This is a genomic window from Synechococcus sp. BS55D (assembly GCF_004332415.1).
GTDB lineage: Bacteria > Cyanobacteriota > Cyanobacteriia > PCC-6307 > Cyanobiaceae > Synechococcus_C.
In genome coordinates, this window is record NZ_PHQT01000001.1 from 110,998 (window position 1) to 167,861 (window position 56,864).

General features: G+C 62.1%; 51 protein-coding genes (2 of these 51 only partly in view). 24 read left to right on the forward strand and 27 right to left on the reverse strand.

What is annotated here, in order from left to right; genetic code table 11:
• A protein-coding gene (locus CWE16_RS00600; protein WP_330848512.1) for a pentapeptide repeat-containing protein crosses the window boundary here: on the forward strand, positions 1-722 show its 3' portion. It extends 109 nt beyond the left edge of the window; the window shows 722 of its 831 coding nt (coding positions 110-831); its start codon lies beyond the left edge, outside the window; it ends in the stop codon at positions 720-722.
• 17 nt (positions 723-739) lie between these two features.
• On the opposite strand, the gene CWE16_RS00605 is transcribed toward CWE16_RS00600, so the two are convergent.
• From CWE16_RS00605 to CWE16_RS00625, 5 genes are all read right to left on the reverse strand, one after another.
• Positions 740-3,145, reverse strand: coding sequence for a type II secretion system protein GspD (locus CWE16_RS00605; RefSeq protein ID WP_443081592.1), 2,406 nt, complete (start codon positions 3,143-3,145; stop codon positions 740-742).
• Between the two features lie 6 nt (positions 3,146-3,151).
• The gene (locus CWE16_RS00610) at positions 3,152-3,796 is read right to left on the reverse strand and encodes a hypothetical protein (protein ID WP_131592163.1); all 645 of its coding nucleotides are present in this window, start codon (positions 3,794-3,796) and stop codon (positions 3,152-3,154) included.
• Between the two features lie 114 nt (positions 3,797-3,910).
• Positions 3,911-5,482, reverse strand: coding sequence for a PilN domain-containing protein (locus CWE16_RS12195; protein WP_236629487.1), 1,572 nt, complete (start codon positions 5,480-5,482; stop codon positions 3,911-3,913).
• Between the two features lie 15 nt (positions 5,483-5,497).
• Positions 5,498-6,679: a quinone-dependent dihydroorotate dehydrogenase gene (locus tag CWE16_RS00620; RefSeq protein WP_131592165.1), complete on the reverse strand. Its 1,182-nt coding sequence runs from the start codon at positions 6,677-6,679 to the stop codon at positions 5,498-5,500.
• A gap of 8 nt (positions 6,680-6,687) precedes the next feature.
• Positions 6,688-7,461, reverse strand: a complete 774-nt coding sequence (locus tag CWE16_RS00625) for a ribonuclease H family protein (RefSeq protein ID WP_131592167.1) — start codon at positions 7,459-7,461, stop codon at positions 6,688-6,690.
• A gap of 62 nt (positions 7,462-7,523) precedes the next feature.
• Between CWE16_RS00625 and CWE16_RS00630 the strand changes: the two genes are divergently transcribed.
• Positions 7,524-8,207 carry a DUF3747 domain-containing protein gene (locus tag CWE16_RS00630; protein WP_131592941.1) on the forward strand — a complete coding sequence of 228 codons (684 nt, stop codon included), beginning with the start codon at positions 7,524-7,526 and terminating at the stop codon, positions 8,205-8,207.
• A 264-nt stretch (positions 8,208-8,471) separates the two neighbouring features.
• Here the strand turns inward: CWE16_RS00630 and rplL are convergent, their stop codons facing one another.
• From rplL to gloA, 8 genes are all read right to left on the reverse strand, one after another.
• Positions 8,472-8,864, reverse strand: coding sequence for a 50S ribosomal protein L7/L12 (gene rplL / locus CWE16_RS00635; protein WP_131454968.1), 393 nt, complete (start codon positions 8,862-8,864; stop codon positions 8,472-8,474).
• Between the two features lie 47 nt (positions 8,865-8,911).
• Positions 8,912-9,439: a 50S ribosomal protein L10 gene (gene rplJ / locus CWE16_RS00640; RefSeq protein ID WP_131592169.1), complete on the reverse strand. Its 528-nt coding sequence runs from the start codon at positions 9,437-9,439 to the stop codon at positions 8,912-8,914.
• Positions 9,440-9,682: 243 nt separating this feature from the next.
• A complete protein-coding gene (gene rplA, locus CWE16_RS00645; protein ID WP_131454970.1) occupies positions 9,683-10,390 on the reverse strand; it encodes a 50S ribosomal protein L1 in 708 nt (235 codons plus the stop codon).
• A gap of 83 nt (positions 10,391-10,473) precedes the next feature.
• Positions 10,474-10,899 carry a 50S ribosomal protein L11 gene (rplK, locus tag CWE16_RS00650; RefSeq protein ID WP_131454971.1) on the reverse strand — a complete coding sequence of 142 codons (426 nt, stop codon included), beginning with the start codon at positions 10,897-10,899 and terminating at the stop codon, positions 10,474-10,476.
• Positions 10,900-11,007: 108 nt separating this feature from the next.
• Positions 11,008-11,670, reverse strand: a complete 663-nt coding sequence (nusG, locus tag CWE16_RS00655) for a transcription termination/antitermination protein NusG (RefSeq protein WP_131454972.1) — start codon at positions 11,668-11,670, stop codon at positions 11,008-11,010.
• 66 nt (positions 11,671-11,736) lie between these two features.
• Positions 11,737-11,976 (reverse strand): preprotein translocase subunit SecE, encoded by a 240-nt coding sequence (gene secE / locus CWE16_RS00660; RefSeq protein ID WP_131454973.1) that lies wholly within the window; start codon positions 11,974-11,976, stop codon positions 11,737-11,739.
• A gap of 77 nt (positions 11,977-12,053) precedes the next feature.
• A complete protein-coding gene (locus tag CWE16_RS00665; protein ID WP_131592171.1) occupies positions 12,054-14,876 on the reverse strand; it encodes an ATP-dependent Clp protease ATP-binding subunit in 2,823 nt (940 codons plus the stop codon).
• A 29-nt stretch (positions 14,877-14,905) separates the two neighbouring features.
• A complete protein-coding gene (gene gloA / locus CWE16_RS00670) occupies positions 14,906-15,304 on the reverse strand; it encodes a lactoylglutathione lyase (RefSeq protein WP_131592173.1) in 399 nt (132 codons plus the stop codon).
• Between the two features lie 99 nt (positions 15,305-15,403).
• On the opposite strand from gloA, the gene eno reads away from it, so the two are divergent.
• The gene (gene eno / locus CWE16_RS00675; protein ID WP_131592175.1) at positions 15,404-16,696 is read left to right on the forward strand and encodes a phosphopyruvate hydratase; all 1,293 of its coding nucleotides are present in this window, start codon (positions 15,404-15,406) and stop codon (positions 16,694-16,696) included.
• 9 nt (positions 16,697-16,705) lie between these two features.
• Here eno and CWE16_RS00680 read toward each other — a convergent pair whose 3' ends face one another.
• From CWE16_RS00680 to argJ, 4 genes are all read right to left on the reverse strand, one after another.
• On the reverse strand, positions 16,706-18,385 hold the full coding sequence (locus CWE16_RS00680; RefSeq protein WP_131592177.1) for an ABC1 kinase family protein: 1,680 nt from the start codon (positions 18,383-18,385) through the stop codon (positions 16,706-16,708).
• Complete coding sequence (locus CWE16_RS00685; protein ID WP_131592179.1) at positions 18,385-18,696, reverse strand: hypothetical protein; 312 nt, start codon at positions 18,694-18,696, stop codon at positions 18,385-18,387. The genes CWE16_RS00680 and CWE16_RS00685 overlap by 1 nt, the downstream gene beginning before the upstream one ends.
• Positions 18,697-18,765: 69 nt before the next feature.
• A complete protein-coding gene (locus CWE16_RS00690; protein ID WP_131592181.1) occupies positions 18,766-19,317 on the reverse strand; it encodes a hypothetical protein in 552 nt (183 codons plus the stop codon).
• Positions 19,318-19,365: 48 nt separating this feature from the next.
• Positions 19,366-20,658: a bifunctional glutamate N-acetyltransferase/amino-acid acetyltransferase ArgJ gene (argJ, locus tag CWE16_RS00695; RefSeq protein ID WP_131592183.1), complete on the reverse strand. Its 1,293-nt coding sequence runs from the start codon at positions 20,656-20,658 to the stop codon at positions 19,366-19,368.
• On the opposite strand from argJ, the gene coaE reads away from it, so the two are divergent.
• The 4 genes from coaE (at position 20,657) to CWE16_RS00715 (ending at position 24,276) form a co-directional block, all read left to right on the forward strand.
• Positions 20,657-21,253 carry a dephospho-CoA kinase gene (coaE, locus tag CWE16_RS00700; RefSeq protein ID WP_131592185.1) on the forward strand — a complete coding sequence of 199 codons (597 nt, stop codon included), beginning with the start codon at positions 20,657-20,659 and terminating at the stop codon, positions 21,251-21,253. The genes argJ and coaE overlap by 2 nt on opposite strands.
• Before the next feature lie 190 nt (positions 21,254-21,443).
• On the forward strand, positions 21,444-21,860 hold the full coding sequence (locus tag CWE16_RS00705) for a hypothetical protein (RefSeq protein WP_131592187.1): 417 nt from the start codon (positions 21,444-21,446) through the stop codon (positions 21,858-21,860).
• Positions 21,861-21,951: 91 nt separating this feature from the next.
• On the forward strand, positions 21,952-23,676 hold the full coding sequence (locus tag CWE16_RS00710) for a hypothetical protein (RefSeq protein WP_131592189.1): 1,725 nt from the start codon (positions 21,952-21,954) through the stop codon (positions 23,674-23,676).
• Positions 23,677-23,754: 78 nt separating this feature from the next.
• Positions 23,755-24,276, forward strand: coding sequence for a hypothetical protein (locus tag CWE16_RS00715; protein ID WP_236629488.1), 522 nt, complete (start codon positions 23,755-23,757; stop codon positions 24,274-24,276).
• 9 nt (positions 24,277-24,285) lie between these two features.
• On the opposite strand, the gene gatB is transcribed toward CWE16_RS00715, so the two are convergent.
• Complete coding sequence (gene gatB / locus CWE16_RS00720) at positions 24,286-25,773, reverse strand: Asp-tRNA(Asn)/Glu-tRNA(Gln) amidotransferase subunit GatB (RefSeq protein WP_131592191.1); 1,488 nt, start codon at positions 25,771-25,773, stop codon at positions 24,286-24,288.
• A gap of 77 nt (positions 25,774-25,850) precedes the next feature.
• Here gatB and thiO point away from each other — a divergent pair, with 77 nt between their 5' ends.
• Positions 25,851-26,975 (forward strand): glycine oxidase ThiO, encoded by a 1,125-nt coding sequence (gene thiO, locus CWE16_RS00725; RefSeq protein ID WP_131592193.1) that lies wholly within the window; start codon positions 25,851-25,853, stop codon positions 26,973-26,975.
• Between the two features lie 9 nt (positions 26,976-26,984).
• Here the strand turns inward: thiO and ndk are convergent, their stop codons facing one another.
• Positions 26,985-27,443, reverse strand: a complete 459-nt coding sequence (ndk, locus tag CWE16_RS00730; RefSeq protein WP_131592945.1) for a nucleoside-diphosphate kinase — start codon at positions 27,441-27,443, stop codon at positions 26,985-26,987.
• 129 nt (positions 27,444-27,572) lie between these two features.
• Between ndk and speA the strand changes: the two genes are divergently transcribed.
• The gene (gene speA / locus CWE16_RS00735; protein ID WP_131592195.1) at positions 27,573-29,486 is read left to right on the forward strand and encodes a biosynthetic arginine decarboxylase; all 1,914 of its coding nucleotides are present in this window, start codon (positions 27,573-27,575) and stop codon (positions 29,484-29,486) included.
• A 3-nt stretch (positions 29,487-29,489) separates the two neighbouring features.
• Here the strand turns inward: speA and CWE16_RS00740 are convergent, their stop codons facing one another.
• Complete coding sequence (locus CWE16_RS00740; RefSeq protein ID WP_131592197.1) at positions 29,490-30,179, reverse strand: Crp/Fnr family transcriptional regulator; 690 nt, start codon at positions 30,177-30,179, stop codon at positions 29,490-29,492.
• A 3-nt stretch (positions 30,180-30,182) separates the two neighbouring features.
• Positions 30,183-30,521: a DUF3307 domain-containing protein gene (locus tag CWE16_RS00745; protein WP_131592199.1), complete on the reverse strand. Its 339-nt coding sequence runs from the start codon at positions 30,519-30,521 to the stop codon at positions 30,183-30,185.
• An 81-nt stretch (positions 30,522-30,602) separates the two neighbouring features.
• Between CWE16_RS00745 and CWE16_RS00750 the strand changes: the two genes are divergently transcribed.
• The 4 genes from CWE16_RS00750 (at position 30,603) to CWE16_RS00765 (ending at position 35,739) form a co-directional block, all read left to right on the forward strand.
• Positions 30,603-31,178, forward strand: a complete 576-nt coding sequence (locus CWE16_RS00750) for a cyclic nucleotide-binding domain-containing protein (protein WP_161567550.1) — start codon at positions 30,603-30,605, stop codon at positions 31,176-31,178.
• Positions 31,175-33,058, forward strand: a complete 1,884-nt coding sequence (locus tag CWE16_RS00755) for a CHASE2 domain-containing protein (protein ID WP_131592203.1) — start codon at positions 31,175-31,177, stop codon at positions 33,056-33,058. The genes CWE16_RS00750 and CWE16_RS00755 overlap by 4 nt, the downstream gene beginning before the upstream one ends.
• A gap of 65 nt (positions 33,059-33,123) precedes the next feature.
• Positions 33,124-35,013, forward strand: coding sequence for a hypothetical protein (locus CWE16_RS00760; protein ID WP_236629489.1), 1,890 nt, complete (start codon positions 33,124-33,126; stop codon positions 35,011-35,013).
• 63 nt (positions 35,014-35,076) lie between these two features.
• Positions 35,077-35,739, forward strand: a complete 663-nt coding sequence (locus CWE16_RS00765; protein ID WP_131454999.1) for a Coq4 family protein — start codon at positions 35,077-35,079, stop codon at positions 35,737-35,739.
• Between the two features lie 55 nt (positions 35,740-35,794).
• On the opposite strand, the gene alaS is transcribed toward CWE16_RS00765, so the two are convergent.
• Complete coding sequence (gene alaS / locus CWE16_RS00770; protein ID WP_131592205.1) at positions 35,795-38,473, reverse strand: alanine--tRNA ligase; 2,679 nt, start codon at positions 38,471-38,473, stop codon at positions 35,795-35,797.
• Positions 38,474-38,508: 35 nt separating this feature from the next.
• Between alaS and CWE16_RS00775 the strand changes: the two genes are divergently transcribed.
• The 5 genes from CWE16_RS00775 (at position 38,509) to CWE16_RS00795 (ending at position 44,135) form a co-directional block, all read left to right on the forward strand.
• Complete coding sequence (locus tag CWE16_RS00775) at positions 38,509-38,940, forward strand: hypothetical protein (protein ID WP_131592207.1); 432 nt, start codon at positions 38,509-38,511, stop codon at positions 38,938-38,940.
• Positions 38,937-42,125, forward strand: a complete 3,189-nt coding sequence (locus CWE16_RS00780; RefSeq protein ID WP_131592209.1) for a DEAD/DEAH box helicase — start codon at positions 38,937-38,939, stop codon at positions 42,123-42,125. Before CWE16_RS00775 ends, CWE16_RS00780 begins: the two co-directional genes overlap by 4 nt.
• A gap of 9 nt (positions 42,126-42,134) precedes the next feature.
• On the forward strand, positions 42,135-43,022 hold the full coding sequence (locus CWE16_RS00785) for an SWIM zinc finger family protein (RefSeq protein WP_131592211.1): 888 nt from the start codon (positions 42,135-42,137) through the stop codon (positions 43,020-43,022).
• Complete coding sequence (locus CWE16_RS00790; RefSeq protein WP_236629490.1) at positions 43,015-43,560, forward strand: MEKHLA domain-containing protein; 546 nt, start codon at positions 43,015-43,017, stop codon at positions 43,558-43,560. Before CWE16_RS00785 ends, CWE16_RS00790 begins: the two co-directional genes overlap by 8 nt.
• Positions 43,561-43,739: 179 nt before the next feature.
• Positions 43,740-44,135: an Hsp20/alpha crystallin family protein gene (locus CWE16_RS00795; protein WP_131592213.1), complete on the forward strand. Its 396-nt coding sequence runs from the start codon at positions 43,740-43,742 to the stop codon at positions 44,133-44,135.
• Positions 44,136-44,212: 77 nt separating this feature from the next.
• Here CWE16_RS00795 and CWE16_RS00800 read toward each other — a convergent pair whose 3' ends face one another.
• Positions 44,213-45,526, reverse strand: coding sequence for an NRAMP family divalent metal transporter (locus tag CWE16_RS00800; RefSeq protein ID WP_131592215.1), 1,314 nt, complete (start codon positions 45,524-45,526; stop codon positions 44,213-44,215).
• 144 nt (positions 45,527-45,670) lie between these two features.
• On the opposite strand from CWE16_RS00800, the gene CWE16_RS00805 reads away from it, so the two are divergent.
• The 6 genes from CWE16_RS00805 to CWE16_RS00830 all read left to right on the forward strand — a co-directional run bounded on the left by CWE16_RS00805 (position 45,671) and on the right by CWE16_RS00830 (position 51,894).
• Complete coding sequence (locus tag CWE16_RS00805) at positions 45,671-47,413, forward strand: diflavin flavoprotein (RefSeq protein ID WP_131592217.1); 1,743 nt, start codon at positions 45,671-45,673, stop codon at positions 47,411-47,413.
• Positions 47,413-49,254: a diflavin flavoprotein gene (locus CWE16_RS00810; protein ID WP_131592219.1), complete on the forward strand. Its 1,842-nt coding sequence runs from the start codon at positions 47,413-47,415 to the stop codon at positions 49,252-49,254. Before CWE16_RS00805 ends, CWE16_RS00810 begins: the two co-directional genes overlap by 1 nt.
• Positions 49,255-49,365: 111 nt before the next feature.
• Positions 49,366-50,079: a rubrerythrin family protein gene (locus CWE16_RS12390; RefSeq protein ID WP_131592221.1), complete on the forward strand. Its 714-nt coding sequence runs from the start codon at positions 49,366-49,368 to the stop codon at positions 50,077-50,079.
• A gap of 82 nt (positions 50,080-50,161) precedes the next feature.
• Complete coding sequence (locus tag CWE16_RS00820) at positions 50,162-50,686, forward strand: NADPH-dependent FMN reductase (RefSeq protein WP_131592223.1); 525 nt, start codon at positions 50,162-50,164, stop codon at positions 50,684-50,686.
• A 5-nt stretch (positions 50,687-50,691) separates the two neighbouring features.
• On the forward strand, positions 50,692-51,435 hold the full coding sequence (locus tag CWE16_RS00825) for a pirin family protein (RefSeq protein WP_131592225.1): 744 nt from the start codon (positions 50,692-50,694) through the stop codon (positions 51,433-51,435).
• A gap of 252 nt (positions 51,436-51,687) precedes the next feature.
• A complete protein-coding gene (locus CWE16_RS00830) occupies positions 51,688-51,894 on the forward strand; it encodes a hypothetical protein (protein WP_131592227.1) in 207 nt (68 codons plus the stop codon).
• Positions 51,895-51,936: 42 nt separating this feature from the next.
• Here the strand turns inward: CWE16_RS00830 and CWE16_RS00835 are convergent, their stop codons facing one another.
• From CWE16_RS00835 to CWE16_RS00850, 4 genes are all read right to left on the reverse strand, one after another.
• A complete protein-coding gene (locus CWE16_RS00835) occupies positions 51,937-52,179 on the reverse strand; it encodes a hypothetical protein (RefSeq protein ID WP_131592229.1) in 243 nt (80 codons plus the stop codon).
• A gap of 97 nt (positions 52,180-52,276) precedes the next feature.
• Positions 52,277-55,231 (reverse strand): aminomethyl-transferring glycine dehydrogenase, encoded by a 2,955-nt coding sequence (gene gcvP / locus CWE16_RS00840; RefSeq protein ID WP_131592231.1) that lies wholly within the window; start codon positions 55,229-55,231, stop codon positions 52,277-52,279.
• A gap of 92 nt (positions 55,232-55,323) precedes the next feature.
• Positions 55,324-55,713 (reverse strand): glycine cleavage system protein GcvH, encoded by a 390-nt coding sequence (gcvH, locus tag CWE16_RS00845; RefSeq protein WP_131592233.1) that lies wholly within the window; start codon positions 55,711-55,713, stop codon positions 55,324-55,326.
• 23 nt (positions 55,714-55,736) lie between these two features.
• On the reverse strand, positions 55,737-56,864 hold the 3' portion of the coding sequence (locus CWE16_RS00850) for a methionine gamma-lyase family protein (RefSeq protein WP_131592235.1). 189 nt of this gene lie beyond the right edge of the window; the window shows 1,128 of its 1,317 coding nt (coding positions 190-1,317); its start codon lies beyond the right edge, outside the window — the gene reads right to left on this strand; it ends in the stop codon at positions 55,737-55,739.

Here is a 56,864-nt window from a genome sequence, read left to right on the forward strand (position 1 = left end):
GTGTTCTCCAGGAGCGTTCCTGCAAACAATGCCAGCTCCAAGATGCTGACCTAGTACATGCCGATTTACGTAATGCGGACCTGAGAGGTGCCAAGCTGCAGCGCGCGAATCTTGGCCAAGCCCGTCTCGATGGAGCAGATCTAAATGGTGCCGATTTAAGCTTCACAAGCCTGCGCGGAGCGAGCCTGCGCGGAGCCAATCTCGTTGGGGCCCGACTCTATGGGACGGATCTACGAGAGTCTGATCTCAGCGGGGCAAAGCTAAGCCCGGAAGCCCTTGAGGAAGCTCACTGGGATCAAGCCAAGGGAGTGGACAATGGAATCCAGAGCCATGCATCGCTTCACAATGCAGGCGTCGATGCCGCTCTTCAAGGACGCTGGAGTGAAGCAGAAGCTCTGTTCAGTCATGCCATCCAACAAGCTCCGAATCAAAGCCTCTCATGGGTTGCAAGGGGAATTGCACGCTCACAACTTGTGAAGGACGACCTCGCCGCCGCAGACTTTGGCTATGCGGCAACGATCTATCAATCGCAAGGGAATCATGATTGGGCGAAACAGCTGAGCTCAGCCGCTGATACTCTCAAAAAGAGACGGCATCATCAGGATTCACCTACACCGGCCAATGGAATGGGCAGCGGTGTTCTGAGCAGCATTACCAGCGCCATTACGACTCTCGCGCCTCTCGCAATCAAGGCCTTTTCCCCAATGGGACTGGGCTTCTAAACACATAGGGCCAGGATTCAAGTCCCTGAAAGCACTTGCCTTGCAGCAGGAAGACTTGGTTTGTATCCGTAACCATAGGTTCCACCCTCTCGATCATCAATAATTCTAGGAGTCACCAAAATAACCAACTCACTCTTTGACCTCTCCCCACCAGAATTCCTAAAGAACTGACCGATGAATGGCAGGTCTCCGAGAATTGGCCATTTAGTCACCACTGCACGGTCGGTATCAGAAATCACGCCTGTGAGAATCAATGTTTGGCCATCGCGAACCCGAATCTTTCCTGTATCCAACGATCGGTCGTTAATAATGGTTATCGAACCACAGTTGCCAACTTGCTCGGTGCCAACAGGCGCAGAAATCTCGGGTGAAAGGGCAAATGTCACAAATCCATTGTCATCGATTTTTTCCACGCGAGCACCAAATGTCAGGCCAGCATTGGCAAAGACAGGCTGGCAGAAATTATTGCCATTAACATCTTGCTTTACCTCGAAAGAGGTTACGAATTGAGTGCCAACACGCACATAGGCCTCATTGGAAAGCTCACGACCAATCTTGCCATCTTCTGAGATTTTCCCCTTATCCGTACCTGTCGACTTTTCGCCTCCTTCCTGCAACACAAGCGTTGGGCTCGCAAGCACCTTTGTCGAAGTCGACTGAATCCTTGCCCGAAGGAAGTCGAAAAACTGATCCTCAGGATATTGGAACTTCGTCGGAGCCGTGTATTCAACACGATCCTCAGTAACATCGCTAACCCCAGGTTGCAGAGGATTGTCATAAGTCCCGAAATCTGGCCTAACAGGTGACAAAGTCGACCCACCGAGCTGGCTCCTGGAACCCGGCAAGGGGTAGGCCGAAGAAGGCTTATCAAAGAATGGGGAGTTTTCACCCGCAAGTACGCCAGTACCTGGCACTGGCGTTGTTCCATCCTGGGCTGCGTATCGACCCGGCAAACCTCCAGCCTCAGTCGCAGGAGGCTTGTAGCTGCCAAAGTTGGCCAGCAACTCTCCGTTATCACTTACGACAAACATGTTGCCGGACCTGAACGCAAAGCTATTGGCAATTTGCTTATCATTTTCCAGGTTGATATCTAAAATCCTTATCGTCAGAGCAACCTGCCTCTGCCTGAGGTCGATTTGCTTTAGATAACTCTCGGCGATGGCAACCAACTGAGAGTCGCCAACCAGTGTCACAGTCTGCAAGCGTGCATCGGTGGTGCCTGTCAAACCCCTCAAAGGGCCAACTGCCGCTCCATAGGTCTCAACACTGGTCAACGTTGAAGTTGTCTGTGATATTTGATTGCTGAGCTGACTCGTGCCTAAAGAGGACGGATCTCCACTAGTGATCGACGTTGTATTGACCTTGCTGACGGATGCACCGAGGCTGGCCAGATAATCCGCAGCCGATGAAGCACTGGCCTGATTCAGGCGATACACCTTCGAAACCTGAGGGCCGAAAGTCTTCGCAGAGACTGCAGTGCCCACCAGCAGAGTCCTGCCATCCAGCTTCCCCTGCAAACCTGAAGCCAACAGCACGCCATTTAAGGCACGGGCATAACTTTCGTTCTGAAAAGACATCGACACCGGACTACCGCCACTTGCCACGGCACCGCCCGGGGCTTGACCAGGGGCAGTCGTAGCCCCGCCCCCGTCGCCCACGTAGACAAACCCATAGCCGCCTAAACGGGCCAAAGACATCAGTGCATCCTTCGCTGGCGCGTTGTTGAGAGTGAGGGTGACCGGTGGACCACTCACATTCACAAAACTGCGGTTCTGCAGCACCATCGTTCCCACGGCCATATCACCCAAGGGTGGAGCCACGGCACGGGGTTGCAGTGGAGGTGCATAGCGAGCCTGCGGGACCCTGCCAGGGGTGTTGAGATCCAGCCGGCCTGTTTGCACCGATGGTGACGCCAAGCCTGGAAACGACAGGATCAGATTGCGGCCATCCGCGCTGACCACAGGCTCAGCGGGGGCAACGCCATTAACGGCCTCGAAGCGCAGCAGATAAGTGGAGCCATCTCCTTCCAGGCTGAACTTGCGGATCCCCAGCTCAGGCAAAGCCAATTGCCCAAAGCCGGCGCGAACGCCCGGGGCTCCCTTGGTGGTGAGGCGTCCCTGCCACTGCCCACCCACCAGGCGTTGTTGCAGCACCGGCCGGGCACCCACACCCACGACCACAATCTCCAAGCCATCAGCAGCGCGACGGGCCTGGAGCTGCATCCCTCCCTCCGCCTGCACGGCAACAGGTGCAGCCATGATCGAAACAGCACCCAGTCCGGCAAGCAGCAAGGGGTTGCAGCCAACCCAAGCCGTAAGCACTGATGCGGGGAGTTGCCGTCTCCGGAATGGAATACGCACCAAAGGACCGAGCGCTGCGTGGTTGCGCGGATCGTATCGATGCTCCCCAGCTTGAGCCAGCACCGCAAATCAAGCAGGTGGTCGTCGATCCTTCCCCTTGGGAGCCTGATGGCTAGTCGGTTTCTCCGGCCGCTGGTCATAAAAACTGAGCCGCAACTTCAGCTGGGTGAGCACCGGACCGGAGGCCGCTGCCTTCTTGGCATCAGAGCGCTCCACCTCCACACCACGGATCTCCAGATCGCTGGACTGCACCAGCAATTCCAGTGCCTCCATTCGACGCAGAAACGCTTGAACCGCCTGATACGAACCGCGCAGCTGCAGCAGCACGCTGGTGGCCTCGTAGCCCCGGGCGGCCAGCGGGTCCTTGGGGGCCTTGGCCGCGCCTGGATCCTTGCCGTTGGCAGCTTTCGACTTGGCCGGCTTCCCCTTGCCAGCCTTGCCGCCCTCGGGAGCGGCCGGCGGAACCGGTTCGTAAAGCTCGATCGCCACACCGGTGGCCACAGCAATCCGGCTGAGCTGGGCCAGGAAGGTCTGAATCTGACCCTTGCCGGCCAGCAGCTTCACCAGCAAGGCCTGCTGCTCCTGCATGGAGCGCTCCTGCTCTTCCGCCTTGGCCAGCTGCCCCTCCAACAGTGGCAAGGTCGCCTGCTTCGCCTCCAGCTCCCCGAGGCGCCTTTGCTGGGCGTTCAGCCGCTGCCCAACGGGGCCAGCCATCCAGCGCCAGCAAACCGAGAGCCACCAGCCCCCCCAGCACAATCGGCGCCCCCAGCAGCAGACGCTCCCGGCTGAAGCCTCTCCTCCAGGTGGGTTGAGTCGAGCTGAGGTTGGTCACAGCGCCACCCCTGCCTGTTGCAGCAAGCGATAGCGGGCCGCCAGGCCATCAGCGCCGAGCGCCTCGAGCTCCGCCAGGGACGGCCGGGCCGCCGGGTCCAGGGTCCAGCGGAGCGAGAACGTCAGCGCTGCCGACCGCTCCTTGTCGGCGTCAGGGCGCGTGATCTTGACCACCTCGACCCCATCGGCTGCGCTCATCGGCAGAGCTGCCAAAGCCAGCACCAACGCATTGATGCGCTCCAACGGCCCTGGGGCCATGGCGGCAGCCACCTCCCCTGAGATCTGGATCGCGTCCCCCTGCACCCGCACCGACTGCAGTTGCACGCCCCCAGGGGTCACCCGGCGCAGTTGCTCCAGCAGGGCCGATCCAGAACGCACCGCCACCAGCTGTTCCGCAAGACGGGTGTTGTCCTTGCGCAGCGCCGCTGTGCGGGCGCGCATCCGGCGCAGTCGACTCTCTGCCGCAGTCACCCGTGCTTCCACCGGCAGCAATGCCGCCAAGGCACGGGCCTGCTCAGCCTCACGCCACCCCATCACTCCCAGCAGCAGCACCGTCAGCAGCAGCACACCTCCACCGACCAGCGATCCCCGCAGCAGCAGCGGCCAGGTCGGCAGCTCGCCGGCTTCGGCAACCGCCAGGCCAAGCTCCTGGCGCCGTTCCTGCAGCAGGTCGATGGATGACGCCGCCGCGGTGATCGGGGCCTGGTCTGGCAAAGCCAGTGCCAGCAGCGATGGCTGCCCCTCCCCTTCAGCCCATGGGCACCAGGCCAGCTGCTGCTGCCGGGCCTCCTGGGGGGCAGTGATCCACCAGCGAGCGGGCTGCGTCAAGGCTCCCCCCTGGTGCTGCCAGGCCGCCAACAGCTGCTGCACCTGATGCTCCAGCTCAGCCCCGGCAGGCAAGTAACGATCGAGCTCCGGCAGGCCATGGCGCAGGAGCAGCAACCGCCAGCCGCGGCCCTGCTGCAGAAGCCAGACCAGATCCCCGCCAGCCTCCCCTAACCGGACCACCAGTTGCCGACGGGCGGCCGCCAGCAGCCAATCCACCTGTTGCAGGCGCAGATCAGCCGCCTCGATCACCGCCACCCAGGCCTGCAGCAGCATCCGCTCGGTACCCACCAGCACCTGCTCGCCTCCGGCTGCCTCCGGAGACTCCAGCGCGAGGTAGGCCTCTGCAAGAGAAAAGGGCCAGCCAAGCTCAGGCTGAAGCGTGCGCAGATCATCACTGCTGCCCAGGCGCCCAGCGGCAGGCGGCTCCAAGAGACGCCACTGGCCAGCCTCCAGGGGCAGCATCAGGTGCAGATCCACAACGGTGGGGGGCAGGCCGCTCTCCAGCAGCAGATCAGCGATGAACTCCGCCAGAGCCTCCCGTTGCAGCGGCAGGCCATCTCGACAGATGTCCGCCGGCAAGTTGGCCGCTCGATGGCACCAGGCACCCTGCTGCCACCACATCAATTCCAACTGATCCGAAGCCGGTGCCAGCCACACCGCCTGGCGCGCCATCAACGCCCGCCATCCGGCCCGGGCCCGCTCCAAAGCGGGAACGCGCTCGATCAGTGCTCCCAGCTCCAAGATCCGAGGAGGCCTTTAACGGCACGGTATCGACTCAATCCAGGGCACGCCGCTACCCACCGCCTCGCGGAGATGCCGGAAGCCATGACGATCCAGCTGCTGCAGGAGTCCCTCCAAAATGCGTGGCACCAGATCAGGACCCTCAAAAATCCAACCGGTGTAGAGCTGCACGAGAGAAGCCCCGGCCGTGATCCGCTCCCAGGCCGCCTCTGGGGAATCGATGCCACCCACCCCGATCAGGGGCAGAGCAGGCCCGGCGGTGGCCCGCAGGCGCCGCATGACCTCCAGGGCACGATGGCGCAGGGGCGCACCGCTGAGGCCTCCGGCCTCCTCCGCCAGGCTGCGACCAGTCTGGGGAAGCAGGCGCTGCTCCAGGCCGAGACGATCCAGGCTGGTGTTCACGGCGATCACCCCCGCCAGTCCTTCCTCGTAAGCAAGACGAGCGATGCCATCAATCGCATCGTCTTCGAGGTCTGGAGCGATCTTGACCAGCAAGGGTGGGCAGGCCGGCAAGCGACGCAGGCGCTCCACCAGCCGACGCAACTGCACCGAATCCTGGAGCTCCCGTAAGCCAGGAGTGTTCGGTGAACTCACGTTGATCACCGCATAGTCAGCCAGGGGGGCCAGCAGCTCCAGCGAAGAGGCGTAGTCATCGGGAGCAAGCTCGAGGGGGGTGACCTTCGATTTGCCCAGGTTGATGCCGAGCACCGCCGGACGCTGACCTGGTGCCGCCAGTGCCTGGCGCTCCAAGGTGCGGAGCATCGCCTCCGCCCCATCGTTGTTGAAACCCATCCGGTTGAGAGCAGCCCGTTCCGCCGCTAGCCGGAACAACCGCGGGCGGGGATTGCCGGGCTGGCGATGCCAAGTGACCGTGCCCACCTCCGCAAATCCAAACCCGAAGCGATCCCAGAGCCCAGCGGCCACACCGTTCTTATCGAACCCGGCCGCCAGGCCGACCGGATTGGCGAAGCGACAGCCAAACAGCACCTGCTCCAGGCGCAGATCGCGCCGTTGCAGTTCGGCCGCAATCCCCTGCAGCACGGTGGAGACCCCTGGCCAGTTGCGACGCAAACTGGCTTGCCCAAGAGCCAGCAGCGCCGATCGGCTCAACTGCTCCGCATCCACGCCCTCATCGCGGGCAAGCAAGGGACCCAACCAACGTTGGTAGAAGCCTCCCGTAGAGAACGGCTCGGCCATCGGCCCCCTTAGTTCTGTTCTGATCCTGCCTCGGCACGTTGCAAGCGCCAGCGGCGCCCCTCCTCGAGGGGCTCCACCCACCAGTCGCGCCATCGCCAGGGACCATCCCGATCCTGGAGTCGGGCCAGGGGCTGCTCCACCAGCTGGGCCAGCTCCACCGCTGTGAGGCCATAGCCGCCCTGGGCGAGACGATCAGCCAGCTCCAGGCGACTGAGCAGTCGCTGCAATGAGGCTGGAGCCGGGGCCTCCTCCAAGGCCGAAGGGGCAGAAGCACCTGCAGCAGGAGCGGATCCCGACGCGCCGAGCACAGGACGCTCTCCTCGGGAGAAGGCCACGGCGATCTGATCCACGCGGTCGTTATCAGGGTCGCCGCTGTGCCCTTTCACATAGGCCAGGGGCACATCAGGCAGCCGGGCGCGATCCAGGGCCTGCCAGAGATCCTGATTGAGCACGGGTTTACCAGCAGCGGTCTTCCAGCCCTTGCGTTTCCAGCCGGCCATCCAAGAGCCAAGCCCATCAATCAGATATTTGCTGTCGGTGCGCAAGCGCAGATCAGGGTGGCGGGGCAACTCCTTGAGCCGCTCCAGCACAGCCAGAGCCGCCTGCAACTCCATCCGATTGTTCGTGGTGGCCGGATCTGAACCGCCGAATTCCTCCACACTGCCGTCCTCAAAGCGCAACAGCGCTCCCCAGCCCCCCGGGCCGGGGTTCCCACTGCAGGCCCCATCGGTGGCCGCTGCCACCACCCGGCCGCGAGCGTCGCGATCGGCCTTGTCAGCCATTGGTTTCGATGCAAAAGGTTCGGTACAACACGGATTGCGTTCCCACCCAGGAGTTCCCCGCCATGCCGCGAACCTACCCCGGAAGCCTGGTGGCCGGACTGCTGCTCAGCCTGAGTGGATTGCCGCTGCTGGCGGCGGGACTCTTCGACAGCCAGCCCCTTAATCAGGAGCGCTTTGCCGTACTGGCGCAGGCGGTGGGACGCAACAGCTGGAAACTGCTGGTGCTGGAACAGATCCAACAACGCCCTCTCTGCTGGGAAGAGCGCCGCGACGGTCTGGTGAACCCATCCCTGAATGACTTCGATTTCTCGGGGATCTGCAGCCGCTACCTCGACAGCAACGGCTACTCCCTGAGGGCCGGTGGCGAAGACATGGACAAACGCTTCCGGCTGCGGATTGAAGACGATCGCAATGGTTTGGTGCTGTTGGCCATCGACCCGGATCGGGGGGTGCCGATTCCAGTGGCACGCGCCAGCCGCTACCGCCGCGATCGCAATGCCTTTGTGAAACTGAACCTTGAACCTGGCTGGGCACTAGAGCGACGGGCCTACCAGGGGCGCACCCTCAGCCACGTGTATTTCGCCAATCCCTCGCCCACGAACCGACTTCTGACCCTGGCAGGGGAGAGCGACACAACCGGTGGCTTCCGCAGACTCGGCCAACCTTCCGCGCCAGAAGCGCCGAGAATCAGCAGCCTGGCCGGACGTGGCCCGGTTCGCCTGGAGGTGATTCCCTACAGGCCTTGAGCGGATCTACTTGCCGCAGCTTGCGATCAGACAGTTGAAAGAGCGCACGATCACAGCAGCGCAGCATCCTTCTCCGAATTAATTTCACAAAGTGTGAGGAGTGCCGAGCGCCTCTTCAGGGTCGAAACAAGGACAGACTCCTGTAATGCGTTCCACTCAAAGCTCCGCCTTCGGCGGGGCTTTTTTTTGCCCTTGATTCAGTCATCAAAAAGCCGGCCCCAAGGGACCGGCTGTGAAAACGACAGGGGGGAAGACCCCTTGCGATCACTTGAGGGTGACCTTGCCGCCGGCCTCTTCGATGGCCTTCTTGAGGGCTTCAGCTTCATCCTTGGACACACCTTCTTTGATGGCCTTAGGAGCAGCTTCAACCATGGCCTTCGCGTCGCCCAGGCCGAGGCCAGTGGCTTCACGGACAGCCTTGAGGACCTTGATCTTGGCGGAAGCATCAAAGCTTTCCAGCACAACATCAAATTCGGTCTTCTCTTCGGCGGCTTCACCACCGCCACCGGCGGCGGCGCCAGGAGCGGCCATCACCACACCAGCAGATGCGGCAGCGGACACACCGAAGGCCTCTTCGATCTGCTTGACGAGCTCGGAAGCTTCAAGCAGCGAGAGGGTTTTCAGCGATTCGAGAATTTCGTCGGTTTTTGCAGACATGGGTGGGAATCAGCAACAGATCAAAAAAACAGTCGGGTCGAAGACGATCAGCTGTCGCCGGATTCGGCGTGCTGCTTGAGCGCCCGAGCAAGACCGGAGGGAACCTCGTTGATGCCAACAGCCACCTTGGTGGCCACAGCATTGATCGCACCGGCGATCTGGGCCATGAGCACCTCCTTGGAGGGGAGGTCGCCGATGGCTTTGATCTCGTCCGTGGACAGAAGCTTGCCTTCGAAGAGGCCGCCCTTGGTCTCGGATTTCTTGGTTTCCTTCTGGAAGGCCTGAAGGGCCTTAACAGCACCACCGACATCGCCCTTGACCAGAACGAAGGCATTGGTGCCGCTCAGAAGAGCGTCGAGATTTGACCAGGCACTGTCACCATCAATGGCACGACGCATCAAGGTGTTTTTGGTCACCTTGCACACACCGTTACTGGCCTGCAGACGGGTCCGCAGATCAGACATCTCCTTGATGGAAAGACCCTGGTAATCCAGGACCAGTGCCATTTCGGACTCACCGAGGAGCTGCTTGAGCTCTTCGACGATCTGTTGCTTGCTCTCCAGCGTGCGGCCCATAGGAATTGGATCGGATCGAGGGGAACAAGCTGGGCACGCGGCCGATCAACACTTCCGAAGAAGCGGAGGCCGCGTGTCGATCCAATCCCCGAGGGGACAAAAAACCGTCGCGTCTGCCTCGGCAGGATTTACGAATCGCTCGAATGCTCGTTGAGAACGATCGAGTGGTTCACCCGCTGTCTTTGGCCGGGCGCGTGCCCGTCTGGCTTTCGCCAGCTCAATAACTTACATCAACGAGGGGGCTTACCCCTCCTGCTTGATGTCCTGGAGAGCGGAATAGTCCACCTGCACCGAGGGGCCCATGGTGGAGGTCACATACAAGCTCTTCCAGTAACGGCCCTTGGCACCACTGGGCTTGTTGCGATCAATGGTCTCCTGAAGCGTCTTGAGGTTCTCCAGCAGAGCATCGGCCGTGAAGCTTGCTTTACCGAAACGCACATGCACGATGCCGGTGCGATCGGCACGGAACTCGAGTTTGCCGGCCTTGAATTCCTTGATGGCACCTGCAAGGTCGGTCGTCACAGTGCCGGCCTTGGGGTTGGGCATCAGGCCACGGGGGCCAAGCACGCGACCGAGTTTCGCCACCTTGGGCATCATGTCGGGGGTGGCGATCAGGAGATCGAAATTCATCTCGCCCTTGGCGATGGAATCAACGAGATCGTCATCACCGGCGAGCTCAGCGCCAGCAGCCTTGGCTTCGGCGACCTTTTCACCGCGGGTCACCACAGCAATACGCACGGTCTGACCGGTGCCATTCGGCAGAGCGACGGTGGTGCGCAGCTGCTGATCGGTGTACTTGGGATCGATGCCGAGGCGCACATGGGCCTCCATCGTTTCGTCGAATTTGGCGGTGGCGTTCTCCTTGATCAGCTGAATCGCTTCAAGGGGTTCATAGGCCCGGTCCTCGATCTTCGTGACGAGGCTGGCCAGACGCTTGGAAAGTTTTGGCATGACAGGGATGGGGTGCAGGCGACCAATCGGTCTCCCCCGGTAATGGGAACAGTGAAGCTGGAGGTGCGGAGTTGAGCAGCGCGTCAGTCGCTGATGGCGACGCCCATGTTGCGGGCGGTGCCTTCGATGATGCGCATGGCCGACTCAACGCTGGTGCAGTTGAGGTCAGGCAGCTTGGTCTTCGCAATCTCCTCGAGCTGGGCACGGCTGATGGAGCCAACGCTGCCCTTGGCGGACTGACCGGAACCCTTGTCGATTCCAGCGGCCTTGGTGATCAACACCGACGCCGGAGGCGTCTTGGTGATGAAGGTGAAACTGCGGTCCTCGAAGACCGAAATCTCCACCGGAATCACATAACCGGCCTTGTCCTGAGTGCGGGCGTTGTACTCCTTGCAGAACGCCATGATGTTGACCCCGTGCTGACCGAGGGCAGGACCCACCGGCGGTGCAGGGTTGGCTTTGCCGGCCTGAAGGGCCAGCTTGATCACAGCTACGACTTTCTTGGCCATCGGCTACAGGAGTTGGACATCTGCGGATCACCTGGCCCTCGGGACAGATGCGGCGAAGTGGCGAACCACCCCTCAGGCCGCCCTCCGCAGGGAGGCGGCCGCCGCTGATCAGTTCTGCTTGCTCACTTGAGAGAACTCGAGCTCGACCGGGGTTTCCCGGCCAAAGATCGACAGCAGAGCCTTGAGCTTGCTGCGCTCCCCTGCCACTTCGATCACCTCACCCTGGAAGTCTTTGAACGGACCGGCGGTCACCAGGATTTGATCACCCTCGGTGAGATCGACCTTGACGACGGTCTTCTTCTCAGCCGCCCGCTTGAAGATGCGGTCGACCTCCTGACGGCTGAGAGGCCGGGGCTTGATGTGGCCGCGAGCCTTACCGGTGGCACGTCGATCTTCTGCACCCACGAAATTGATGACGTTTGGGGTGCTGCGGACCGCCATCATCGTGTCTTCGTCCAGCACCATGCGCACCAGCACGTAGCCAGGGAAAACTTTCTCCTCGGTGGACTGACGGCTGCCGTCCTTCTTCACCTTCACCGCAGGAGTTTCGGGAATTTCAATCTCAAGGATGCGAGAGCTAACGCCGAGGGTGACAGCGCGCTGTTCCAGCGTTGCTTTCACCTTTTTTTCACAGCTCGAGGCCACCTGAACCGCATACCACCTGGCCACGCTGGTGCGAGCCGCGGCCGAAGCCGTCCCCTCTTCACCCTCATTCGGTGCGGGCAGATCCAGCACCTCGGAGGTATCAGCTGTGAGGTCGACGTCAGACACGGGCGAAGGAGAGGGAGGGAAAACGACGGGGGCAATCAAAGGTCCGACAACGGAACCGACGACGCCTCAACGGAACACCTGAGAAGCAGCCCAGCCGTAAAAACGACTGAGTGCAGCGATGGCCGCAGCAGAGAGACTGACCATCAAAATCACAGCGATCGATTCGCTGAAGAGCTGCTGACGACTCGGCCAGACCACCAGCTTGAGCTCCTCAAACGCGGCCGCCAGAAAGCCACCCTTACGCCCCTCATCAGAGGGAGCTTGGGGCTGGCTCGCGGTGGTGTCCTCGGAAGTGGGGGTGGTCACGGATCGGGGGCCGGAGCTGACACCGGTGCTGTCAGCACCTGCCGGCAAACAGACACCTTACCGGATGCCTGATCGACTCAAGTTTGAGGCTCGAAGCGGAACGGGTCCAATGCCGTCGCGCCTGGAGTGACCTTCACCGCCTTGGCACCGCGGAAGCGATCCTCCAAAAGTTCCGTAGCCAGAGGATTTTCCAACTGTCGCCGCAGCACCCGGCGCAGGGGCCGCGCTCCGTACTCCGGTTCAAAGCCCTGCTCCGCCAGGGCTCGCACAATGGCGGGGTCAACGCGCAGCTCCAGGTCCTGCTCCCGCATCAGTTGGTCCAGCTCAGCGAGCTGGAGATGCACGATCCGCTCAAGATCGTCGATCGCCAGAGGGCGGAAGCGGATCACCTCATCAATCCGGTTGAGGAATTCCGGCCTGAACTGGCGCGACAGGGCCTCATCCACCTGGGCGGCGAGGGCCTGATCGAGCGCCGCGACATCGGCCTCCGGCTGCTGCCCCTGACGGGCACGATCCAGAATGGCGCGACTGGCCAGGTTGCTGGTCATCACCACCACCGTGTGGCGGAAATCGACGGTGCGCCCCTGGGAATCCGTGAGACGCCCGTCATCCAGCACCTGCAGCAGGACGTTGAAGACATCGGGGTGTGCCTTCTCCACCTCATCGAGCAGTAACAGCGCATAGGGGCGCCGACGGACGGCCTCGGTGAGCTGACCACCTTCCTCATAGCCCACATAGCCGGGAGGAGCTCCAAGCAGGCGAGCCACTGCGTTGCGCTCCATGAATTCACTCATATCAAGGCGCACCAGCGACTCCTCCTCGTCAAAGAGCAGGGCTGCCAAGGCCTTGGCGAGCTCGGTCTTGCCCACCCCTGTGGGTCCGAGGAAGAGAAAGGACCCCACAGGGCGACGCGGGTCCTTCATGCCGGCCCGGGCGCGTCGGATCGCCGCTGCCACCGCCTGCACCGCTTCGGGCTGACCAATCACACGCTGGGCGAGATGGTTCTCAAGTTCCAAAAGCTTCTGGCGCTCACCCGCCAGCAGGCGCTGGACAGGGATCCCGGTCCAGCGGGCCACCACATCAGCGATGTCAGCAGCCTCCACCTGCTCCCTCAGCAGAGCCCTGCCCTCCGCCTGAGCCGAAATCAGCACCTGCTCCAGATCGCGGCGGCGCTGCTGCACGCGATGGAGCTGGTCGTATTCCAAACGGGCGGCTTCCTCGAGATCAGCATTCCGCTCGGCTTCGGCGATGGCATGGCGCAGATCCTCATCGTCCTGCAGGAGCTGACGCAGCTCCGCCAATTGATCCCGCTCCGCCTGCCAACGCTGACGCAGATCCTCCAGTCGGGACGCAGCCTCCAGACGGGATCGCTGCAGCTGAACCCGTTCAGCCTCCGGTGCCTGCTCAGCCGATAACAGCGCCAGCTCCACCCGGCGAAGCTCCGACTCGGCATCCTCCACCACCTGAGGCTTGGAGGTCACATCCATCTTGAGCTGGGCGGCCGCCTCATCAATGAGGTCGATGGCTTTATCCGGCAGACAGCGATCACTGATGTAGCGATCCGCCAAACGGGCCGCCGCCGTAAGGGCTTCATCGGTGATCGTCACGCCATGGTGCAGCTCATAGCGCTCCTTCAGGCCGCGCAGAATCTCGATGCTGAGCTCGATCGAAGGCTCAAGGATCGGCACCTGCTGAAAGCGTCGACTCAGGGCCGGATCCTTCTCCACCGTGCGCCGATAGTCCTCCGTCGTGGTGGCAGCAATACAACGCAGATCACCCCGGGCGAGGGCTGGTTTGAGCAAACTGCCGGCGTCGGCACTGGAGCGGTCGCTGCTGACCACCGTGTGCAGTTCATCGATGAACAGCACCACTCCCGCCTCAGGATCACTGACCTCCGCCAACACCGAGCGCAAGCGCTCCTCAAACTGGCCGCGGAACTTGGCACCCGCAATCAAGGCGCCCACATCCAGGGCGACCAGCCGCAGACCCAACAGCGAGTCGGGCACCTCACCGGCAACGATCCGCTGGGCCAGCAGTTCAGCAATCGCGGTCTTGCCCACCCCAGGAGCACCAATCAGCACCGGATTGTTCTTGCCCCGTCGGGAGAGGACCTTGATCAAGCGCCGGATCTCACCATCGCGACCGATCACCGGATCCAACTGACCGGCCGCCGCCGCCGCCGTCAGATCCCGTCCATAGAGCTCCAATGCTGAGGGTTCAGCGGGCAGCTCCGATGCCGGGGGCTCAGCCATCGACTCCATCGGCACCTGCCGAGGTGCCGCGGACTGTGGTGGTGCAGTCGGCGGTTGAGGAACAACGGACTGTTGTTGAACAGCAGACGGTTTCTGTGCCGCTGAAGCTTGTCGTTCAGCCGATGGCCTTGGCTGAGCAGAACGCTCAGCGGAGACCGTGGGGACCACCGCCGACCCTGGCGACCAACGACGTAACTCCGACTCGAGGCGATCGGCCGGGAGGCCAGCACTGTCAAAAAGATCAGCCCCGATGCGTGGATCACGTCCGATCGCAATCAGCAGATGGGAGAGCTCGATCTGGCGGGATCCCCAGAGGGCGCGAGAGCGGTCGGCCGCCTCCAAGAGCTCCTCGAGATCTTCTCCAATAAAAAGATCGTCTCCCCGAGCCATGGGTTGGTCGGCGAGGAAGGCCTCCAGTCGATCCATCAGCCCCGGGACATCGAGCGGCAAGGCCCGCACCGTCTCCATGAAGCGACGGTCGCTGAACAACACCTGGAGCAAATGCTCCACATCCAATTCGGCATGGCGCCAACGACGGGCCAGATCCTGCCCAGCCAGCAGCAGATCCCAGGCCTCGTCGCTGAAGCGATCGGGCTCCATGGTGAGGCTGGCCGGTGGATCTGTGGCGGAACGCATCTCGGAAGTCATCATCACCCTGTTGGCGTTAAGCAGTTGCGTTAGGCAGCCGCCTTGGAGGAGAGCTCGATCAGCTCCACCTTGTATCCATCGGGATCCTCCACAAAGGCGATCACCGTGCTGCCGTGCTTCATCGGACCGGGTTCACGCACCACCCGTCCGCCTTTGCCGGCGATGGCCGCGCAGGTAGCCCGGATGTCCTCCACCCCGAGGGCGATATGGCCATAAGCGTCACCCAGCTCGTAGTGATCGGTATCCCAGTTATGGGTCAGCTCGAGCACCGAGTGCTCGCTCTCATCGCCATAACCCACAAACGCCAGGGTGAAACGGCCCGAGGGGTACTCCTTGCGACGCAGAAGACGCATGCCCAGCACCTCGGTGTAAAAGCTCAAAGAGCGCTCTAGATCCCCGACCCGGAGCATGGTGTGCAACATGCGCATCAGCGTTGATCCCCCGGTTTCTCCCAGCATGGTGCCAAAGCACACAAAGGAGGGTCAGGGGGCGACCCATAGGATCCTCGGAACTTTGAACGACGGCACGTGTTCGATTCCCTCGACCTCGTCATTGACACCATCGTTGCCAGGGAGGTGCTCGATTCCCGCGGCAACCCCACCGTGGAAGCGGAAGTGCTGCTCGAGGGAGGTGCCAGCGGTCGGGCGATCGTGCCCAGCGGCGCCAGCACCGGCGCCCACGAGGCCCATGAACTGCGTGATGGCGGCAGCCGCTACATGGGTAAGGGTGTCACCCAGGCGGTGGACCACATCGAGGATCGGATCGCGCCCGCTCTCTGCGGACTGTCTGCCCTCGACCAGGCGAGCATCGATGCAGCCATGCTCGAACTCGACGGCAGCGCCAACAAATCCAACCTGGGCGCCAACGCCATCCTGGCGGTGAGCATGGCCACGGCCCGTGCAGCTGCCAACGGCGTGGGCCTTCCGCTCTACCGCTACCTGGGCGGACCGATGGCCACCCTGCTGCCGGTGCCCCTGATGAACGTGATCAACGGCGGCGCCCATGCGGCCAACAGCCTTGATTTCCAAGAATTCATGCTGGTGCCCCACGGTGCTCCCAGCTTCCGCGAAGCCCTGCGCATGGGCACCGAGGTGTTCCATACCCTCAAGGGATTGCTCAAGGACCGTGGCCTGAGCACCTCCGTGGGCGATGAAGGGGGCTTCGCCCCTGATCTGGGCAACACTGAAGCGGGCGAAATCCTGGTGGAAGCCATTGAGAAAGCCGGCTACAAGCCCGGCGAGGAGATCGCCCTTGCCCTCGACGTGGCCAGCACAGAGTTCTTCGCCGATGGCCGTTACGCCTTTGGCGGCGGCAGCTACACCAGTGCCGAGATGGTCGACCAACTCGAGCAGCTGGTGAATCGCTTCCCGATCGTTTCGATCGAGGACGGACTAGCGGAAGATGATTGGGAGGGCTGGAAGCACCTGACCGAACGCCTGGGCAACCGTGTGCAGCTCGTGGGTGATGACCTGTTCGTGACCAACAGCCAGCGCCTTCAGCAAGGCATCGATGCCAGCACAGCGAATTCGATCCTGATCAAGGTGAATCAGATCGGCACCCTGACCGAAACCCTGCAGGCGATCGATCTGGCAGGCCGCAGCGGTTACACCAGCGTGATCAGCCACCGCAGCGGTGAAACCGAAGACACCACGATTGCTGATCTCTCCGTCGCCACCCGCGCTGGTCAGATCAAAACCGGCTCCTTGAGCCGCAGCGAACGGGTCGCCAAATACAACCAGCTGCTCCGCATTGAAGATGAGCTGGGCAGCCAGGCCGTTTACGCCGGTGCCGTTGGCCAAGGTCCCCGCGGCCGGGGCTGAGGCTCAGGCTCAGGGACCGTTCTGGCCAAGCTGCTCAATCCGTCCATCCCGACGGAGCTTGAGTTGCAGCTTGAGCCAGCCCGTGCCGACGGGAACCCCTGCTGCCAGAGGCAGCAGGGCCCACAAAGGCCTTGGGCCCGCACCGAGCAGCGCAGCTGCCAGGGCCAACGAGCCCAACAGCACTGATTGTCCGACCGCGTGTTGTGCCGTCACCATGCGCCGGAACTGACGGTCAGATTCGCCCATCCGGATCTGCAGTTGCAAATCCCCTTGCTCCAGGCGCTCCAGGCTCTCGTCAAGCCGGCGGGGGATCCCTGCAGCGCGGCTGCTCAGCGCTCCCACCTGACGGCCCAGTTCATTGAAGAGATCGTTGGGTCCGGATCCACTGGAAGCCATCAAGGGAAGGAGGTAGGGCTTGGCAATCGCCACCAGGCTAAAGGCGGGATCGAGGCTGCGTCCGACGCCTTCAAACGTGGAGAGAGCCCGCATCACAAAGATCAACTCCACCGGCAGCCGGAAGGGCTGGCCATACACCAGCTCATAGAGATCTCCAGAAAGCTTGTCGATCACATTGGCGCTAAAAGGAGGCGTGAGCGCCTCCTGCAACATCAACCGCACCAAGCGCCTAACCGGCCCGATGTCCACATCACGGGAGATCACCCCAGCGGCCTGCATCTCACTGACCAGAGCCGCCGCATCCCTTGAGGCCGCCGCACGGACCATGGCACCCAGCCGCCGACGTAGGCCATCGGAGAGCAGCCCCATCATCCCGAAGTCGTAATAGATCAGGGCGCCATCACTGGCGACAGCGAGGTTGCCGGGATGGGGATCGGCATGGAAGAAGCCAAAGCGGACCAGTTGCTGCAGATAACTGGCCGCTCCGATTTCAGCCACAGACGAAGGTTCGATCCCTGCGGCAACAAGGGCAGGGCGATCATTGACCTTGATTCCCGGCAAATAATCCAGGCAAAGCACCCGACGGCTGCTCAGCTCCCAGATCACCCCGGGCACCCGGATGCGTGGCTCATCGAGAAACTGCTGCCGGAAGCGGGCGGCATGCTGAGCCTCCAAGCGGAAGTCCAGTTCCCGCAACAAGACTCTCCTGCATTCCTGGGCGATCGCGACCCAATCGCGGCCCCGGCCCCAACTGGGATGCCGCTGCAGAACGGCAGCCACCTGCTGCATCACCTCCAGATCAAGGCGAAACAGGCGTTCGAGCCCCGGGCGCTGAATTTTGAGCACCACCTGCCGACCGCTTCGCAGGCTGGCGCGATGCACCTGGGCCAAGGAGGCAGCTCCGAGGGGCTGCTGATCCAGATCGATGATCTCGGCGCAACGGGCTCCGAGCTCTTCCTCCAGCACCGCCTGGGCCCGGTCAAACGAAAAGGCAGGCACCCGGTCCTGAAGATCAGCCAATTCGGACACCCAACCCGCTGGAAGCACATCGGGCCGGGCCGAAAGCAGCTGACCGAGCTTGATGAAGGCCGAGCCAAGGGCGAGCAGTTCAGCCGTCAGCCAGCGGGCACGTTGCTGCTGACGGGCCTGACGCCGTTCGGCGCTGCAACCGCCGGGATAGGTCCAGGCGCAACCATCCCACCAGAGCAGAACGATGAGCGTGAGCACTGCACGCCAGATGCGCAAGGCACGCAGCACACTGCGCAGGGGCATAGGAAGCGCCGGAGCCCCCATCAGGGTGTCTCCTCCATCAAGCGACTGAGCTCCGCAACCCGCGCACGGAGGCCATCAATCTGCTGCTGGGGATCCACATCCCCAACGGGGCCTGCGGGCTGTGCGGGGTGAGACGGCTCCTGCTCATCGGCATCCAGTCGTTCCGCTTCCGCCCGCACCTCGTCTTGAAAGAGATCCCATTCTCGGCGCAGCCGCTCAGGTGCGTCCTGGGCGATCACGGCCACTTCAGCGGCCGCCTCCGCCAAACCATGGCCGAGGCGAGCGGCCAGGCGGTGCATGGTGGCTCTGATCAGGGCATCAGGAGAGGGCATGACCTCGACAGAGCTGATGCTGAAACTGTGGCAGATACCCGGCGGAAAGCGCGATCCCCAACCAGCGGCCTAGGGGGTCGGGGGAGCGACCGGCGCCGCCGGGAAGGGAGCGAGAGGAGCGGGCGACGCTGGTTGGGTCTGAACCGGGGCTGGTTCGGCCACAGCTCGGCCTGGCTCAGGCTTGGGCAGCACAGGCGCGGGGACCGCCGAAGCGGGCTCGGCCCAGACCGGCTCAGGCAGCGCCTGCTCCGGCAGCGGGCCAAGGGCAGCCTGCTGCTCTGCATTGCGCTTGGCTTCAGCAGCGAGGCGCTCCGCCTCCAGGGCAGCCTTCTCGGCATCGCGCTGGCGAGCCAGCTCCGCTTCCTTGGCTGCCACATCAGCGGTCAATGCCTGCTGATCGTCACCGTGGCGTCGCCGCAGATCCTCAAGGGTCTGTCCAGGGAATGGCTGCGCTGCGAACCCCTCACGTTGAGGCTTCTGCAAAGCACCCTGCATCACGATGATGCGTTGGGTGATGCCGTAGCCCAGGGCAAAACAAGCGCCTGCCACGAGCGGACCCACCCAGAAGCGGGGTCGCGTCGGCCGCTCAGGTGCTGCCTGGGACGTGGACTCCTTGGCCAAGGGGAAAGCGTCCAATTCACAGGTCCATCCTGGCAGCCGCGACAGGGATCAAGTGGTGTAATCGGCGTTGATGCGAACGTATTGATCCGAGAGGTCACACCCCCAGGCACGGCCACTGCAGGAGCCATCACCCAGCTCCAATCGGATCAAGACGCTGTCGTCCTGGAGATAGGCCCCTGCAGCCCGCTGCCTCAGATAGCCCGAAGCGGCATCCCGGTCAAAGGGAAGGGGCCGTCCTGCAGCCATCAGCTGATAGGGCCCCAGCCATAGAGCCACGGCTTCGGGGTCAAAGTCCACACCGGAACGACCGGCAGCCGCCACGATCCGTCCCCAGTTGGGGTCGCGCCCATGCACGGCTGTTTTCACAAGCGATGAGCCACAGACCGTGCGGGCGATCAGAAGGGCCTCTGCTTCCGTTGCCGCACCCTGGACCAGCACATCGATCAAGCAGGTCGCACCCTCTCCATCACGGGCGATGGCGCGGGCCAGATGCTGTGCCACCAGGGTCACGCCTTCCTCAAGACCCGCCAGATCGGCGGGAGCCAGCGGCTCTCCAGCAGCAAAGGCAAGGAAAGTGTCATTGGTGCTGGTGTCTCCATCCACCGTGATCGCATTGAAGGAGCGATCCACCGCTCGCTTCACCATGGCCTGCCAGACCTCAGCCGGCACGCCGGCATCACAGGTGAGATAGCCGAGCATGGTGGCCATATCGGGATGGATCATCCCGGAGCCCTTGGCCATGCCGCCGATCCGCACGCGACGGCCGCCGAGGTCCGCCTCAAGGGCGATCTGCTTATCGATCAAGTCGGTCGTCAGGATCGCGGTGGCGGCAGCAGCCCCGCCCTCAGAGCTGAGCGCTTCGAGAAGGGGATCCAAGCCCGCTAGCAGGGTGTCCATCGGAATCGGCACACCGATCACGCCGGTCGAACAAATCAGCACCTCGTCAGCATCCAGGCCCAAACGATCAGCCAGCGCCTGCGTAGCCCTCTGGCTATCAATCAAGCCGCGATCGCCGGTGCAGGCATTCGCCTGCCCTGAATTGGTGAGCACGGCCCTGGCCCGACCCGAGCTCGCAGCCAACCGCTGCGCGCAAAGATCCACACAGGCGGCACGCACCACGGAGGTGGTGAAAGTGCCGGCGCAAACAGCGCCTTCCGGGGCCAGCAACAAGGAGAGATCCGACTTACCGGAGGCCTTCAGTCCTGCGGTGATGCCAGCCGCTTCAAACCCCTGTGGTGCGGTGATGCCCCCCTCTAGGGGAGTCCATGAGATCGATGAGCCGCTGGTAGCCGCAAACACGGGCGCACGCGAGACACTGGATCCATCCTGACGCCGCACCATGCCTGCCCAACGCCGGATCGGTCTCACCGGCGGCATCGCCAGCGGCAAGAGCAGTGTTGGTCGCTGGTTGGCCGACAGGGGCATTCCACTACTGGATGCCGACCAAATCGCCCGTAACGCCCTAGTCACCGGAAGCGAGGGTGCCAAACGGGTGCTGGAACACTTCGGAGATCGGGTGCTGGCGAGCGGTTCGACCATGGTGGAAGGGCGCATCGATCGCGCGGCCCTGGGCCGGATCGTGTTCAGCGACCCAGACGAACGGCGTTGGCTCGAGCGGCTGGTCCACCCCCTCGTCCGCGATCACTTCGATGGGGAGCTGCTGAGGCTCGAGCAGGAGCCAATTGTGGTGCTGATGATTCCGCTGCTGTTTGAAGCAGGCCTGGAGAACCTCTGCACAGAAATCTGGGTTGTGACCTGCTCAAAACAGCAGCAACAAGAGCGACTGATGGCCCGAGATGCGCTGACGGCCGAGGAAGCCCGGCTCAGGATCGCCGCTCAACTGCCCCTCGCCAGCAAGTGCGCCAAGGCAGACCTGGTGATTGACAACGGTGACCGGCCAGAAGCGTGGACCGTGCTGGTCGAATCAAAGCTCTGAAATCCGGCTCTGATCAGAAAAAGCAAGGAAAGATCGACTGTGCCGCAGTCGACTCAGCGCCTGTGATCAAGCTCACAGGCCAGTGAGACCGGCATCAACAAGCGGCATCGCAATCGCAGAGATCTTGGGTTCATCGGCGGAACACACAGCCGCCCCCACTCCTCCTCTCTCCTCACCCTCACTGCAAACCATGACCCGCTCCCTTTCCCTCCTCTCCGCCGTCGCTTTCAGCTCCTCAGCTCTGGCGATTGCCCACGGTCCCAAAGCCGATGCCATGGCCATCGCCTTCGACTGCTTCGATCGCACCACCAGTCAGCTCGTTGCTCGCAGTGCGGTGGACATGACCAGCCCCGCCGTGAGCTGCCTGCCCGTTCCCGGCACCACCACACCCGCCCAAACCTCACCTTCACCAACCAGCCCAGATCCCGTGATCGAGATCGGCGCAGGCGAGGCGGATTTCACGGGCGACGGAGCTGTTGAGCCAGGTTTCAGCAATCCAGAAGTGACCCCTGCACCCGAGATGAGCTCCGGCGATCAACTGGGCTCTGCCGTTGGCCAACACCTCGGCAAATTGCTTGGGCAAGGCATCGCCGATCTTTTCCGCTGAGCCGAACGTCACTTGACAACAAACATTTTTCAAACACTGGTCAAAACGAACTCACTCACTAGCTTCTAAAAACCAACTAAAAGCAAACGCCATGTCTCTGCTCAACCAGGCCCGTACAGCAACCAGCGCCATCACGGCCACCGCACTGATTGCCACTGCAAGCCTTCAAACTCCCGCAGCCTCCGCCAACAACGGAGTGAACTGCGAAAACGGACGCTCCCTCGGCCAGTTTGTGATCAAGTCAAAGTTGAATGACCGCTATGTGAGCGGCGGCCATCACAACGATGCCCTGAAAGCCAACCTCCGTGACCAACCAGCCCCCGGAAGCGAAGGCGTCTTCGAACTCTTTGATGTCAGCAACCTGCCTGGCGCCGTCAGAAACACATTTGCCCTGCGCAGCGTGAAAAACCCCAATGAGTGGTGGCGCGTGAAAAACAACGATGAAACCGTGCTACTCGACTCCTACCAATGCAAGTCAGACCGGGAAAGTACCACTTTCGTAGCAACAGGACTAGGCGGACGGATGGCACTGCAATCCCGCAAAAATGACAAGTGGCTCAAGGTCAACAATGATGACAGGCTCAAGGCCTCCGTCGACAATCCCAACGGGCGCGATAAATCCATATTTTTATTCAGCCAAGTGACCCAAGTACCGGGCCCAGCAGAACTCCAGCCCAATCCAGAACCCTCTCCCCAACCCGAGCAGCCCGTCAACCTCAACGGCTGGTGGCGCGGCAATGACAACAGGCTCTTCCATATCAGCGTGAATGGCAGCAATGTCACCATCAAGGGCTTCCAAAGCTCAGGGCAACCGCTGAACATCTCCACTGGGATTGTGAATGGTGCCCTGATCAGCGGAAACTGGAACAACTACTGTCATGGAGCACGGGGTTCCTTTGCATTCAGCCTCCGCAACGGAGCACTTGACAAAGTCGGTGGCAACCTGTCAACCCAAACCCTGGTTCGCATCAACACCCCCGCCAACGTCAATCTCTCAGCCCAACCGAGCTGCGACACACCCCAACCACCTCAAGACCAGGCGCCTACGAACCTGAATGGCTGGTGGAAAGGCAATAACAGTGGTTATTACAACATCCTCCAAACCCAGGAAATCCCAGGACAGAACAACTTCCGAATGCGCGGCTACACGAATTCCGGACAACTTCTGAACACCTTGATTGGACGGACCAGGGGCAACAGAATCACCGGCCGATGGACCAACGCCTGTGATCAGCGAAGCGGCAACATCACACTGGAAGTCCGCAATGGGGAGTTGGTGAAGGTCAGCGGATCAGCCACCGCGAACACGCGCTGGTCAACCACGAACAACCCGCCCCGCACCCTTCGCAACAGCTGCCCTCAGGAAAATCCTGAACCCAGGGCTCAGGCGAGCAAACAGGTACTCAGCCTCACAAAAACGGTTTACATTGTTGATCACGACAGCCTCTCAAGAAACGAAACCGGACAACGTACTTTCTCTAAAACGCTGCAACTTAAGCGGCCACAAAGCAACGGCACACGCTTCAGCGCTTTCTTCCCATCCTCCAACAAAACCCGCTTCTGTGTTGATAATGAGGTGAGATCCGACGACTGGGACAAGGTTTGGATTGACAGCAATGGCAATGCCAACCTTGGTGTCGAAGTGAAGCTCTACGAGGGAACGAGCTGCAGAGGTCGATTGATCGGCACTTATGTGTACCGCAAGATCCTGACCGTTGCCCCGGGGCAGACCGGTCGATATGAAGTTCCCCTCCCCAGCAATGAGGGCAGCTCGGTGCGGGTGACCTACACCCTCTCCAACCGCACCGCACGCTGACAACAACGGCCACCGAACCCGCGCCCCGCCCATGGCGGGGCTTACCCATCGCCAGGGATTGTCCATCAGAATTCAGGCATGAACCACCTGCTCCACCTGAGCGCCGTCGGCTTGAGCGCCTTCAGCCTGGCCACCGCCAGCATCAGCTGCGGCAACGCTGCCCAAGCACAGGCGATCACGTTCCGCTGTTATGACCGTGCATCGGGAGCCCTTGTCGCTGTCAGCGCAATCGACCTGAGCTCATCACAAGTGAGCTGCACGCCGGGCGAAGCTCCAGCACCAGGCAACGCTTCAGTCCCTGACAGCAGCCCGAACGATCCCCTCGCCGCACGACGCAGCATCAACCTGGCTCGCGATACAGCAATCCGGCTCAACGGTGGGCTCAGCGCCTACAGACCCGCCAGTTGCATGTTCGCCGGCGCTGCAGGCAATCCCTGCCTCAGCCGTGAGAATGGCGACTTCATCTTCAACATCCCTGGAGGGCCACCGGGTTGGGAGCAGAGCGGTGACGCCCCCAGCATTCAAACGATTCTGAAAATCGCCGCCGATGGCCGCTCGGTGCTGAACGAGCTGTATAACGGCCCTCCACAGACCAACTGAGACGGGGATTTAGCCCCCCTTCAGCTTCTGGGTGAGGATCTGATTCGCCAGCTTCGGATCAGCCTTACCGCCAGTCTTTTTCATCAGCTGACCGACGAAGAAGCCCTGCAGCTTGTTCTTACCGCCGCGGAAGGCTTCCACCTCCTCAGGGTGAGCAGCCAGGAGCTCTTCGACGATGGCGGTGATCGCGGCCGGGTCGCTGATCATGCCCAGGCCTCGCTCATCGACGATCTTGGCCGGTGAGCCACCCTGCTCGAGCAACTCAGGAAGGATTTCCTTGGCGATCTTGCCGCTGATCTTGCCGCCATCGATCAGTTTCACCATCTCCGCCAGCTGCTCCGCGCGGAAGGGCAAGTCCCCGTAGCTGAGACGGTTGCTGTTCACATAGGCGGCGATATCGCCAGTGATCCAATTGACAGCAAGCTTGGCATCAGCGCCGGCTGCCACCGCCGCTTCGAAGTAGTCAGCCATCGGCCGCTCGTCGGTGAGCACCCGGGCGTCGTACTGCGACAGCCCCAGGGTGTCTGCGTAGCGATGGCGCTTGGCCGAGGGCAGCTCCGGCAACTCGGCACGCCAGGCTTCGCGCTGCTCGACACTCACCTCAATCGGACCGAGATCGGGATCGGGGAAATAGCGGTAGTCGCTGGCCCCCTCCTTGCTGCGCATGCTCTTGGTGAGCTGCTTGCCCTCATCCCAGAGGCGGGTTTCCTGAACGATCGGTTCGCCGCTCTCGTAGGCCTTGATCTGACGCTGGATCTCGTACTCGCAGGCCTTCTGGATCGCCGAGAAGGAGTTCATGTTCTTGATCTCCACCTTGGTGCCAAAGGGGGCATCAGGCCCCTGGCGCACGGAGATATTGACGTCACAACGCAGCGATCCCTCCTGCATGTTGCCGTCGCTCACGCCCAGATAACGCATGATCCGGCGGATCTCCGAGGCGTATTCCGCTGCCTCCCGGCCGGTGCGCAGATCGGGCTTGCTCACGATCTCAGCCAGGGCCACACCAGCGCGGTTGTAATCCACCAGCGAGTGGGTGGAGCCCGCCAGGCGATCGCTGCCGGCATGCACCAGCTTGCCCGCGTCCTCCTCCATGTGCAGACGCTCGATACCGATGCGCTTGAGGTAGGTGTCTTTGCCTTTTTCTGCCACTTCCACCTCGATCCAGCCGTCTTCAGCGATCGGTTCGTCGTACTGAGAGATCTGGTAGTTCTTCGGCAGATCGGGATAGAAATACTGCTTGCGATCGAACTTGCAGTGCTCCGCGATGTTGAGGTTGAGGGCCATCGCCGCCTTCACCGCATACTCGAGCACCTTCTGATTCAGCACAGGCAAGGTGCCGGGCAAGCCGCACACCACCGGGTCGATGTGGGTGTTGGGTTCATCACCGAAGGCCGTGGAGGCGCTGGTGAAGATCTTGCTCTCGGTGCCCAGCTGCACATGGGTCTCCAGACCGATCACGGCTTCCCAGTTGCCCGTGCCCGCGCCGTTCGCTGCCATCCGCCCAGATCCCTGCTAGCCGGCCAATCCTATGGAACGACGTCGTTAAGGTCGGGTGTCTGAACCACAAGGGGGCAATGGCCGACGATCCCGTCGTGATCCTGGGAGGGGGACTGATGGGGCTGGCGGTGGCCCATCAGCTGGCCCGCCGCGGCCGGCAGGTGACCGTGCTGAGCCGCCGCCGCAGCGAAGCGGCTGGATTCGTGGCCGCCGGCATGCTGGCCCCCCATGCCGAGGGCCTGAGCGGCACCCAGCTGCGTTTCGGGCAGATCAGCCTGGAGCGGGCCCCAGGGTGGGTCGCCCAGATCGAGGCCGACAGCGGCCTGCCCTGCGGCCTGCGCTCCAGCGGCATCGTGGTGCCGTTCCGAGATGCAACGGAACGGGACCACTACCCCACCGCAGCCTGGGGGCAGGCCCTGAACCGCACCCAGCTCGAGCGGGAGCTACCGGGCCTGGCCCCGCAATGGAGCACAGGACTGCTCTTTGCTCAGGACGGCCAGATCGACAATCGCCGCCTGCTGATGCGGGCCCTCGAAAGCGCCTGCGCCGACCGCGGCGTGCGCTTCCAGGAGGGCTTAGAGGTCCTGGCTCTCGAACAGGACGGCAAACACCTGCAAGGAGCACGAGTCCGTAACGCAGAAGGAACGGAATACACACTGAATTGTTCAACAGCCGTGCTCTGCAGTGGCGCCTGGAGCGCCCGACTGCTCTCCGCCCTCCCGGTGTTTCCCGTGAAAGGGCAAATGCTGTCCCTCCAGGCCCCTCGGGGCGCCCTCAAGCGGGTGATCTTCGGCCCCGGCACTTACCTGGTGCCCCGCGAGGACGGACTGGTGGTGGTCGGCGCCACCTCCGAAACCGAAGCCGGCTTTGAGGAAGGTCTCACCCCCCAGGGACAGCGGACCCTGCAGGACGGCATCGCCTCCCTGCTGCCGCAAGCCATGGACTGGCCACCGATGGAACGCTGGTGGGGATTCCGACCCTGCACCCCCGACGAGGGCCCTCTGCTGGGGGCAAGCCCGATCACGGGGCTCTGGCTGGCCTGCGGCCATCACCGCAACGGGGTGCTGATGGCGGGCCTGACCGCAGAGCTGGTGGCGGATGCCATGCAACAGGAATCCCCCAGCCAGCTCAATGATGAGCTGCTGGGGGACTTTCGCTGGGACCGGTTTGAAGCCGGGGCTCTCAGCAAGAACCCTGACTGATCGGAAGGATCAGCCCTCGGTGCGCCAGCCCTGATCCGAAGGGGTCCAGTCGCTCAGCTCGGAAGCCTGGAACCAGAGACCGATCTCGAACTGGGCCGTTTCCGGGGCATCGGATCCGTGGATCACATTGCGACCGATATTGATCGCCAGATCACCGCGGATGGTGCCGGGCTCGGCCTCCAGGGGCTTCGTCGCACCAATCAGTTTGCGAGCGCTGGCGATCACACCGTCACCCTCCCAGACCATCGCCACCACGGGGCCGGACGTGATGAACTCGACCAGGCCGGCGAAGAAGGGGCGCTCCCTATGCACTCCGTAGTGCTGCTCTGCCAGCTCCCGGCTGGGGGTGAGCTGCTTGAGCCCCACCAGCTTGAAACCCTTGCGCTCGAAACGGCCAAGGATCTCGCCAACGAGACCACGCTGGACGCCATCGGGCTTGATGGCAATGAAGGTGCGTTCGGCAGCCATGAGTAGGAGAAAAACCGCGGTCATCGTCCGTGGCCGACGGCCCGCTTGGCAAGCAAGCCTGCTGCCCAAAGCTGAAGCTCGTGACCGAGCTGCCTAGATTCCGAGTCTCAAACTGTGGCGGAAGCATCGATGCTCAGTGCTCCCTCTGGCACCGACGGCACCTGGACTGCCCAGGCAGGCGCCAGTGTCTATGGGCTCGATCGCTGGGGGGATCCCTACTTCTCCACGAATGCCAGGGGGCATGTGTCTGTGCAACCCAGGGGGGATCGCGGCGGCAGCATCGACCTGGTGGATCTCGTCACGGGCATGCGGGACCGCGATTTGGCTCTCCCCCTCCTGATCCGCTTCGATGACATTCTTGAAGACCGCCTGGAGCGACTCCACGCCGCCTTTGACCGCGCCATCGCCCACTACGGGTACAGAGGTCGTTATCAGGGGGTGTTTCCGGTCAAATGCAACCAACAACGCCATGTGGTGGAGCAGCTCGTCGAGAGCGGCCAACGCTGGCATTTCGGCCTGGAGGCCGGCAGCAAGGCCGAACTGCTGATCGCACTCTCACTTCTCGAAGACCCGGACGCTCTGCTGATCTGCAACGGCTACAAAGATCAGCGCTACATCGAAACCGCCATCCTGGCGAGACGCCTCGGTCGTCAACCCGTGGTGGTGATCGAACAGCCCGAAGAGGTCAATCGCATCATCAAAGCCAGTCGTGATTTGGGTGCAGCGCCCCTGATCGGAATCCGGGCTCGGCTGTCCACTCGCAGCACGGGACGTTGGGGGAGTTCCGTCGGCGATCGCGCCAAATTCGGGCTGTCCATCCCAGAACTACTGGACACCGTTCGAGCGCTTGAGGAGGCCGACCTACTCAGCGAACTACGACTACTCCACTTCCATATCGGCAGTCAGATCAATGACATTGCCGTTTTGAAGGATGCCCTGCAAGAAGCTGGGCAGATCTATGTGGAGCTCCATCGCCTGGGTGCTCCGATGGGCTACTTAGATGTAGGCGGTGGACTTGGCATCGACTACGACGGGAGTCGCAGTGCCACCGCTGCCTCCACGAACTATTCCCTTCAGAACTACGCCAATGATGTAGTGGCGACTGTGCGGGAATGCTGCGAACCCTGCAACGTGCCTGTGCCGACTCTCGTCAGCGAAAGCGGACGAGCTCTGGCCAGCCATTTCAGTGTGCTGGTCTTCGATGTTCTCGGAGCGGGCACAGCTCCTGATCACGCGCCATCCGCTGCTGAAGATGACCCGCTGATTGTGCGCAACCTGCAGGAGACCCTCAACAACATCAACGAAAGCAACCTGCAGGAAGCCTGGAATGATGCGCTCAAATTCAAGGACGATGCACTCAGCGCCTTCCGGCTGGGCTATCTCAATCTTCCCGATCGAGCCCGGGCCGAACAGCTCGCATGGGCTTGCGCCCGCAAGATCGCATCGCTCATCCCCCCGGAACACTGCCCCGAGGATCTGCGCAACCTCAAGGCCAGCCTGGCCACCACCTATTACGCCAATTTCTCCGTTTTCCGTTCCGCCCCAGACACCTGGGCCATCGATCAACTCTTCCCGGTGATGCCGATTCATCGCCTGGACGAAGAACCAGATCAACTCGGCAACATTGCTGACCTCACCTGTGATTCCGACGGGAAGCTCGCCCGCTTCATTCATGATGGCAAGAGCAAATCACTCCTCGAGCTCCACCAGCCCAAACCTGGCGAGCCCTACCTGGTTGGCCTCTTTCTCGCCGGTGCCTACCAGGAAGTGATGGGCAATCTGCACAATCTTTTCGGCAGCACCAACGCGGTGCACATCCGACTGGCCCCAGGTGGTGGCTATCGGGTTGACCATGTCGTGCAAGGAGACACGAACGCCGATGTTCTCCAGGCGATGGAACACAATCCCGAGCTAATGCTCGAACGTCTTCGCTTGGCCAGCGAACAGGCCATCAGTGACGGGCGACTCTCCGTCAGCGATGCCCGTCGTCTCATGAGCCACGTGACCACCAGTCTTCGCCAAACCACCTATCTGCAGGAATGAGCCTCAACCCTCTAACAGGCCTCGCTTGATCAGAGGCTGGGCATCGACAAGGCGCAACTGTCCGTCCTCTTCAATGACGGTGCCTCGACTTCTCAACTTGCTCAACGTCCTCGACGCCGTCTCGCGAGCCAATCCAGCAAGAAGCGCGATTTCCTTCTGCGCCAGTGGCGGAATCAAGGCCAGGGGATCGGTGGATCCAGAGGATTTCCGAGATAAGTAAGCCAGGGAATCAAGCAAGCGTGTTGTGGCATCGGCACTCTGCAGAGCGAAGCGCTGATTCAGATCCCGCAGTCGACTGGCCTCCAGTCGAGCAAGGGCGAGGGCGAAGGCGGCTTGCTGTGTGAGGAGTGCCGCGAACGGAGCAGCGCGCATCTTGACCAGGCGCAGTGGTGTGAGGGCCACCACATCAGCTGATCGAGAGGCCCCATCGAGGGCAGCCATTTCCCCAAAGACGTCACCCTGACCCAGGAGCGACATGATCACCTCATCACCGTCAGCGGTGTAAGTGCGCACCTTGGCCAAACCAGAACGAATCAAAAACAGCGACTCACCCCAGTCCTGCTCCATCACGATCACCTGATCGATCTGATGACTGGTCTCCCGATGACGATCCAGCAAAAGATCCAGCTGATCGTCAGCAAGATCGGCGAAGAGGGCCATAGCCCCCAGATCATCTCTTGTAAGCAGGCTCATGGTTCAGAGGCAGGCGATCAACCCCACCCAGATCAACTTGCAAAAAAGATGCAGACACTGATCGATGGCTAGGGAGAAGCGAAGGCGAACCTTCAGCCAATCGATGATCGCGTGCACGAACATCTCAGCCAACCCGATCAGAGGCATGCCGGTGATCAAGGCCACTGCGAGGCCGTGGGTTGAGGCATGGGCACCGAGCCACCAGCGCCAGTTCAGAGTGTCATCCAGGCCGGGCGTCTTCTCCCGTGCCATGCGATCGCTTTGCAGCACGAAATCGCACACGAAATGGGCCAGCACCAGAAGAATCAGGAGATCGAGCAACGAGATCACGGCAACCGGCATCAGATCGTGACGCTAAGGCAGTTGGCACGGACGATTTCCACTCGAGTGGCCAGCATGGAATCAGTGGTCCGCTCCGGCGCCATGGAGGGCGACGACCTTCAGCTCAGGCACGTGAGGGAACGCCTCCGGCTTCTTTTTGACACGCACCTAAGCGAACTTCAGTACGACACCCTGAAGCCCGCGGTAGGGGAGGTGGTGATCCATGAGGGCGCTGAAGCTGAACGAGTCCTTCTGGTGGTGAGCGGAGAGCTCACCATTGAGATGCAGGACGGCTCCGGCAGGCCTCGTGTCCTGGCAACGGTCGGTAGCGACGAACTCCTTGGTGAAATGGCCCTGATTGGCGATTACCGCCATAGCGCTTCGGTGAGAGTGAGCCATGGCCCAGCCGAACTGCTCTCCGTAAGAGCCGATGACCTGCTTCAGGCCTCCCTTTATGACAGCGAGCTCGTGATGCAACTCCTGGCCCTGAGCAGTGCTCGCTGCCGGCGGGCCAACGGCCAGCTCTCCTTAATGCTTGAAGCACTCGACGCATTGGCTCGGAGAGATCGCCCCACGCTGTCCCGTTGCTGCAAGACGCTTTCATCTGAAGCAGACCGAGCCCTGAACCGGGCTGCCGATCTGCTCGAAGGATTAGTGCAAGACCCTTGGGCATCATGACCATGCCATTGGGATGGATCCGCCGCCATGCCGCCTTGCTCATGCTGGGCAGCACGGTTGCAATCGTGGCGGGGCTGAACGCCACAGCTCTCAATCAGCTCAATCTTCGCTTCGCAGGCTTGGTTCAGGAATGGCGCGGAAAGCGAACAGCTCCAGACCAGGTCGTGATCGTGGCGATCGATGATTTCAGCCTTCAACAGGCCCTTAACGCGGATCTGAGCAACGATCCATTACTGAAAAGCCTCACCCAATGGCCTTGGCCTCGACAGGTGCATGGCAGGGTTTTGGAACGATTATTAGAGGCCGGTGCTGATGTTGTGGGCTTCGATGTTCTGTTCGAAGCACCCAGTAGTCATGGGCCAGAGGACGATCAAATGTTTGCAGATGCACTGAAACGGCATCAACAGCACGTGGTTTTAGGCACCCAGGCGCTGACCACCCGTGGCCCTGTGGCGGGGGTGTCGTTTCTGGACATTGCCCCCTCCCTGAGCAAGATGTCACCCGTAGTGCATCGTGGCCTGCTGAACGGCGAACCCGACCCTGACGGGGTGATCAGACGGCGCCCCGGTGATGCCGTGATTTCCCTACGACAGCGACTAGGACCCTCGGTACCGGATGGACTCGCCAACGCAGTTTTAAAACGGCTGGGTGGCGACGTTGACGTAAAAACCAGCGGCTCCATCTTGCTGGATCCCTATGGACCTCCTCGCACGATCAAAACGATCTCCATCTGGGAACTTCTGGAACCCAAGGCCTTTGAGAGTTTGAAGGCATCAAAGCTCCTAAGGGGAGCCTTAGTTCTTGTCGGACCGACCGCAGCTGTATTTCAGGACCTACATCCGGCGGTGTTCTCTGGAGCTGAAGGGATGCCTGGTGTCGAGCTGCATGCCACCGAACTCGCCAATCGCCTCGAGGGCCGATCGCTGCGACGGATCTCAGCCCCTACCGGATGGAATTGGCTGATTGCTGCCGTCGTGATCGCAGCTGGGCTGATCGCGGGTCGCTGGGATCGACCACTCCCGAGAATCGGCTTCCTGCTCGGATCGGCGGGGCTCTTATTAGCGATCAGTGCGTCACTGGTGGCATGGGTAGGGATCCTGCTGCCGATGGTGGGACTAGCCGCAGGCCTTGGGATCACCGGCATCGTGAGCGGAGGAGAGGCAACCGTGCATCTGCAATGGCAACGTCGTCGACTACGCCGCACGTTGGGGCGCTATCTCTCGCCTGCAGTGGCTGCAGAAATCGCGGATCAACCAGAGGAGGCAGATGGTCTTCTTGGAGGTCGCTTAATAGATGTCGTCGTGCTGATGAGTGATATCAGGGGATTTACAGCGTTTACACAGACCATGACCGAGCATGGACGCGTCAAGGATTTGGTCGAACGCCTGAATCGTTATTTCGGTGAGGTGGTTGATGCCGTCCATGCCCAGGAGGGCACGGTGGACAAATTCATCGGCGATGCTGTCCTGGCTGTGTTCGGAGCTCCTCTGCAGAAGGACGCGGAAACGAACGTTTTGGCAGCGATACGCACTGCCCTCTCCCTTCAGGAACGACTCCAAGCTCTGAATCAGGATTGGATAGCAGATGGCCAACCTCCCTGGGAGCAGGTGGTCGTTCTGAGCTACGGCTGGGTGGTCAGCGGCAACATCGGCAGCAACCACCGAATGGACTACACCGTGATCGGTGATGCAGTCAACACCGCTAGCCGCCTGGAAGCCATCGCCAAGCGTTGCAATGCATCGATCGTGATGAGCGAAGCCGTCGCCAAGAAGCTCCCTAGCCACCTAACGCTGAAGGACTTGGGGCAGTACGCAATCCGTGGGCAGGGAGTGCAAAGTGTGTTCGCACTGCGAACTGACACTGACACCAGCGACCTTTGACCCACCAATGACTATGAGGGATCCATTTATCGATGGAAAGGCCAGTGTTCAGGAAGTTGCTTCTCATGGCCTTCGCTGCAGCTCTGGCAATCCCCGAAGCAAGCGCAGCCCCATTCAATAGAGCCAGGATCCGGCGCATCATCGATGGTCGAGAGGTCTTCATCGACAAGCGTGAAGCCGCGGTCAACCAGACCGCTGACCGGGGGCAAGAACTAAGTACAGGCCGGAGCCGGGCCGAGGTTCTGTTTGACCGACGAGCCCTCGGATTCCTGGGAAATAACAGCCTGATCCGACTCGGCGAGGATTGCTTCCGACTCGATCGCGGTCAGGTCTTGATCAACGGACCTCAGAACAGCTGCCTCGGAAGCAAAGTTCTTGGCATTCGTGGAACGACATACGTTCTGAGCGTGCGCGAAGACGGTGGCTATGACTTAGCGGTTTTGAGCGGTGAAGCCTCTGTTTCCGACAAAGAACAGGGACAGCAGAGCGACGAAAAACAGCCAGACATTCTCGCGCTCTACCCAACACTGAATCCAGTGATTGGGATCGGCTCGAGTGGCTGGGGAAGCAACGCTTCTGGAGAAACACTGGGTGAAGCCGCGGGCCTCATTCTGGGAGATGCCTCCTTCTTTCTCCCCCTCAGCCAAAGCATGGGAAGCAGCCTGCTTTACAGCTACTCAACAGGAAACACCAATTTTGACGGCGCATGGGGAGCCAGCACAGAGTTGGGATACAAGTGGTTCAATCCCAACGACCGCAGCATCAGCTCTCTGCTGATCGGATATGACGGCTGGGACATCTCAGGCTGCTTCCACTCTCAGCTTGCCGTGGGCGGGCTCTGGCAGAGAGGACGGTGGCAGTTGGGCGCAACTGGTGGTGTCCCCTTGGATGGGTGCCTCAACAATCTTGGATATGCCATCGGTCAGTTGGGAATTCCCATTGCCGATGTCGGTGACCAATCAATCACCCTGTCTCTTTCTCCATATCTCCTTCGTGGTATCGGGGACTCATACGGAGGTGGACGCCTCGGGATCACTGTTCCCGTCAGTAACCAACTGACCGTATCTGGTTATGGGCAGTACGACGATCTTCTGGATACCGTGATTGGCGGGCAGATCAACTACCGCTTCGCCACGAACGGTGGTTTTGTTAGGGACCCCAACCTTTCCCAGCAGGGACCTGCTTCGCCTTTACCTTGGCAGGCCAGGGAATTCATGACCGATAGGCCGATGCAAGTGGCCCTCAGTCGAAGCGGCACAAACAAACCGAGCATGCCCGGCTCATCGCCCTCCACGCTCGGAACTCTGACGAGCCAGGCGCAATCACAATCCGTGGTGAGACTTCAAGCAGGAGAAGAAGCAACCTTCAGCAAGGAAGGCATGTTGCTTAGTCAAACAAAAATGAGCAGAGAACGCTTCTCCCAGCTCGTGATCGAGACCATGAGCGGACAGAACCTGCTACCGGAAAGTCATGTCATCAACCTTGTCTACGAAAGGCTTTATGGACTCCCCGGCCGCGAGCTACTAGGAATCCTTGGATCCGACTGGTTCATCGCTGCTAGGACGCCCTATCCCAGGTTGCGGGGTGCCAACAACTTAGTAGTTCCTTCCGACAAACTCCCCAAACAACAGGCGCAGGCTGAACGCGAAGAAAACAAAGAAAATGAGAAAGATGATGGCAAAGAAGAGCAAGATCAAGAGAGTCAAGCCGAAGCTGATAAGCCTGAGCCCGAAGCGAAACCGGAACCCGAGCCGGAACCTGAACCAATCCTTCTGACCTACGTATGTAGAGCGTTCAGTGGAAACCCTGATTTCTCCTACTACACCGGAGGATTGATCGGGGGCAACTTGTCACAAGCAACGCGCTTCCAGACCAAATCATCCTCTGATGCTTCCTGTTCAGGCCGAGGTGCCGGATCCGACGGTGAAGAGACAACCGTTCCGCAATTTCTCTGAATCAACCAACCAATAACCAAATGACTTGAGTGGATTCAGAATGAACTGACAAGCCCTTCTCCAATGCGCATCAAACTTCAGGAACGCCTTCAGAGCCTGAAACTTTTGGCGGGCCTGGCATCCTTCCTGAAAAATCCAGGATCTTTGGAAAGTGTCTTCGCCGTTGGCAACAGCGTCAAAGACGGCCCTCTCGGCAAACAGATGATGCGCCATCTGCTGGAAGCCCCCCGTTTCAACGAACTTGTAGAGGAGCGCTGGCGCCCGCAGCCAATCGATCTGAACGTTCTGAAGACCCTGCCTGAGGGCAGCCTCGGTCGCATCTACGCCGACCAGCTGATCAGCCAGGGAATCACCCCCGACAGCTTGATCGATCCATCCCCAGTGACCACCGCGCAGGATTACGTGGTGCACCGACTCAAAGAAACCCACGACATCGTGCACGTCCTGACTGGCTTCGGGATCGATGGGGCCAGTGAACTGGGGCTCCAGGGGTTCAACCTTGCGCAGAATCGCTCACCCCTTGCCGTGATGCTGATCTTCGGCGGGATGCTTTCAGCCCTTCAGAACGACGAACCTCTCGCCCCGATGCTGCGAGCCTTGGCGCGGGGCTTTCAGATGGGACTTGATGCGGAGCTAGTCATTGCTCGAAAACTCGAAGATGGTTGGGATCGGCCCCTGAGCGACTGGCGAAGAGAACTGAAACTTCCCGTCGAGTCCGAGCCCTGACCAAGACGCTGGGGAGCAATGAGCTCTACAGCGCCAACAGGGTTGAGCCATGGACTCATGACAACGCTGCATGCAGCTCCTCCCGGGCCGCGGCCAACGCTCCATCCAGTGCAGCACCATCGCGGCCTCCAGCCTGGGCCAGGTTGGGGCGACCGCCGCCGCCACCGCCGCAGAGCTTGGCGATGCCACCAATGAACTTGCCAGCCTGGAGCTTGGCGGCAATCACCCCCTTACCAAAGGCTGCCACCAGGATCACCTTGCCTTGATCAGCTGGATCCGGCAGGCCTCCAAGCACCACGGCAGCCCCATCGCCGAGCTGATCGGCCAGGCTCTGGGCCGCCCCCTGCAGGCCGGCACCGTCCACACCATCCAAGCGTTCCACCAGCAGCTGGAAGCCAGCCAAGGCCGTGGCCTTGCCTGCCAGTGCCGCCGACTTGGCCACGGCCAACTCCGCCTGAGCCGCTGACAGCGCCTTCCCCGTGGCCTTGAGTTCCTCCTGTAGCGCCATCACCCGTTCCACGATCTCGCCGGGCTGCGCCTTGAAGCGATCGCCCAGTTGCTTCACCACCTGATCACGCTCATTGAGATAGGCGAGCACGGCCGGACCAGCCACCGCCTCAATGCGGCGAATTCCAGCCGCCACACCGCTCTCGCTGACGATCTTGAACAAACCGATCTCAGCGGTATTGGCCACATGGGTCCCTCCGCAGAGCTCCATCGACACCCCCGGGACATCGACGACGCGCACCACATCGGCGTACTTCTCGCCAAACATCGCCACGGCACCGGCGGCCTTGGCTTTCTCGATCGCCATCTCCTGCACCTCAAGCCGGTGGGCCTCGCTGATCCAGCCATTGATCAAGGTCTCGATCTGCTCGAGCTCCGCCCCTGTCACCGCCCGAGGGCAGTGGAAATCGAAACGCAAGCGCTCGAAATCCACCAGGGATCCAGCCTGGCCAATTCCGGGATCCACCACCTGCTTCAGCGCAGCCTGTAACAGATGCGTGGCGGTGTGATTGGCCTGGGCCCGGCGCCGACAGGCGCGATCCACCTGACCGTGCACCACAGCACCAACGCTGAGGCTGCCGCGCTCCACACGGCCGCTGTGCACGAACACACTGCGGTTCCGCGACACAGCGTCGATCGCCACGATCAGTCCGTTGCCGTCGGTGCCGTCTCCGGCCAGTACGCCACGGTCTCCCACCTGGCCGCCGCCCTCGCCATAGAAGGGCGTGGTGTCGAGCACCACCTGCACCGCATCACCGGCCACAGCGGTTTGGGCCGGCTCGCCGTTCACCACCAGCGCCTGCACGCTGCTGCTGTGTTCCAACAGCTCATAGCCCCGGAAGCTCGTGGCATCGAGTTCAGCCGCCACCTGATCGATCGCATCCTGAAGGGTGAGATCGATGCTCACCGCTGCCGCCTTGGCCCGCTGACGCTGGGCCTCCATCGCCGCCTCGAACCCCTCAAGATCCACCCTGAGGCCATGCTCCTCGGCAATCTCCTCGGTGAGTTCGAGTGGAAAGCCATAGGTGTCGTAGAGCTCGAAGGCCTGCTCGCCTGAGATCTGCTTGGGCTTAGCCGCAAGCACATCCGCCAGCAGCTTTTCGCCGCGCTCGAGGGTTTCAAGGAAGCGGGCTTCCTCACGCTGAAGTTCGGCAAGGATCACCTCTTTGCGGTCAAGCAACTGGGGATGCACCGCCTGCATCAAAGCAATCGACGCCTCACCCATCGCCGTCAGGAAAGGCTTGTCGATCCCCAGGAGGCGTCCATGCCGCACCACCCGGCGCAGCAGGCGACGCAGGATGTAGCCGCGGCCAAGGTTGCTGGCGGTCACGCCATCGCAGATGAGCTGAGTCACGGCTCGGCTGTGGTCACCGATCACTTTCAGGCTCGTCTTGCCCTTGTCATCCAGGGTCTTGTAATCAACTCCTGCAAGAGCAGCCGCCGTTTCGATCAGCGGATAGATGAGGTCGGTCTCGTAGTTGTTGGGCACCCCCTGGAGGATCTGGGCCATCCGCTCGAGGCCCATGCCGGTATCGATGTTGCGGTTGGCGAGCGGGGTGAGGATGCCCTCCGCGTCGCGGTTGTACTGCATGAACACCAAGTTGTAGAACTCGATGAACCGGGAGTCGTCTTCGAGATCGATTCCCTCATCACCAAGTTCGGGCTTGAAGTCGTAATAGATCTCCGAACAGGGGCCACAGGGGCCGGTGGGCCCAGAAGCCCAGAAGTTGTCGGCCTCATCCATGCGAATGATCCGCTTGGGGTTGACCCCCACCACGTCACGCCAGATCACCTCGGCTTCGTCGTCCTCACGGAACACACTCACCACGAGATTCTTCGGATCCAATCCGAACACCCCGGTGCTCAGCTCCCAGGCCCACTCAATCGCCTGCTGCTTGAAATAGTCTCCGAACGAGAAATTACCGAGCATCTCGAAGAAGGTGTGGTGCCGAGCCGTGCGACCCACGTTTTCGATGTCATTGGTGCGAATGCACTTCTGTGAACTGGTCGCACAGGGTGCCGGCCGCTCCTGCTGGCCGAGGAAGACCGGCTTGAACGGCAACATGCCGGCGATCGTGAGCAACACCGTGGGGTCCTCTGGCACCAGGGAGGCACTCGCGATGCGTGCATGCCCCCGCTGCTCAAAGAAGCTGAGGAAGGCCTCGCGAATCTGCGCACCGCTGCGGGGACGTGCTTCCTGCGGACGCGACGATCGTGCAACAGCCATGGCGGTTTCGGGCTTGAGGAGCAGGGCCAGCAGCCATGATCGCCCCTGAGCCGCCACTCACCTTGGCCGCCCCACCCACCTCCACCAAGGCACCGGACCCGGACAGCCGTGCTCAGCTGCGGCTGCGCTCCATGGGCTGGGCGCTGCTCGCGGGACTCTCTGCCGGGTTGATCGGCCTACCCCTCGGGGTGGAACAGGCCGTCCGCGCCACCGGCTGCGGGCTCTTCTATGGACTGCTGGCCTTCCATCTCGAACGGGTGGACCCGGAGGATTCACACCTGCAGGCCGGGCTTGTTGGCGCGATCTGCGGTGTGCGCAGCCTGGGGATGGCCCTGCCCTCTCCGATGGGGGGTCTGGACGCCCTGGCATCATTAGGAGAGGAACTCCTTCTGGCGTGGTTGCCGTTGATCGGCAGCGCACTCCTGCTCCACGGCACCCATCGCATGTTGTCTGCGTCGCGGCCATGAGCCTGCTGCACGCCACCTGGCTCCCTGCCATCCGCACTCCGACCAGCTCCGGGCGACCGGCCCTGCTGGTGTGGGCAGACACGTGGCGTGTTGCTGAGCCTGCCGGTCCAGGCCTCACGCCAGCGCTTCACCCCTTCACCCTGAGCCCCGATGATCTGCGGGCCTGGCTGACCGAACGCGACCTCCTCCCCGAAGGAATCATCGACGCGACCGCCTGCCTCACGCTGCCCAGCCGCAGTCTGAAGCGCCGCAAAAAACGATCAGACAGCAACGACAGCGAGGAGAACGACGGCTGGACAGGGCTCCCCCTCCAAGCGGGTGAGCCGATTCCCAAGCAGACCGAATGGTGGCCCTGGCAAGTGCAGGGCCTAGCGATCGAACCCGGTGCAGCCACCAGCTGGCTTGCACGCCTCCCCCTCTCGGGTCGCCACCCCGACCTGGCCGATGAACTGCGCTGGTGGAGCCACATGCAGCGCTGGGCCCTGAGCCTGATCGCCCGTGGACGCTGGATTCCACAGGTGGAGCAGAGCAAAGGCGAGGGCTACCCCCATCGGGCCCGCTGGGTGCCGCTGCTCAATCGTGAAGACGATCGCAGACGCTTAGAGGATCTGGCCTCCCGCCTGCCCCTGGTGGCCACCTGCGCCCTGCCCTGGCGGGAGCCGACCGGCCGGCGCAGCAATCGCACGACCCGGCTCAGGCCAGAAGCCATGCGAGCCGCCAACCCGGTGGCCTGCTGTCGACCCCGCAGCGGTCGCCTACGCGTGGCGACCCTCCTGGAGGACCTTGTGGATGCCCAATTGCGCATGGGCTTCACACCCCAAAGCGAGGGGCTCGATCCCCTCCTTGCCGCCTGGCAGGACGCCCTCGGATCCGACACCGGCGTGATCACCCTGGGCGATGAGGAAGCAGAACGCCTGGCGACCGCCAGTCACCACTGGCGAGAAGGAGTGGCCGGCAACGTGGCCGCTGCCCGCGCCTGCCTGGAACTGGAAACTCCAGCGGAAGGCGAGGACCTTTGGACCCTGCGGTTCGCCCTGCAGGCGGAGGCCGATCCCACCCTGAAGGTGCCCGCAGGGGTGGCCTGGGCCGCCGGTCCCAAGGGGCTGCAGTTGGGTGAGGTCGCTGTCGACCACCCTGGCGAACTACTGCTGGAGGGGATGGGACGGGCGCTCACGGTGTTCACGCCGATCGAACGCGGGCTCGACAGCGCCACCCCGGAAGCGATGCAAATCACGCCGGCTGAAGCCTTCGTACTGGTGCGCACCGCCGCCCGCCAGCTTCGTGATGTCGGCGTCGGTGTCGACCTGCCCCCCAGCCTGTCCGGCGGCCTAGCCAGTCGTCTTGGCCTGGCAATCCAGGCGGAACTGCCCGAGCGCTCCCGCGGCTTCACCCTCGGTGAAAACCTCGACTGGAGTTGGGAACTGATGATCGGCGGTGTGACGCTGACTCTGCGCGAACTGGAACGACTGGCGGGCAAGCGCAGCCCTCTGGTGAATCACAAGGGGGCCTGGATTGAACTTCGCCCCAACGACCTCAAGAACGCCGAGCGTTTTTTCGCCGCCAAACCCAATCTCAGCCTCGACGATGCCCTGCGCCTGACTGCCTCAGAAGGCGACACGCTGATGCGCATGCCTGTGCACCGTCTGGAAGCCGGCCCACGGCTGCAGGCGGTGCTGGAGCAATACCACCAGCAAAAGGCCCCCGACCCGCTGCCCGCTCCCGAGGGCTTCTGCGGTCAGCTGCGCCCTTACCAGGAGCGCGGCCTTGGCTGGCTCGCCTTCCTGCATCGCTTTGACCAAGGCGCCTGTCTGGCCGATGACATGGGCCTGGGCAAGACGATCCAGTTGCTCGCCTTCCTCCAACACCTGAAGGCTGAGCAGGAGCTGAAACGACCGGTGCTGTTGGTGGCTCCCACCTCGGTGCTGACCAACTGGAAACGGGAGGCGGCCGCCTTCACCCCGGAACTGCAGGTCAAGGAGCACTACGGCCCTCGACGCCCGTCCACCCCCGCAGCGCTGAAGAAGGACCTCAAAGGTGTGGATCTCGTGCTCACCAGCTATGGCCTGCTGCAGCGGGACAGTGAACTGCTGGAGAGCATGGACTGGCAGGGGATGGTGATCGATGAAGCACAGGCGATCAAGAACCCCAGTGCCAAGCAGAGCCAGGCGGCCCGGGACCTGGCCCGCCCCGGACGCAGTAGCCGTTTCCGGATCGCCCTGACGGGCACACCGGTGGAGAACCGAGTGAGCGAACTCTGGGCCCTGATGGACTTTCTCAATCCCAGGGTCCTCGGGGAGGAGGACTTCTTCCGCCAGCGCTACCGGATGCCGATTGAGCGCTACGGCGACATGTCGTCGCTTCGGGATCTGAAGTCCCGCGTGGGGCCCTTCATCCTCAGGCGCCTGAAAACAGACAAAGCCATCATCTCCGACCTGCCAGAGAAGGTGGAACTGAGCGAGTGGGTGGGGCTCAGCAAGGAGCAGAAGTCGCTCTATGCCAAAACCGTGGAGGACACCCTCGATGCGATCGCCCGTGCTCCCCGCGGCCAGCGCCATGGTCAGGTGCTGGGCCTGCTCACCAGGCTGAAGCAAATTTGCAACCATCCGGCTCTGGCTCTCAAGGAAGAGAGCGCCGGCGAGGATTTCCTGCAACGTTCCGTGAAGCTTCAGCGGCTCGAAGAGATCCTCGAGGAGGTGATCGAAGCCGGTGACCGTGCCCTGCTCTTCACCCAATTCGCTGAATGGGGTCACCTGCTGCAGGGTTACCTCCAGCGTCGCTGGCGCAGCGAGGTGCCCTTCCTGAGCGGCAGCACCAGCAAGGGTGAACGCCAGGCGATGGTCGATCGCTTCCAGGAAGACCCGCGTGGGCCTCAGCTGTTCCTGCTGTCACTCAAGGCCGGTGGTGTGGGCCTCAACCTCACCCGTGCCAGCCATGTCTTCCATATCGACCGCTGGTGGAACCCAGCGGTTGAAAACCAGGCCACTGACCGTGCCTACCGGATTGGCCAGACCAACCGGGTGATGGTGCACAAGTTCATCACCAGCGGCTCAGTGGAAGAAAAGATCGACCGGATGATCCGCGAGAAATCCAGACTGGCAGAAGACATCATCGGCTCAGGCGAAGATTGGCTTGGTGGCCTTGATATGGGCCAGCTCAAGGAATTGGTGAGCCTCGAGGACAACTGAGGACAACGCATGACCATCACCCCCACCGGTAACGGCATCAACACCTCCCTGGGCGATGAAGGCCTGGGGCAGCAGCCCTGGTGGGTCGAACAGTGGATGGAGCTGATCAACTCCTACCGCTTCAAGAAACGCTTGGAGCGGGCCTGGGCCTACGCCCGAGAAGGGCATGTGACCTCAATCCGCTTCGAGGGGCGACGGGTGCATGCCCGCGTGCAAGGCACCGGTGAAGACCCTTACAAAGTGAAGCTCTGGCTCGATGTGCTCAGCGACGAAGACTGGGGCTACGTGCTTGAGGCCCTGACCCAGAAGGCGCGTTGGTCAGCCCAGTTGCTGGCAGGAATCATGCCGTCGGACATCGAACGGGCTTTCGCAGCCAGCGGCAGGCGTCTGTTCCCCTTCAAACTTCAAGAGGTGCGCAGCGAGTGCAGCTGCCCTGACAAGGCCAACCCCTGCAAGCACATCAGCGCTGTGTACTTCCTGATGGGGGAGCGCTTCAGCGAAGACCCCTTCGTGCTCTTCCAACTGCGGGGAAGAACCCGGGCCAAGCTTCTGGAAGACCTGGCGGAACAGCGGCGTGAAGCCCTCGAGGCCATCGCCCAGGACGAGGAGGCGTCCCCCTCTGCAACCAGCGACACTTCCACGACCCTAACCCCACCCCATCCAGCCGTCCTGGATCCCACCCTCTGGTGGCGCTATGACGCTGCACTGGATGGAGACCTAGTGGTGATCACCCCGGCCATGGAGGGCGACACCGGCCTCGATGCGGCTGGCGAGCTTCCTCTGGCTGAGGAACCGCGATTTCCCGATGCCAAACAGCAGTTTCTTGCCCATCTGAGGAAGCAGGGTCAAACCCTGGCCCAGCAAGCGATGCTGGCGGCCATGGCCACCGGTGGCTGAGCAGACCTCCCAAGAGCACAACAGTGCCAAAGAGCGAGCCCTGCCCCTTGAGGAGGCTCCTTGGCTGACCCTGGAGAAACGCGGTCTCGTCAACATCCTGTTGCTCTCCCATCAACGGGCCTTCGGCACTCCGCTGCTGGCCGGCGACCGCACGGGCAGCTCGCGCCGCCTCGCCTGCCAGGAGCTGTTTGCCGTCGACATGGCTGTACTGGCCCATGACGGTGCTGCGCTCGACTCCAACGAAGGGCCCCGCCTCACCTATGCCAATGCCGCCGCCCTCAGGCTCTGGCGGCATACCTGGCCCACCATGATCGGGATGTCCTCCAGGCTCACCGCCCCCGCAAACGCCCGCCGAGAAAGGGCCCAGGCTCTGCAGACCGCCCAACGTCGCGATGCTTACCAGGGCTATCGCGGCATTCGCATCGATCGCGAGGGGCGGCGGTTCATGATCAACAACGCCAGCATCTGGACGCTCTGGGATGAGGAGGGGCGTGCCTGTGGGCAAGCCGCCGCCTTCTCAGATTGGTGGTGGCTCTAAGGGCTGCCACTAACCCTGTTCGGTTCTTGCTACAACCCAGGTGTGACAACCGAATCAGGTCGTCCAGACCGAACCAAAGAGGGCGGTTCTCCGGCTGTTTGTCCTCAATCAAGCCGCGCAGATTGGCGCTGTGGGTGACAACCAACACCCCAGAACTCCCCCCTTTTGGAGGACCTTTCATGATCACCCTTCGCCAATCCCCCTTCGACCTTTTTGAGCGCCTGGAGCAGCAACTGGCCCAGGCCGAGCGCGTTCCCGCCGCCGAGATCCGCGACCACGCTGATGCCTATGTCATCCGCGTGGAGCTACCGGGTGTCGAGCGCAACACGATCGACGTGCAGGCCACCGATCGCAGCGTGAGCGTGAGCGCTGAGCGCCAGTGCCCTGGCGAAGACAAGGCCGATGACACCGCCCTGTTGAGCGAGTTTCGCTACGGGACATGGAGCCGCAGCTTTCGCTTTCCCCAAGGCCTCGACCGCGAGCAGCTGCGCGCCAGCTATCGCGATGGCGTGCTTGAGATCCGGGCCGGCAAGGCCCAGACCCGCACGTCCGTGACCGTCGCCCTGGAGGACTGACCGGAAGACAGCTGCTGAGGAGAGGAACGGAGTCCTGGCCCCTGCCGAATCGGCAGGGGCCTTTTTCTTGCGTCGTGCTAACGGCCCAGACCGAGCAAGTCGTAGCCAATGAAAACCAGCGAAAACAGGACGAAAAACGCGAGTCCGATCCAACAGAGCCCCCGCATCAAGGGGCCATAGCGATGCTCCGCCGGCACGAGGGAACTGTTCATGGTGTCCATCGCCATCCAGGCGAACAAAGGAGCCGTGATGAAGCTGCCTGCCATCGCACCGAACACGAAATCCTTCACACCGACACCTCCACTGGCGGCCAACAGCAGGGCCCCAACGGAAGCGAGGAAATGGAGCAGCACCCAGAGAGCCAAGCGCCGGCGCTGGGGCCCTGGTGCAGCGTCACCCCGATCCTTGCCCTGCAGGAGTCCCTGAATCGCCGAAATACTGCGGGGATAGGCATCCAGACAGGTGAGGGTGGTGCTGAACATCGCTGAAAAGGCCGCTGGCACGATCACCCAGGCCGCCCAGCCACCCATCGCCTCGGTGTAAAGGCGAATCAGCTTTTGGGCAAAGGAGACACCACTGCCCGAGAGCATGCCGTCGCCGGTGCCATACATCGTGTAAGCCCCCAGGATCACGAAAAACACAGCCGTGATCACCGTCACCCCATAGCCAAGGTTGAAGTCGAATTCCGCCTCGGCCCGGGTCGCTGTGTGCTGGCTATCGCGGGCGCGGGAGAACATCCAAAGTGAGGGCCAGACACACATCTCCACGGGCCCTGGCATCCAGCCCATCAGGGGGATGAGGAATCCCAGATTGGCGAGGGTCCATGGGCTGGGATCCGAACGCGTCCAGCTGGCCGCCACATCAGCCACGGGTCCTCGCAGCAACAGGCTGAGGGCGGCAACACCGGTGAGCAGGGTGAGCAGAGCCACCAGCAGCTTGGAGATCCGGTCGAGCGCCCGATAGTGACCCACGAGCAGAAGTAGGGCACTGATGACGAGCACAGCGATCGCAAGGCCGTAGGGATCGAGCGTTTGAAGGAGCGGAACATTCGTGAGCAAGACCCCCGCCACAAAGCTGACCGCAGCAATCGTGAGCGTCCCCGTCACCAGACTGACGATCAGATAAAGCGGCAGATAAGCGCGACTGCGGGCCTGAAACCCCTCGAGCAGCGACTGGCCCGTGACGGCGGTGAAACGACTGCCCACCAACAGGAAGGGGTACTTGAGCAGATTGGTGAGCAGGATCAAACCCAGCAGGGCAAAACCGAAGCGGGCGCCCGCTGTGGTGGATGACATCAGATGGGAGCCGCCGATGCAGGCCCCCGCCAGAAGGATTCCAGGGCCCAGGCTCTGGCGCAGGCCACTCCAGCCCCGCGCAACGCTTGTGGTCATAACGGCCAGTCGCACTTCGGGTCATCCTCGACCCCAGCCCGTCACCCCCAGCCCGTCACAAGAGAGCCTGTAACGCCTGAGCGCTCGGCAGGGCTGGACACCTGAGAGTGTTTCTAGAGTCAGGCACCGCCGCGCAATGACGTCATGGCAGTTGCCACCGGCCGACTCAGCCTGCAGTGTGAGGCGATCGCTGCTGACACCACCACGATCCGTTCCCTCGACTGGGATCGGAGCCGTTTCGATATCGAATTCGGCCTGCGCAACGGCACCACTTACAACGCCTTCCTGGTGCGCGGGGAACGCACCGCCCTGATCGACAGCAGCCACGCCAAATTCCGCGAGACCTGGCTGCCACTGCTCCGGGAGCAGATCGATCCGAAAGCGATCGATGTGTTGATCGTGAGCCATACCGAACCGGACCATTCAGGGCTCATTGGCGACCTACTCGACCTGAATCCCGAGATCGAGATCGTGGCCTCGAAGGTGGCCATTCAGTTTCTCGAAAACCAGGTGCACCGACCCTTCCGCTCCAGGGCGGTGAAAAGCGGAGACAGCCTGGATCTCGGCATCAATCCCGACACGGGCACGGAGCATCGCTTCGAATTCCTCAGCGCCCCCAACCTGCACTGGCCGGACACGATCTTCTCCTTTGATCACGGCACCGGCATCCTCTACACCTGTGATGCCTTCGGGTTGCACTACTGCTCCGACGAGCTCTTCGACGTTGACCCAGGAGCGATCGCACCGGATTTCCGTTTTTATTACGACTGCCTGATGGGACCCAATGCCCGCAGCGTGCTGCAGGCCCTCAAGCGCATGGATGGTCTGCCGGCGATCAACACGGTCGCCGTTGGCCATGGACCGCTGCTTCGCCACCACCTGGATCACTGGATTGAGGACTATCGAGAGTGGAGCGGGCAGCGCAGTAAGGGAGAGACCTATGCGGCCGTCTGTTATCTCAGCCAATACGGCTTCTGCGACCGCCTCAGCCAGGCGATCGCACGGGGCATCGGCAAGGCGGAAGCGCAGGTCCAGCTCGTGGATCTGCGGGCGACGGATGCCCAGGAACTCTCCGCCTTGATCGGCGAGGCTCAGGCGGTGGTGGTTCCGACCTGGCCGGCGGAACCCGACAGCGAGTTGCAGGCCTCCATTGGGACCCTGCTGGCCGCCCTGCACAGCAAGCAATGGGTTGGCGTCTATGACGCCTTCGGCGGCAACGATGCCCCGATCGATGCGGTGGCATCCCAGCTGCGAGCACAAGAGCAGAAGGAAGCCTTCGCACCCTTGCGAATCCGCTCGCTTCCCACCGGCCAGGACTATCAGCGCTGCGAAGAAGCCGGCACCGACCTCGGTCAGCTGCTCACCCGTGACAAGACGATCGCGGCCATGAAGAGTCTGGATGGAGATCTCGACAAGGCTCTAGGCCGACTGAGCGGCGGGCTTTATGTGGTGACAGCAAGCCAGGGTGAAGGAGAGAGCCTGCGCCGTAGCGCCATGGTGGCGAGCTGGGTGAGTCAGGCCAGCTTCACGCCGCCGGGCCTCACGATCGCCGTGGCCCGTGACAGGGCGATCGAGGCGCTGATGCAGGTGGGTGATCGCTTTGTGCTCAATGTGCTTCGGGAAAGCAATCACCAGCCCTTACTCCGCCATTTCCTCAAACGATTCCCGCCGGGTGCCGATCGCTTCGCCGGCGTGAACGTGCTCGAGGGCGTTGCCGATGGCGGCCCGGTGCTTGGTGATGCGCTGGCCTATCTGGGTTGCCGGGTGGAGCAGCGCATGGAGGGCCCCGACCACTGGATCATTTATGCGGTGGTGGAACAGGGCAACGTGGCGGACGCCGATGCCCGCACCGCAGTGCACCACCGCAAAGTGGGGAACCACTACTGATGGCCACCGCGATGACCGACAGCGAGAAAGCTGGAGAGCGGCGGGTTGTTCTGCTGCCGATCGCCGAAGGACTGCAAAGCCTGCGGGGCCTGAGCCCCCAGCGCCTGCGCTTTGAGCTGGAATACGCCCTGGAACGGGGCAGCACCGCGAACAGCTTCCTGTTCGATGCCGGCGTCGATGCCAGCGGACAGGCGCGCCCTGCCCTGCTGGTTCATCCTCCAGGTGCCGCCTACGCCGATGTGTTCCTGCCGGTACTGGCCAGGAGCCTGCCCAGTGACACCCAGACGCTGCAAGTGGTGGTCGGGCATGTGAACCCCAACCGAGTGGCACTGCTGCGCAGCTTGGCGGAAACCTATGGCGGGCTTGAGCTCATCAGCTCCAACCCTGGAGCCAAGTTGCTGACGGAGCTCTGGAACCAACGCAAACCGCTACCGCCAGGGGAGCCTGACCTGCGACCACCGCTTCCGGAGCTCCCGCCGATTCAGGTGATCCGTCAGGAGACAACCCTGCCCCTGAGCCACGGCCATCAACTGCAGCTGCTGCCCGCCCCTAGCCCCCGTTGGCCTGGCGGACTACTGGCTTTTGAGGAAAGCAGTGGCCTCCTGATGAGCGACAAATTCTTCGCCGCCCACATCTGCACGGAGGCTTGGGCCGAAGCAAGCCGCATGGCGACAGAAGAGGAGCGCCGCCACTTCTATGACTGCCTGATGGCACCAATGGCAGCCCAAGTGGACTCCCTCGTGGAACGACTGGAGCAGCTCGACATCCGCACGATCGCGCCAGGCCATGGGCCGGCCATCGACGCCAGCTGGCGCAGTTTGCTCAGCGACTACCGCCGCTGGGGGGAAAGCCAGCAGAGCTCAACGCTGAATGTGCTGCTGCTCTTCGCCAGCGCCTATGGCAACACCGCAGCGATTGCCGATGCCTTGGCCCGCGGAGTCGGGCGCACGGGCGTGCGCGTCAACAGCCTCAACTGCGAGTTCACCCCCGCCGATGAATTGGTGGCGGCCATCCGTGCAGCAGACGCCATCCTGATCGGCTCCCCCACCCTGGGGGGCCATGCACCCACCCCAATCGTCTCCGCCCTCGGCACCGTGCTGGCGGAAGGCGACCGCAGCAAGCCTGTCGGGGTTTTCGGAAGCTTCGGCTGGAGCGGGGAAGCCCTCGACCTTCTGGAAACCAAGCTGCGCGATGGAGGCTTCAGTTTCGGCTTCGAACCGATCCGGATCAAATTCAGCCCCGATGCCGCCACCGTGCGCACCCTGGAGGAAACAGGCACCCGCTTTGCCCGTCAGCTCCAGCAGGAGCGCCGCAAGCAGCAACGGCGCAGCGCCGGGGGCCTCAGCGAAAGCCGCAGTGATCCCTCGGTGCTGGCCCTAGGTCGCGTGGTGGGCTCTCTCTGTGTGCTCACCGCCCGCAAAGGGAACGGCGACAGCGCCCAGAGCGGAGCGATGGTGGCCAGCTGGGTGAGCCAGGCCAGCTTTACGCCTCCGGGAGTCACGGTGGCCGTGGCCAAGGATCGCGCCGTTGAAGCCCTATTGCACAAGGGAGATCGCTTTGCTTTGAACGTGCTGGCGGAGGGAAGGGAGAGCGGCCCCATGAAGCAGTTCCTCCAGCCGTTTGAACCGGGAGCGGACCGCCTGGCCGGCCTCGAACTAGAGAGCAGCCCCGGCGACCAGCCCCTGCTGCCAGAAGCCCTGGCCTGGCTGGAAGGAGACGTGAAGCAACGGATGGAATGTGGCGATCACTGGCTGATCTATGCCGAGGTAATGCACGGGGGCATCCTTGACAGCGAGGGGGTGACGGCCGTTCACCAGCGACGTAGTGGCGCCAATTACTGAGAAACGCTGAAAACTGAACGACAGTTCAGTGCCCCCAGCAATCGAGCTCTAACTCATACTCGTAATGAGTATGAGTTAGAGTGCACTCAGTTGCGCTCCGCCCACGCATCCATGGATCTGAACAACGCCGCCACCCACGCCAATCTCGAGGCCGCCTTCGGCGGCGAGAGCATGGCCAACCGCAAATATCTCTTCTTCGCCGACGTGGCCAAAAAGCTCGGCAAGAACGAACTGGCCAAACTCTTTCGCGACACTGCCGCCCAGGAAACCGAGCACGCCTTCGCTCATTTCCGCCTGCTCCACCCTGAGCTGGTGATCGACGATCCGGCCAGCCTCAGTGAAGACGCCAAACAGGCGATGCTGGCTCGCTGCCTGGAACTGGCCATCGAGGGTGAAACCTACGAGTACACCACCATGTACCCCGAGTTCGCCGCCCAAGCCCGCAACGATCGCGATGGCGGCGCCGAGGCGGAATTCAACGAACAGATCGACGAGTCCAAGGAACACGCCGGCATCTTCCGCACCGCTGCCAAGAATTTCGGCCTGCTCGCACCGATCGAGCAGCATCACGCTGAGCGCTACGGCGTCGCCCTCGAAGCGCTGCAAGGCAAGGGAGAAGCCGGAGAGGCCGATGAGCCGGTCGCCGGCCTATGGATCTGCAAGGTGTGCTCGATGATCTACGACCCCGCCCAGGGCGACCCCGACTCCGGCATTGCTCCAGGCACGCCGTTTGAAGCGATTCCAGACGACTGGACTTGCCCGATCTGCGGCGCCCGCAAAGCCAGCTTTGTGCCCTACCGGGAAGCGGAATTGAAAACCGCCTGAAGAGCAATTGCGGGGAGTGTTCTTGCAAGCAGGCTCCCCCTGCTTGCACGATGTCCTTCACCATCCAGCCCCCCGTTCAGCGATGACGCCCTCCTCCCCTGACGTTCTCGTCATCACCGCCAGCAACGGCGAAAACCTCAAGCTGGGCGAGCGGTTCGTTGATCAGACCCAGGCCCTGGGTCATTCGGCTTCGCTGCTCGACCTGACAGTGCTGGATCTCCCCCTCTTCACCCCCAGAGCCCAAGACTGCGGCACTCCAGCGGCGGTCGCCCCTCTGCAGGAGCAGCTCATGAACGCAGCACGCTGGGTGATCTGCGCACCGGAATACAACGGCTCGATTCCGCCAAGCCTCAGCAACGCCATCGCCTGGCTGTCGACGCAAGGCAACGACTTCCGCGCACTGTTCAACGGCAGGCCCGTGGCCATGGCGACATTTTCTGGTGGCGGCGGCATGGAACTGCTGGTGTCGCTGCGCATCCAACTGACCCACCTGGGCGCCCAAGTGGTGGGTCGCCAACTGCTCAGCAACTACGCCAACCCCCCCAAGGACGAGAGCATCACTGATCTGCTGCAGCGTCTTCTGCAAATGACACCACTTGCACTCTGAGCCGAATGCCCGCACCTCTTTCCACCAACAATCCCGCCTTCGTCATCCGCCCAGCCGCAGAACGCTTCCACAGCAGCCATGACTGGCTCGACTCCTGGCACAGTTTCTCCTTCGCCGGCCATCACCATCCCAACTGGATGGGCTTCGGACCCTTGCGGGTGATCAACGACGACACCATTGCCGCCGGACGGGGCTTCGGGATGCATCCCCATCGCGATATGGAGATCATCACCGTGATGATCGAAGGCCAGATCAACCATCGCGACTCCATGGGAAACAGCGGCGTGATCCGCGCCGGTGATGTGCAACGCATGACCGCTGGCACCGGCATCGTGCACAGCGAAATCAACGAAGGCCACACGCCCTGCCGGCTCTTACAAATCTGGATCGAACCGACCAGTGCAGGCCTGCAACCGGCCTATGAGCAACGGCAGATCCCTGCGGGCAACGGCTGGAGCCAAGTGCTGAACCCCGATGCGAGCGAAGGAGCCATGGCCATCGCCCGCCCTGCACGGCTCTGGCGGGGACAGATCGAAGCCGGAGCGACGCTGCCCTGGCCAAAGCCGCTGAGCGGTTCCGCCTGGCTGCAAATCATTGACGGTCATCTAGCCCTAGAGGGAGCGAACGCCGCGGCCCCCAAGACTCTCAGCCGCGGGGACGGCCTGGGCTTCCCTGGCGATACTCCTCCAGGAGCAGCACTCAAGGCGATTACCAAGAGCGACGCGCTTCTCTTTGAACTGCTGCACTAGGACCCTCCACCCGGACGACGGGCTCACGCCACAGGTGGTGGTTCGCGCAAAATCTGCAGTCGCGCAGGATACAAATTCGGGTCACGCCCATGACAATCACTTAAACCGCAAGACTTTTCGGCACTGGCGATCGCGACCAAGTCAGCCATTGGTAACTCAGCCTTAAAGCGATCCCGAAGACTTTGGGAATTTGCCTGGCACACCACATCTGGCGGCCTGAAATGGCTGTGAATCCAACAACTTCCCTCAGAGATGGGATCCGAACAAGAGCTTCAGCCCGCGGTGCGTTATCGCGGATTTCTTTTGTTGGCGCAAAACAATCACAGCTGGCTCGTGAGGCCGGAGCGCAGTCCGATGACCCTTCTGCCATTCCGCACACCCACCTGCTCGCTGGAGGACGTGAAGGCACTGGTGGACTGGCGCTTGTCTCAGGAAAGCAGCCTGATCGGAGCTGCTTGATCAGAGCTGCTTGACTCGAGAGCTCTGATTAGGTCTGTCGAGTCAAGCAGCCTGGGGAGGAGGCGTGGGAGAGCCAAGGGGCTGAAACGGAAGCACCAACGTCGCCCAGTGCTCAGGGCGAACGGGGCGTTCCCGCCGAGCCTGACGCACACCGAAAGGCACCCTCACCACATTGGTCCCTTCCACCCGAAGAGTGTGACCTCGCTCCAGGGCAGATTCCAGACAATCAGGAAGTTCTGGCTCCTGTGGCTTGAGCGTTGTCTTGGAATTATTTTCGCTGGCCATGTCCCCCCCGACAAGGTTTGCTGTTGCCGGCCAGTGTGGAGAAAGCTCCGACACGGCGGAAGAAACCGAACAAAACTTTTTCGATTTCGGTGAAAATTTAGCCTGTCACCTGGGGATCGGCCAGCTCCTCGACCGTCGGACAGGTGCAAACCAGATTCCGATCACCAAAGGCATTGTCGATTCGGGCTACGTGGGGCCAAAACTTGTTCTCGCATTGACCAGGCATCGGATAAGCCGCCAACGTGCGGCTATAGGGGCGATCCCAGCTGTCTGCAGTCACCGCAGCGAGGGTGTGAGGAGCTCGTTTCAGTGGATTATTCAGTGGATCGCTCTGACCCAAAGCAATCGCATCGGCTTCCGCTCGGATCGCAATCATGGCGTCACAAAAACGATCCAGTTCAGAAAGACTTTCACTTTCGGTGGGCTCAACCATCACCGTTCCCGCCACTGGCCAGCTCACCGTTGGTGCATGGAATCCGTAATCCATTAAGCGCTTGGCAATGTCATCCACCTCAAGACCAGCCGATCGCTTGAGATCCCGCAGATCAAGGATGCATTCATGGGCCACCAGACCCTGCTCCCCCCGGAACAGCACGGGGTAATGCGAGGCGAGGCGGTGGGCCAGATAGTTGGCCGACAGCAGGGCAACGGCTGAGGCCTGGCGCAGGCCCTGCGCACCCATCATCCGCAAATACATCCAGCTGATCGGCAGGATGCCCGCACTACCCCAAGGAGCAGCTGACACGGCCGAGATCGCTTGCTCGCCGCCGCAGGGCACCAGGGGGTGTCCGGGAAGGAAAGGCAACAGATGGGAGGCCGCAGCGATCGGCCCGACCCCTGGCCCACCACCGCCATGGGGAATGCAGAAGGTCTTGTGGAGGTTCAGGTGGCAGACATCAGCCCCATAGGCCCCGGGACGACAAAGCCCCACTTGGGCATTGAGGTTGGCCCCATCGAGATACACCTGGCCGCCGTGCTGATGGACCAGCGCGCAGATCTCCCGGATCCGCGTTTCAAAAACCCCATGGGTTGAGGGGTAGGTGACCATCAGGGCCGCCAGTGAATCGCTGTGCTCCTGCGCTTTAAGACGCAGATCCTCCACATCCACGTTTCCCTGGTCATCGCAGCCCACAGGCACAACCCTCAGGCCAGCCATCACGGCACTGGCTGGGTTGGTGCCATGGGCACTGGTGGGGATCAGACAGACATCGCGATGCTGCTCCCCCCTTGAGCGGTGCCAAGCCCGGATCACCAGCAACCCCGCATATTCACCCTGAGAGCCCGCATTGGGCTGCAAGGACACCCCTGCAAAACCGGTAAGCGCCGCCAGCCAACCCTCAAGATCGTCGACAAGGCGCTGGAGGCCTTGGCATTGATCCTTAGGAGCAAAGGGATGCAAGGCGGCGAAGGCTCGCCAGCTCACGGGAGAGAGCTCAGAGGCGGCATTGAGCTTCATCGTGCAGCTGCCCAGCGGAATCATGCTGTGCACCAGCGAGAGATCGCGGCTCACGAGCCGCTGGATGTAACGCAGAAGCTCGGTTTCACTGCGATTCCGATGGAACACCGGCTGGCGCAGCCAAGGTTCAGATCGCAGGGGCAGCCCCGCCAGGCTGGTGCGAACATCCAGGCTCCCTGGATCGGGAAGAGCCAAGGGCGGCGCCTGTCCAGCCGCCTTCGCCAGCAGCGTCAGCAACACAGCCAGCTCCTCAACGGTGCTGAGTTCATCCAGGCTGATGCCAAATCCCGTTGCCTGAGCCGGTGCTGCCCCATCCGGAAGCACCCGCAGATTGAAGCCCTGGTCTGCCGCGAGCGCATGCACCGCCGGGGCGTGGGGCGAGACCACATCAAGGCCATCGAAACGGGGGCCCTTCGGCAGTTCGTAGCCCAGCCCCCGCAGCCCGTGCTCCAGCATCATGCGCAGACGCACAAGTCGCTGAGCGAGGGCTTTCAGCCCCTCAGGACCGTGGTGAATGGCATAGAAGGACGCCATCACCGCCAAGAGCACCTGAGCCGTGCAGATATTGCTGGTGGCCTTGTCACGGCGGATGTGCTGCTCGCGGGTCTGCAGCGCTAAACGCAAGGCCGGCCGGCCCTCGACATCGACGGATCGCCCCACGATGCGACCGGGTACCTGACGTTTGTAAAGGTCGCGGGTGGCGAAGAATGCAGCATGGGGACCACCGGCCGCCATCGGCACCCCAAAACGCTGAGCGCTACCGACGGCGATGTCGGCACCGAGATCACCGACCGGCGCAAGAAGCACCTGGGCCAAGGGATCAATCGCGACCGTGACCAAAACGCCATGGGCATGGGCCTGAGCGATCAGATCAGAGGGATCCCAAAGCCGTCCACAACGACCGGGAAGCTGCAGCAGAACCCCAAACACCTCAGCGTCCCAGTGGAACGCTTCCGGCTCCAGCACCTCCACCGAGATCCCAAGGGGTTGGGCCCGGGTTTGCAGCACGGCCAGGGTCTGAGGAAGCACAGCCGCATCCACGAGAAAGCGGCGCGCCTCCGACCGCTTGCAGACCGCCATGCTGAGGGCCATCGCTTCCGCGCAGGCCGTTCCCTCATCGAGCAGTGAGGCATTGGCGATCGGCAGACCTGTGAGCTCACTGATCAAGGTCTGGAAATTAAGCAGTGCCTCCAATCGACCCTGGGCGATCTCGGCTTGGTAGGGGGTATAGGCCGTGTACCAGGCAGGGTTTTCCAGCACGTGACGCTGGATCAGCGCTGGAGTGACCGTGTCGTGATAGCCGAGACCGATCAACGAACGCCGCAGCTGATTCGCGTCGGCGATCTCCCGCAACTCAGCAAGTGCTGCCGCTTCTCCCACACCTGCGGGCATCGCTGCCTGCGGTGCCGTTTCATCGAGAATGTCCGAAGGAACGACCGCCTGGACAAAGGCGTCGAGGGAGGAGTACCCCAGAGCCTGGAGGATGGCCCGCTGCTGCGCTGGATCCGGCCCCAGATGCCGCTCCACAAAGGGGGAGAGCTCCGTCTGAACCGGCTCGGAGGCGGGGCCTGCGCTGCGCTGGTCCAGGAGGGTCACGGCACGCTGGCGTTCAGGCTTGCGACTGTAGGCAAGTCCTCAGGCAGTCGCCGCTGCTGGGAATCGGTCATCCCCTGGAACGCCTTCAGCGGTTAGCTGGCCGCCACCTTGGTGGCGTAGGTGCCGGCATCCATCAGCTCGGCCAGCTGGGTGGGATCGGAAGGGCGGATCACCAGCAGCCATCCCTCTCCGTGGGGATCGTTCTGCAATTCCTCCGGGCTGGCGAGCACAGCCTCGTTGCGCTGCACCACCTCACCGCTGATTGGTGCGTACATGTCTTCCACCGCCTTCACCGACTCGACAGAGCCAAAGCCATTGCCCCGATTGAGCACCACGCCCACATCGGGCAGATCCACAAACACGATGTCACCCAGCTGATCGACGGCGAAGGCACTCAGACCAACCCGCACAAGCTCCCCGTCGGCGTGGGCGTACTCGTGACTGTCGGCGTAGCGGAACTGCTCAGGAAAGTCGAAGGCCATCGGGCCGGTGGTAGGCGAAAACCTCACCCAGTGTGGGGTAGATCCACCAGTCCTGCCGTTTGCAGGGCAGCGAGCGCCCGGATCAGGGCGAGCTCGATGTGACTGCGGTGGGTGCCGCCCTGCACATAGAGGTTGAAAGGAGGGCGCAGGGGTGCATCAGCCGAGAACTCGCTGGTGCTGCCATCAATGAAAGTGCCACCGGCCATCACCAGATCACTGGCGTAACCGGGCATCGCCGCAGGGACAGGATCCAGATAGGAACCGACCGGCGAACAGGACTGAAAGGCCCTGCACACGACCTTGAGCGCTTCGGGATCGCCCAGCTGCACAGCCTGAATCAGATCGCTACGGGGTGCCTGCGCTGCCGGCTGCACCGCATACCCCAAGGCGGCAAAGGTGCCAGCCACCAGATCTGCACCGATCAAGGCCTCGGCCACCATCTGCGGCGCCAGAAACAGCCCCTGCAGCACCAAGCGATGCAAGTCAAAACCGGTCCCCCCCTCGCTACCGATGCCAGGGGCAGTGAGCCGACAGCAGGCCTGTTCCACCAGATCAGCGCGCCCGGCCACATACCCCCCGGTGGGTGCGATGGTGCCGCCAAGGTTCTTGATCAATGAGCCAGCGATCAGATCCGCGCCGACCTCGGATGGCTCCCGCTCCTCCACCAACTCGCCATAGCAGTTGTCAACAAAACAGACGCAATCGGGCTGACGGGCGTGAATGTGCTGGCAAACCGCTTCGATCGCAGCGATGGAAAGAGACGGTCTCCAGCTGTAGCCACAGCTGCGCTGAATCAGGATCAAGCGCGTGGGCTGCTCCAAGGCTTCGTCCAGTGCCTGCAGGTCGACCGAGCCGTCGGCCTTCAGATCCCGCTCGTCGTAACGCACACCGAACTCCGCCAGGGAGCCGTGGCCTGCACCGCGCAAGCCGATCACCTCTTCAAGGGTGTCGTAGGGCCGTCCGGTGATGGCCAGCATGCGATCACCCGGGCGCAGCACTCCAAAAAGAGCTGCCGCGATGGCATGGGTGCCGCTTACGAACTGAAGACGCACCGCAGCCTTGTCTGCCCCCAACACCCTGGCGAAGACTCGATCCAGCACCTCGCGACCCTGATCTCCATGGCCGTAGCCCGTGAGCGAGGCGAAGTGCTG

What these genes read in the sequence shown, in the direction of transcription:
- CWE16_RS00610 (WP_131592163.1), bottom strand. Translation starts at nt 3,796, where the DNA reads ATGGCTGGCCCCGTTGGGCAGCGGCTGAACGCCCAGCAAAGGCGCCTC.
- CWE16_RS00620 (WP_131592165.1), bottom strand. Translation starts at nt 6,679, where the DNA reads ATGGCCGAGCCGTTCTCTACGGGAGGCTTCTACCAACGTTGGTTGGGT.
- CWE16_RS00625 (WP_131592167.1), bottom strand. Translation starts at nt 7,461, where the DNA reads ATGGCTGACAAGGCCGATCGCGACGCTCGCGGCCGGGTGGTGGCAGCG.
- CWE16_RS00630 (WP_131592941.1), top strand. Translation starts at nt 7,524, where the DNA reads ATGCCGCGAACCTACCCCGGAAGCCTGGTGGCCGGACTGCTGCTCAGC.
- rplL (WP_131454968.1), bottom strand. Translation starts at nt 8,864, where the DNA reads ATGTCTGCAAAAACCGACGAAATTCTCGAATCGCTGAAAACCCTCTCG.
- rplJ (WP_131592169.1), bottom strand. Translation starts at nt 9,439, where the DNA reads ATGGGCCGCACGCTGGAGAGCAAGCAACAGATCGTCGAAGAGCTCAAG.
- rplA (WP_131454970.1), bottom strand. Translation starts at nt 10,390, where the DNA reads ATGCCAAAACTTTCCAAGCGTCTGGCCAGCCTCGTCACGAAGATCGAG.
- rplK (WP_131454971.1), bottom strand. Translation starts at nt 10,899, where the DNA reads ATGGCCAAGAAAGTCGTAGCTGTGATCAAGCTGGCCCTTCAGGCCGGC.
- CWE16_RS00665 (WP_131592171.1), bottom strand. Translation starts at nt 14,876, where the DNA reads ATGACTTCCGAGATGCGTTCCGCCACAGATCCACCGGCCAGCCTCACC.
- gloA (WP_131592173.1), bottom strand. Translation starts at nt 15,304, where the DNA reads ATGCGCATGTTGCACACCATGCTCCGGGTCGGGGATCTAGAGCGCTCT.
- CWE16_RS00680 (WP_131592177.1), bottom strand. Translation starts at nt 18,385, where the DNA reads ATGGGGGCTCCGGCGCTTCCTATGCCCCTGCGCAGTGTGCTGCGTGCC.
- CWE16_RS00685 (WP_131592179.1), bottom strand. Translation starts at nt 18,696, where the DNA reads ATGCCCTCTCCTGATGCCCTGATCAGAGCCACCATGCACCGCCTGGCC.
- coaE (WP_131592185.1), top strand. Translation starts at nt 20,657, where the DNA reads ATGCCTGCCCAACGCCGGATCGGTCTCACCGGCGGCATCGCCAGCGGC.
- argJ (WP_131592183.1), bottom strand. Translation starts at nt 20,658, where the DNA reads ATGGTGCGGCGTCAGGATGGATCCAGTGTCTCGCGTGCGCCCGTGTTT.
- CWE16_RS00705 (WP_131592187.1), top strand. Translation starts at nt 21,444, where the DNA reads ATGACCCGCTCCCTTTCCCTCCTCTCCGCCGTCGCTTTCAGCTCCTCA.
- CWE16_RS00710 (WP_131592189.1), top strand. Translation starts at nt 21,952, where the DNA reads ATGTCTCTGCTCAACCAGGCCCGTACAGCAACCAGCGCCATCACGGCC.
- CWE16_RS00715 (WP_236629488.1), top strand. Translation starts at nt 23,755, where the DNA reads ATGAACCACCTGCTCCACCTGAGCGCCGTCGGCTTGAGCGCCTTCAGC.
- gatB (WP_131592191.1), bottom strand. Translation starts at nt 25,773, where the DNA reads ATGGCAGCGAACGGCGCGGGCACGGGCAACTGGGAAGCCGTGATCGGT.
- thiO (WP_131592193.1), top strand. Translation starts at nt 25,851, where the DNA reads ATGGCCGACGATCCCGTCGTGATCCTGGGAGGGGGACTGATGGGGCTG.
- ndk (WP_131592945.1), bottom strand. Translation starts at nt 27,443, where the DNA reads ATGGCTGCCGAACGCACCTTCATTGCCATCAAGCCCGATGGCGTCCAG.
- speA (WP_131592195.1), top strand. Translation starts at nt 27,573, where the DNA reads ATGCTCAGTGCTCCCTCTGGCACCGACGGCACCTGGACTGCCCAGGCA.
- CWE16_RS00740 (WP_131592197.1), bottom strand. Translation starts at nt 30,179, where the DNA reads ATGAGCCTGCTTACAAGAGATGATCTGGGGGCTATGGCCCTCTTCGCC.
- CWE16_RS00745 (WP_131592199.1), bottom strand. Translation starts at nt 30,521, where the DNA reads ATGCCGGTTGCCGTGATCTCGTTGCTCGATCTCCTGATTCTTCTGGTG.
- CWE16_RS00750 (WP_161567550.1), top strand. Translation starts at nt 30,603, where the DNA reads ATGGAGGGCGACGACCTTCAGCTCAGGCACGTGAGGGAACGCCTCCGG.
- CWE16_RS00755 (WP_131592203.1), top strand. Translation starts at nt 31,175, where the DNA reads ATGACCATGCCATTGGGATGGATCCGCCGCCATGCCGCCTTGCTCATG.
- CWE16_RS00760 (WP_236629489.1), top strand. Translation starts at nt 33,124, where the DNA reads ATGGCCTTCGCTGCAGCTCTGGCAATCCCCGAAGCAAGCGCAGCCCCA.
- CWE16_RS00765 (WP_131454999.1), top strand. Translation starts at nt 35,077, where the DNA reads ATGCGCATCAAACTTCAGGAACGCCTTCAGAGCCTGAAACTTTTGGCG.
- alaS (WP_131592205.1), bottom strand. Translation starts at nt 38,473, where the DNA reads ATGGCTGTTGCACGATCGTCGCGTCCGCAGGAAGCACGTCCCCGCAGC.
- CWE16_RS00775 (WP_131592207.1), top strand. Translation starts at nt 38,509, where the DNA reads ATGATCGCCCCTGAGCCGCCACTCACCTTGGCCGCCCCACCCACCTCC.
- CWE16_RS00780 (WP_131592209.1), top strand. Translation starts at nt 38,937, where the DNA reads ATGAGCCTGCTGCACGCCACCTGGCTCCCTGCCATCCGCACTCCGACC.
- CWE16_RS00785 (WP_131592211.1), top strand. Translation starts at nt 42,135, where the DNA reads ATGACCATCACCCCCACCGGTAACGGCATCAACACCTCCCTGGGCGAT.
- CWE16_RS00795 (WP_131592213.1), top strand. Translation starts at nt 43,740, where the DNA reads ATGATCACCCTTCGCCAATCCCCCTTCGACCTTTTTGAGCGCCTGGAG.
- CWE16_RS00800 (WP_131592215.1), bottom strand. Translation starts at nt 45,526, where the DNA reads ATGACCACAAGCGTTGCGCGGGGCTGGAGTGGCCTGCGCCAGAGCCTG.
- CWE16_RS00805 (WP_131592217.1), top strand. Translation starts at nt 45,671, where the DNA reads ATGGCAGTTGCCACCGGCCGACTCAGCCTGCAGTGTGAGGCGATCGCT.
- CWE16_RS00810 (WP_131592219.1), top strand. Translation starts at nt 47,413, where the DNA reads ATGGCCACCGCGATGACCGACAGCGAGAAAGCTGGAGAGCGGCGGGTT.
- CWE16_RS12390 (WP_131592221.1), top strand. Translation starts at nt 49,366, where the DNA reads ATGGATCTGAACAACGCCGCCACCCACGCCAATCTCGAGGCCGCCTTC.
- CWE16_RS00820 (WP_131592223.1), top strand. Translation starts at nt 50,162, where the DNA reads ATGACGCCCTCCTCCCCTGACGTTCTCGTCATCACCGCCAGCAACGGC.
- CWE16_RS00825 (WP_131592225.1), top strand. Translation starts at nt 50,692, where the DNA reads ATGCCCGCACCTCTTTCCACCAACAATCCCGCCTTCGTCATCCGCCCA.
- CWE16_RS00830 (WP_131592227.1), top strand. Translation starts at nt 51,688, where the DNA reads ATGGGATCCGAACAAGAGCTTCAGCCCGCGGTGCGTTATCGCGGATTT.
- CWE16_RS00835 (WP_131592229.1), bottom strand. Translation starts at nt 52,179, where the DNA reads ATGGCCAGCGAAAATAATTCCAAGACAACGCTCAAGCCACAGGAGCCA.
- gcvH (WP_131592233.1), bottom strand. Translation starts at nt 55,713, where the DNA reads ATGGCCTTCGACTTTCCTGAGCAGTTCCGCTACGCCGACAGTCACGAG.